Origin of the sequence: Nonomuraea sp. LPB2021202275-12-8 (assembly GCF_037044575.1) — a bacterium.
Taxonomy (GTDB): domain Bacteria; phylum Actinomycetota; class Actinomycetes; order Streptosporangiales; family Streptosporangiaceae; genus Nonomuraea.
In genome coordinates, this window is record NZ_JBAHWD010000045.1 from 1 (window position 1) to 57,120 (window position 57,120).

At 68.8% G+C, this 57,120-nt stretch carries 55 protein-coding genes and 1 pseudogene (1 of these 56 only partly in view); 35 read left to right on the forward strand and 21 right to left on the reverse strand.

Translation table 11 applies throughout. The features are described from left to right. Positions 1 to 125: 125 nt before the first annotated feature. Entirely contained in the window at positions 126 to 308 is a 183-nt protein-coding gene (locus V5E28_RS43695; protein WP_336216011.1) for a hypothetical protein, read from the reverse strand. 358 nt (positions 309 to 666) lie between these two features. Beyond that, positions 667 to 3,888, reverse strand: a complete 3,222-nt coding sequence (locus V5E28_RS43700; protein ID WP_336216013.1) for a family 78 glycoside hydrolase catalytic domain — start codon at positions 3,886 to 3,888, stop codon at positions 667 to 669. A gap of 649 nt (positions 3,889 to 4,537) precedes the next feature. On the opposite strand from V5E28_RS43700, the gene V5E28_RS43705 reads away from it, so the two are divergent. Further along, positions 4,538 to 6,361 carry a xanthine dehydrogenase family protein molybdopterin-binding subunit gene (locus V5E28_RS43705; RefSeq protein WP_336216015.1) on the forward strand — a complete coding sequence of 608 codons (1,824 nt, stop codon included), beginning with the start codon at positions 4,538 to 4,540 and terminating at the stop codon, positions 6,359 to 6,361. 119 nt (positions 6,362 to 6,480) lie between these two features. On the opposite strand, the gene V5E28_RS43710 is transcribed toward V5E28_RS43705, so the two are convergent. Next, a complete protein-coding gene (locus V5E28_RS43710; protein WP_336216017.1) occupies positions 6,481 to 7,209 on the reverse strand; it encodes a phytanoyl-CoA dioxygenase family protein in 729 nt (242 codons plus the stop codon). A 438-nt stretch (positions 7,210 to 7,647) separates the two neighbouring features. On the opposite strand from V5E28_RS43710, the gene V5E28_RS43715 reads away from it, so the two are divergent. Further along, positions 7,648 to 8,658, forward strand: a complete 1,011-nt coding sequence (locus tag V5E28_RS43715) for a LacI family DNA-binding transcriptional regulator (RefSeq protein WP_336216018.1) — start codon at positions 7,648 to 7,650, stop codon at positions 8,656 to 8,658. Positions 8,659 to 8,822: 164 nt separating this feature from the next. On the opposite strand, the gene V5E28_RS43720 is transcribed toward V5E28_RS43715, so the two are convergent. From V5E28_RS43720 to V5E28_RS43745, 6 genes are all read right to left on the reverse strand, one after another. After that, on the reverse strand, positions 8,823 to 9,311 hold the full coding sequence (locus tag V5E28_RS43720; protein WP_336216019.1) for a hypothetical protein: 489 nt from the start codon (positions 9,309 to 9,311) through the stop codon (positions 8,823 to 8,825). Positions 9,312 to 9,461: 150 nt separating this feature from the next. Next, positions 9,462 to 10,037, reverse strand: a complete 576-nt coding sequence (locus tag V5E28_RS43725; protein ID WP_336216020.1) for an NADPH-dependent FMN reductase — start codon at positions 10,035 to 10,037, stop codon at positions 9,462 to 9,464. A 330-nt stretch (positions 10,038 to 10,367) separates the two neighbouring features. Further along, a complete protein-coding gene (locus V5E28_RS43730) occupies positions 10,368 to 11,159 on the reverse strand; it encodes a DUF899 family protein (protein ID WP_336216022.1) in 792 nt (263 codons plus the stop codon). A 122-nt stretch (positions 11,160 to 11,281) separates the two neighbouring features. Beyond that, the gene (locus V5E28_RS43735) at positions 11,282 to 11,416 is read right to left on the reverse strand and encodes a hypothetical protein (RefSeq protein WP_336216024.1); all 135 of its coding nucleotides are present in this window, start codon (positions 11,414 to 11,416) and stop codon (positions 11,282 to 11,284) included. 164 nt (positions 11,417 to 11,580) lie between these two features. After that, positions 11,581 to 12,156, reverse strand: coding sequence for a hypothetical protein (locus tag V5E28_RS43740; RefSeq protein ID WP_336216025.1), 576 nt, complete (start codon positions 12,154 to 12,156; stop codon positions 11,581 to 11,583). 34 nt (positions 12,157 to 12,190) lie between these two features. Beyond that, the gene (locus V5E28_RS43745) at positions 12,191 to 13,615 is read right to left on the reverse strand and encodes an FAD-binding oxidoreductase (protein ID WP_336216027.1); all 1,425 of its coding nucleotides are present in this window, start codon (positions 13,613 to 13,615) and stop codon (positions 12,191 to 12,193) included. An 81-nt stretch (positions 13,616 to 13,696) separates the two neighbouring features. Here V5E28_RS43745 and V5E28_RS43750 point away from each other — a divergent pair, with 81 nt between their 5' ends. The 7 genes from V5E28_RS43750 (at position 13,697) to V5E28_RS43780 (ending at position 20,881) form a co-directional block, all read left to right on the forward strand. Beyond that, positions 13,697 to 14,242 (forward strand): Lrp/AsnC family transcriptional regulator, encoded by a 546-nt coding sequence (locus tag V5E28_RS43750; RefSeq protein ID WP_336216029.1) that lies wholly within the window; start codon positions 13,697 to 13,699, stop codon positions 14,240 to 14,242. Positions 14,243 to 15,277: 1,035 nt separating this feature from the next. Next, complete coding sequence (locus tag V5E28_RS43755; RefSeq protein WP_336216030.1) at positions 15,278 to 15,844, forward strand: hypothetical protein; 567 nt, start codon at positions 15,278 to 15,280, stop codon at positions 15,842 to 15,844. Beyond that, positions 15,841 to 16,773, forward strand: coding sequence for a carbohydrate ABC transporter permease (locus tag V5E28_RS43760; RefSeq protein WP_336216032.1), 933 nt, complete (start codon positions 15,841 to 15,843; stop codon positions 16,771 to 16,773). Before V5E28_RS43755 ends, V5E28_RS43760 begins: the two co-directional genes overlap by 4 nt. Next, entirely contained in the window at positions 16,770 to 17,597 is an 828-nt protein-coding gene (locus V5E28_RS43765; protein ID WP_336216034.1) for a carbohydrate ABC transporter permease, read from the forward strand. The genes V5E28_RS43760 and V5E28_RS43765 overlap by 4 nt, the downstream gene beginning before the upstream one ends. Before the next feature lies 1 nt (position 17,598). After that, complete coding sequence (locus tag V5E28_RS43770) at positions 17,599 to 20,181, forward strand: glycoside hydrolase family 78 protein (protein WP_336216035.1); 2,583 nt, start codon at positions 17,599 to 17,601, stop codon at positions 20,179 to 20,181. Beyond that, positions 20,178 to 20,615 (forward strand): alpha/beta hydrolase, encoded by a 438-nt coding sequence (locus tag V5E28_RS43775; protein WP_336216036.1) that lies wholly within the window; start codon positions 20,178 to 20,180, stop codon positions 20,613 to 20,615. The genes V5E28_RS43770 and V5E28_RS43775 overlap by 4 nt, the downstream gene beginning before the upstream one ends. Further along, positions 20,612 to 20,881: an alpha/beta hydrolase family protein gene (locus V5E28_RS43780; RefSeq protein ID WP_336216038.1), complete on the forward strand. Its 270-nt coding sequence runs from the start codon at positions 20,612 to 20,614 to the stop codon at positions 20,879 to 20,881. Before V5E28_RS43775 ends, V5E28_RS43780 begins: the two co-directional genes overlap by 4 nt. Positions 20,882 to 20,988: 107 nt before the next feature. On the opposite strand, the gene V5E28_RS43785 is transcribed toward V5E28_RS43780, so the two are convergent. The 3 genes from V5E28_RS43785 to V5E28_RS43795 form a co-directional block, all read right to left on the reverse strand. Continuing rightward, a complete protein-coding gene (locus V5E28_RS43785) occupies positions 20,989 to 21,744 on the reverse strand; it encodes a hypothetical protein (RefSeq protein ID WP_336216039.1) in 756 nt (251 codons plus the stop codon). A 627-nt stretch (positions 21,745 to 22,371) separates the two neighbouring features. Further along, positions 22,372 to 22,620 (reverse strand): hypothetical protein, encoded by a 249-nt coding sequence (locus V5E28_RS43790; RefSeq protein WP_336216041.1) that lies wholly within the window; start codon positions 22,618 to 22,620, stop codon positions 22,372 to 22,374. Next, complete coding sequence (locus V5E28_RS43795; protein WP_336216042.1) at positions 22,617 to 22,907, reverse strand: type II toxin-antitoxin system prevent-host-death family antitoxin; 291 nt, start codon at positions 22,905 to 22,907, stop codon at positions 22,617 to 22,619. Before V5E28_RS43795 ends, V5E28_RS43790 begins: the two co-directional genes overlap by 4 nt. A gap of 491 nt (positions 22,908 to 23,398) precedes the next feature. Here V5E28_RS43795 and V5E28_RS43800 point away from each other — a divergent pair, with 491 nt between their 5' ends. Beyond that, positions 23,399 to 23,935, forward strand: coding sequence for an RICIN domain-containing protein (locus tag V5E28_RS43800; RefSeq protein WP_336216044.1), 537 nt, complete (start codon positions 23,399 to 23,401; stop codon positions 23,933 to 23,935). A gap of 48 nt (positions 23,936 to 23,983) precedes the next feature. On the opposite strand, the pseudogene V5E28_RS49845 reads toward V5E28_RS43800, so the two are convergent. Both V5E28_RS49845 and V5E28_RS43805 read right to left on the reverse strand, forming a co-directional pair. Then, positions 23,984 to 24,109: pseudogene (locus V5E28_RS49845) on the reverse strand (IS982 family transposase); the annotation flags it as partial. 233 nt (positions 24,110 to 24,342) lie between these two features. Then, on the reverse strand, positions 24,343 to 24,747 hold the full coding sequence (locus tag V5E28_RS43805; RefSeq protein WP_336216045.1) for a nuclear transport factor 2 family protein: 405 nt from the start codon (positions 24,745 to 24,747) through the stop codon (positions 24,343 to 24,345). A gap of 61 nt (positions 24,748 to 24,808) precedes the next feature. Here V5E28_RS43805 and V5E28_RS43810 point away from each other — a divergent pair, with 61 nt between their 5' ends. Beyond that, positions 24,809 to 25,405 carry a TetR/AcrR family transcriptional regulator gene (locus tag V5E28_RS43810; RefSeq protein WP_336216046.1) on the forward strand — a complete coding sequence of 199 codons (597 nt, stop codon included), beginning with the start codon at positions 24,809 to 24,811 and terminating at the stop codon, positions 25,403 to 25,405. A gap of 166 nt (positions 25,406 to 25,571) precedes the next feature. On the opposite strand, the gene V5E28_RS43815 is transcribed toward V5E28_RS43810, so the two are convergent. Together V5E28_RS43815 and V5E28_RS43820 are read right to left on the reverse strand one after the other, a co-directional pair. Then, the gene (locus V5E28_RS43815) at positions 25,572 to 27,101 is read right to left on the reverse strand and encodes an MDR family MFS transporter (RefSeq protein ID WP_336216047.1); all 1,530 of its coding nucleotides are present in this window, start codon (positions 27,099 to 27,101) and stop codon (positions 25,572 to 25,574) included. 6 nt (positions 27,102 to 27,107) lie between these two features. Next, positions 27,108 to 27,689 carry an NADPH-dependent FMN reductase gene (locus tag V5E28_RS43820; RefSeq protein WP_336216048.1) on the reverse strand — a complete coding sequence of 194 codons (582 nt, stop codon included), beginning with the start codon at positions 27,687 to 27,689 and terminating at the stop codon, positions 27,108 to 27,110. 111 nt (positions 27,690 to 27,800) lie between these two features. Between V5E28_RS43820 and V5E28_RS43825 the strand changes: the two genes are divergently transcribed. The 4 genes from V5E28_RS43825 (at position 27,801) to V5E28_RS43840 (ending at position 30,661) form a co-directional block, all read left to right on the forward strand. Beyond that, positions 27,801 to 28,517, forward strand: a complete 717-nt coding sequence (locus V5E28_RS43825; RefSeq protein ID WP_336216049.1) for a TetR/AcrR family transcriptional regulator C-terminal domain-containing protein — start codon at positions 27,801 to 27,803, stop codon at positions 28,515 to 28,517. 396 nt (positions 28,518 to 28,913) lie between these two features. Beyond that, entirely contained in the window at positions 28,914 to 29,417 is a 504-nt protein-coding gene (locus V5E28_RS43830; RefSeq protein WP_336216050.1) for a nucleotidyltransferase domain-containing protein, read from the forward strand. Between the two features lie 232 nt (positions 29,418 to 29,649). Continuing rightward, positions 29,650 to 30,009 (forward strand): DoxX family protein, encoded by a 360-nt coding sequence (locus V5E28_RS43835; RefSeq protein WP_336216052.1) that lies wholly within the window; start codon positions 29,650 to 29,652, stop codon positions 30,007 to 30,009. A 58-nt stretch (positions 30,010 to 30,067) separates the two neighbouring features. Next, a complete protein-coding gene (locus V5E28_RS43840) occupies positions 30,068 to 30,661 on the forward strand; it encodes a TetR/AcrR family transcriptional regulator (RefSeq protein ID WP_336216053.1) in 594 nt (197 codons plus the stop codon). A gap of 245 nt (positions 30,662 to 30,906) precedes the next feature. Here V5E28_RS43840 and V5E28_RS43845 read toward each other — a convergent pair whose 3' ends face one another. From V5E28_RS43845 to V5E28_RS43855, 3 genes are read right to left on the reverse strand one after another with little or no spacing between them, the layout of a single operon-like run. Continuing rightward, the gene (locus V5E28_RS43845) at positions 30,907 to 31,290 is read right to left on the reverse strand and encodes a VOC family protein (protein ID WP_336216054.1); all 384 of its coding nucleotides are present in this window, start codon (positions 31,288 to 31,290) and stop codon (positions 30,907 to 30,909) included. Next, entirely contained in the window at positions 31,277 to 31,609 is a 333-nt protein-coding gene (locus tag V5E28_RS43850; protein WP_336216055.1) for an ArsR/SmtB family transcription factor, read from the reverse strand. Before V5E28_RS43850 ends, V5E28_RS43845 begins: the two co-directional genes overlap by 14 nt. A gap of 22 nt (positions 31,610 to 31,631) precedes the next feature. Further along, entirely contained in the window at positions 31,632 to 32,066 is a 435-nt protein-coding gene (locus tag V5E28_RS43855; protein WP_336216056.1) for an SRPBCC domain-containing protein, read from the reverse strand. Between the two features lie 1,060 nt (positions 32,067 to 33,126). Here V5E28_RS43855 and V5E28_RS43860 point away from each other — a divergent pair. Continuing rightward, positions 33,127 to 34,119, forward strand: coding sequence for a threonine ammonia-lyase (locus V5E28_RS43860; RefSeq protein ID WP_336216057.1), 993 nt, complete (start codon positions 33,127 to 33,129; stop codon positions 34,117 to 34,119). 285 nt (positions 34,120 to 34,404) lie between these two features. Here the strand turns inward: V5E28_RS43860 and V5E28_RS43865 are convergent, their stop codons facing one another. Further along, on the reverse strand, positions 34,405 to 35,526 hold the full coding sequence (locus V5E28_RS43865) for a family 16 glycosylhydrolase (protein WP_336216097.1): 1,122 nt from the start codon (positions 35,524 to 35,526) through the stop codon (positions 34,405 to 34,407). Positions 35,527 to 35,546: 20 nt separating this feature from the next. Between V5E28_RS43865 and V5E28_RS43870 the strand changes: the two genes are divergently transcribed. From V5E28_RS43870 to V5E28_RS43895, 6 genes are all read left to right on the forward strand, one after another. After that, a complete protein-coding gene (locus V5E28_RS43870) occupies positions 35,547 to 35,756 on the forward strand; it encodes an SMP-30/gluconolactonase/LRE family protein (RefSeq protein ID WP_336216058.1) in 210 nt (69 codons plus the stop codon). Then, positions 35,738 to 36,757 carry a mandelate racemase/muconate lactonizing enzyme family protein gene (locus V5E28_RS43875; protein WP_336216059.1) on the forward strand — a complete coding sequence of 340 codons (1,020 nt, stop codon included), beginning with the start codon at positions 35,738 to 35,740 and terminating at the stop codon, positions 36,755 to 36,757. Before V5E28_RS43870 ends, V5E28_RS43875 begins: the two co-directional genes overlap by 19 nt. 122 nt (positions 36,758 to 36,879) lie before the next feature. After that, positions 36,880 to 37,623 carry an NAD-dependent epimerase/dehydratase family protein gene (locus V5E28_RS43880; RefSeq protein WP_336216061.1) on the forward strand — a complete coding sequence of 248 codons (744 nt, stop codon included), beginning with the start codon at positions 36,880 to 36,882 and terminating at the stop codon, positions 37,621 to 37,623. Between the two features lie 2 nt (positions 37,624 to 37,625). After that, positions 37,626 to 38,537 (forward strand): sugar kinase, encoded by a 912-nt coding sequence (locus tag V5E28_RS43885; RefSeq protein WP_336216063.1) that lies wholly within the window; start codon positions 37,626 to 37,628, stop codon positions 38,535 to 38,537. After that, positions 38,534 to 39,157 (forward strand): bifunctional 4-hydroxy-2-oxoglutarate aldolase/2-dehydro-3-deoxy-phosphogluconate aldolase, encoded by a 624-nt coding sequence (locus tag V5E28_RS43890; protein ID WP_336216064.1) that lies wholly within the window; start codon positions 38,534 to 38,536, stop codon positions 39,155 to 39,157. The genes V5E28_RS43885 and V5E28_RS43890 overlap by 4 nt, the downstream gene beginning before the upstream one ends. Before the next feature lie 103 nt (positions 39,158 to 39,260). Beyond that, the gene (locus tag V5E28_RS43895; protein WP_336216066.1) at positions 39,261 to 39,539 is read left to right on the forward strand and encodes a hypothetical protein; all 279 of its coding nucleotides are present in this window, start codon (positions 39,261 to 39,263) and stop codon (positions 39,537 to 39,539) included. Positions 39,540 to 39,542: 3 nt separating this feature from the next. Here the strand turns inward: V5E28_RS43895 and V5E28_RS43900 are convergent, their stop codons facing one another. Beyond that, the gene (locus V5E28_RS43900) at positions 39,543 to 39,743 is read right to left on the reverse strand and encodes a hypothetical protein (RefSeq protein WP_336216067.1); all 201 of its coding nucleotides are present in this window, start codon (positions 39,741 to 39,743) and stop codon (positions 39,543 to 39,545) included. 261 nt (positions 39,744 to 40,004) lie between these two features. On the opposite strand from V5E28_RS43900, the gene V5E28_RS43905 reads away from it, so the two are divergent. The 13 genes from V5E28_RS43905 to V5E28_RS43965 all read left to right on the forward strand — a co-directional run. Further along, entirely contained in the window at positions 40,005 to 40,571 is a 567-nt protein-coding gene (locus V5E28_RS43905) for an SMI1/KNR4 family protein (protein WP_336216068.1), read from the forward strand. A gap of 927 nt (positions 40,572 to 41,498) precedes the next feature. Further along, positions 41,499 to 41,699 (forward strand): hypothetical protein, encoded by a 201-nt coding sequence (locus V5E28_RS43910; RefSeq protein ID WP_336216070.1) that lies wholly within the window; start codon positions 41,499 to 41,501, stop codon positions 41,697 to 41,699. Beyond that, positions 41,696 to 41,953, forward strand: coding sequence for a hypothetical protein (locus V5E28_RS43915; RefSeq protein WP_336216071.1), 258 nt, complete (start codon positions 41,696 to 41,698; stop codon positions 41,951 to 41,953). The genes V5E28_RS43910 and V5E28_RS43915 overlap by 4 nt, the downstream gene beginning before the upstream one ends. A 660-nt stretch (positions 41,954 to 42,613) precedes the next feature. Then, a complete protein-coding gene (locus tag V5E28_RS43920) occupies positions 42,614 to 43,501 on the forward strand; it encodes a lantibiotic dehydratase C-terminal domain-containing protein (protein ID WP_336216073.1) in 888 nt (295 codons plus the stop codon). Beyond that, entirely contained in the window at positions 43,498 to 44,598 is a 1,101-nt protein-coding gene (locus V5E28_RS43925; RefSeq protein ID WP_336216074.1) for a thiopeptide maturation pyridine synthase, read from the forward strand. The genes V5E28_RS43920 and V5E28_RS43925 overlap by 4 nt, the downstream gene beginning before the upstream one ends. After that, positions 44,595 to 45,971 (forward strand): SagB family peptide dehydrogenase, encoded by a 1,377-nt coding sequence (locus V5E28_RS43930; RefSeq protein WP_336216075.1) that lies wholly within the window; start codon positions 44,595 to 44,597, stop codon positions 45,969 to 45,971. The genes V5E28_RS43925 and V5E28_RS43930 overlap by 4 nt, the downstream gene beginning before the upstream one ends. Further along, positions 45,968 to 47,977 carry a hypothetical protein gene (locus V5E28_RS43935; protein WP_336216077.1) on the forward strand — a complete coding sequence of 670 codons (2,010 nt, stop codon included), beginning with the start codon at positions 45,968 to 45,970 and terminating at the stop codon, positions 47,975 to 47,977. The genes V5E28_RS43930 and V5E28_RS43935 overlap by 4 nt, the downstream gene beginning before the upstream one ends. After that, the gene (locus V5E28_RS43940) at positions 47,970 to 49,907 is read left to right on the forward strand and encodes a TOMM precursor leader peptide-binding protein (protein ID WP_336216079.1); all 1,938 of its coding nucleotides are present in this window, start codon (positions 47,970 to 47,972) and stop codon (positions 49,905 to 49,907) included. Before V5E28_RS43935 ends, V5E28_RS43940 begins: the two co-directional genes overlap by 8 nt. Positions 49,908 to 49,937: 30 nt before the next feature. Further along, on the forward strand, positions 49,938 to 51,749 hold the full coding sequence (locus V5E28_RS43945) for an ABC transporter ATP-binding protein (RefSeq protein WP_336216082.1): 1,812 nt from the start codon (positions 49,938 to 49,940) through the stop codon (positions 51,747 to 51,749). Positions 51,750 to 51,796: 47 nt separating this feature from the next. Continuing rightward, positions 51,797 to 51,994, forward strand: coding sequence for a thiomuracin/GE37468 family thiazolyl RiPP peptide (locus V5E28_RS43950; protein ID WP_336216083.1), 198 nt, complete (start codon positions 51,797 to 51,799; stop codon positions 51,992 to 51,994). Between the two features lie 101 nt (positions 51,995 to 52,095). Further along, the gene (locus tag V5E28_RS43955) at positions 52,096 to 54,825 is read left to right on the forward strand and encodes a lantibiotic dehydratase (protein ID WP_336216085.1); all 2,730 of its coding nucleotides are present in this window, start codon (positions 52,096 to 52,098) and stop codon (positions 54,823 to 54,825) included. 496 nt (positions 54,826 to 55,321) lie between these two features. Continuing rightward, the gene (locus V5E28_RS43960; protein WP_336216086.1) at positions 55,322 to 56,113 is read left to right on the forward strand and encodes a hypothetical protein; all 792 of its coding nucleotides are present in this window, start codon (positions 55,322 to 55,324) and stop codon (positions 56,111 to 56,113) included. After that, positions 56,107 to 57,120: the 5' portion of a sensor histidine kinase gene (locus V5E28_RS43965; protein WP_336216087.1), read on the forward strand. 150 nt of this gene lie beyond the right edge of the window; the window shows 1,014 of its 1,164 coding nt (coding positions 1-1,014); its start codon is at positions 56,107 to 56,109; its stop codon lies beyond the right edge, outside the window. The genes V5E28_RS43960 and V5E28_RS43965 overlap by 7 nt, the downstream gene beginning before the upstream one ends.

Below are 57,120 nucleotides of genomic sequence, written 5' to 3' on the forward strand. Positions count from 1 at the left end.
TTGATGGCGCAGCCGGTCCAGCTCGGCTGCTGCCGCAGCGGGCAGAGCCACCGTGGGCGGGCAAAGGCACGGCCGAGCGGTCGTCCCGCTGCCGGCTGAGAGAACAGACATAGGCACACGAAGTCTCAGCGCGCTGCCGCAGGGCCGGACCCGACCCTGCCCCCGCTGCCCGTTTCAGCGCCGGGAGTGATGCCGTACGGGAACCTGCGGTCCAGCCCGGTGAGGCGCAGCACCCTGGACACATGCGGGCGAGGCGCGGCGGGGATGAGCCACAGACCTGCCCCGAGGCGGGTGTGGAGGGTGGTCATGAGGTGCTCCGATCGGGGGCATCGCTGCATGCGGGCCTCACGGCGACAGGGCTTCGCGATGAGGTCGAACGTGGTCGGTGACCGCGCTGCGCGGGTGGCCGGCCGGCACCATACCGGGGGAGTACGGGAGACAAGAGGGCCGCGGGCTCGAGGCTGCATGAACACGTTGCGAGGGGGCCAGCGTGAGCGGTGTCGTGTGTGCGGTGACCTGATCATCCAGCAGGCTCGCCGGAGCTGAAAGCACCGATTTGAGCCAGGCTTATCACCACCGGCGATCACCGGCCAGGTGCCGGGTGTAACCGCGCTGTCGGCCCGCTCTTCGCACGGGTGGACATGCGAAGAGCGGGGTTCAGCCCTTTCAACCGGTCGTTGCCACCACGAAGGTAAACGAACCGGACGGGACGCCGTACACGGCGTAGTTTCCGTCCATGCGCAGGAACGTGGCCCGCTGCGAGCTGACAGTGGGGCGCCGATCCCCGGCCGGCACCCACACCTCAGCGGTGGTGTTCGCCGGGACCTCGACTGTCAGCTTGAACGTCCGTTGCCCGCGGCTCCATTCGGACCGCGCCACGCCCTGCGGCGTGGTGTAGCTGCCCTTGACGTAGGTGAGATCGCCCACCGGCTTGGGCTGGATGATGAGCTTGCGGTAGGCGTTCGAGTCGCCGGCTTCGCGGATGCCGGCCAGGCCGCTGTGGAACCACTCTTCGATCTGGGCGAGGATCATGTGGTTCTTGGAGTCACCCCGGTTCCAGCGTTCGCCGATGGTGGTCATGCCGCCGGGGTTGGCCGTGGTGGACTCCATGAAGTACCCGTAGCTCGGCTGATCGTTGCCCTGCAGCAGCTCCCACAGGACGTCGTCGCGGCCGCCGTCGGCCAGCGCCCGTACCGTCGGCGCCATGCCGATGGTGCCGCCGCTGAAGTGCGGCCCTTCACCGTTGGGATGGAAGGCGTAGACGAGTTCGACGAGCGCGTCGAGGACCGCCTGGCGTTCGCCGTCGGGTACGAGCCCGGCGTCCAGCGCGAGCGCCTGGGCCGTCTGCGTGGCGCCGGCGGTTCCGGCGTTGCCGTCGGTGGTGTAGCGGCGCAGCTGCTGGTTGTAGAAGTGGGCGTTGAAGGCGTTCCTGATGTCGGTGGCCAGCGCCTGGTAGCGGGCGGCGTCGTCGGCGTGGCCGGTCAGCTCGGCCATCGTGGCCAATTTGCCGATCATGATGTAGTAGCCCCAGGTGCCGGTGATCCGGCCCGAGGTCTGGTCGGCGGCCACCCAGTCGGCGAGGGCGGCGTCGACGATGTGCGCGTTGTCGCCCGTCCCCACCTTCTGGCGCTGGATGTAGGCGGCGAAGTCGACCATCTGGTCGTAGTAGCGCGTCATCGTCTCGGTGTCGCCGTACAGTTCGTACAACAGCGCGGGAACCAGGATGATGGCGTTGCCCCAGTTGATCTCGTCGCCGAAGCGCCCGCTGTAGCCCCAGTCGTAGACAGGAGTCTTCAGCGCCACGTTTCCGGCCATCGGGGTGTCGGCTATGGACTGCCCCTCGACGAGGTGCCGCATGGCGGTGCGCAGGTAGGCGGCGAGCTCGTAGTTGCGGTGGATGGCGCCCATCGGCATGGTGTAGTCGGCCGGGTAGGACAGCTTCTCCCGGCCGGGGCAGTCGGTGAACACCGACATCATGTTGGCGGCGAAGGAGTAGCGGGCCATCTTGTGGACGCGGTTGACGCGCGCGTTGGAGGTGGTCACCTCACCTGACGTGGGTGTGGCGGCCTGCAGGCGGATGCCCTTGATCAGGTCCTTTCTGGGGGTGTACCCCTCGGGCAGGCCGGTGACCTGGACCCACTGCATGCCGAAGTAGTTGAAGTCGGGATGCCAGCTCTCGCCGCCGCGCAGTCCGGCGGTGGTGTAGGTGTTGAACAGGTCGCGGCCCCGGTTGCCGCCGCCCATGAGAGAGGCCTGATCGACGGTCCCGTCTGGGGCCAGGGATTCGGCCGGTGCCATGCGGATGGTGACTCCGGCGGGCATGGTGCCCTTGAGGTTGAGCTGTGGCCATCCGGTGATGTTCTGGCCGAGGTCGAACACCCAGGTGCCGGGTACCGGGTTCGTCATCGACACCGGCGTGAAGGTCTCGACGGCCTTGACCGGCTCGGCGGTGCGGGCGACGAGTTTGGTGGCGAGGTTCGGCGGCGGCGCGATGCCCGCGTCCACCCAGGACATGTCCGATCCGTCGCGCCGCTTGGCGCCGGCGTCCAGGTCGGAACCCGGCGCATCCCAGCCGGGCTGCTCGTGGCGGGCGTCATAGTCCGAGCCGGAGTACCAGGCGTCGGTGACGAGGGGGCCGAGTGCGGTGCGCCAGCTGCGGTCGGAGACGACGGCCTGCGTCGATCCGTTGCGGTAAGCGATCTCCAGCCGTGCGATCAGGCGCGGGGTGACGGCTGCGCCGGCGCTGGCGTCGCTGGCGGCGATGTTGTTGCCGGAGCCGGTCACGGTCGCGCCCGCGGCGTGCGACTTGGACAGCTCCGGCGTGAAGGTGATCCCCGTTCCGTCGGCGCCCGCGGTGCCGATCGCGGTGATCGTCCGCGACTCCAGGTTGTCGCCGCCGTTGCCGGTGTCGATGTTGATGGTGCCGCCGACGTGGTAGTTGCCGACGTTGTCCAGCTTCACGGTCGCCGCGCCGGCCGCGGCGTCGGAGGCCAGTACGCCGCTGCCCTTGAGCTGGCTCTGCCACCAGGAATAGGGCGCTGTACGGCCGACGGCGAGGTTGGTGACGCTGCGCCGTACGTAGGCGGGTCCGTTGCCGAGCCGGACGCCTACGGTGTTGGCTCCGGCGCGCAGGTCGGCCGTGACGTCGTAGGTGCGGTACTCGCTGGACAGCTGATAGTTCGCGTTGCCGGGGGCAAGGACCTCGTCGCTGAGCCGGCGACCGTTCAGGGTGGGCAGGTGCAGGCCGACGCCCGACAGGTAGAGGCGGGCACTGCTCACGTGCTTCTTGCGGTCAACGGCGAACTGGCGGGCGAAGATCGGCATGGACTGTGCTTCGGTACGGCCCGGGTGTTCGATCCATTGCGCCGTACCCCAGTCGCTCTGCTGCAGCAGGCCCATCTCCCAGGAGGCGGGCTTGCTCCAGTCGGAGGCCTTCTTGCCGGCATCCCAGACACGTACCTGCCAGATGACCTGCTGGCGCGAGCCGAGGGGCCGCCCGGCGTAGCGGATGCCCGACTGGGCGGCGGAGTTCACCTGGCCCGAGTCCCAGATCACCCGGCCCCGCTCCAGGTCCGCCTCGCTTGTCGCGGCCCGGACCTGGTAGGCGGTCTGCTTGTCGGCGGGGCAGCCGGCCCGCGCGTTCGGCCGGTAGCACGGATGGGCACGGGCTTGCCTGGTCTCCGTCATGCGCCATCCCAGGGAGGGGACGGCACTGTCGATGACCAGAGGCCGGTCGTATCTACCGTCCACGCTGAGGTCGACGACCTGAACGGCAGGCTGATCGCCACCGGCGAGGGCCGGTGGAGCGCTGGGTGTCTGCGAGAGGACGAGAGCGAACGTCACTCCCAGGCCCGCCAGAACACGTATCCGGCGACGTAATAAGGACACAGGTCACTCCCTTCCCGGCCGCCGTTACCGGGACGGCCGGTACTTCCCCTGCTGGTGACGGAGCTGTCTCGGATGTCAGGGGGAGCGTGGCGACCGGATCGAGGCCCCTGCGGGCGATCCCGTTCGGCGCACATCGCAGCCCGTGGAGAAAGTCGAGCGCTGGCTGTGTCGGCGGCGTTCGTCGCTCAAGGAGCTTGTCCAGGCCGGCGGTGTGATCACGGAGGCCGGCGGCGGGGATGACGCTCGGGTCGCCGAGGGGTCAGCGCGAGGTGGACGGGGGCGCCGTCCCGAGCCAAGCTCAGGCATGCTCCTCTCATCGTAAAACGATTTAAGCACCTCGTGGATGCCGCTAACGTAAGCGTTCCCTCATATGCCGTCAAGAGGGAATTTGAGCAACGATTCTCGGATCCCCTGCATCTCAACTATCTAGGATGACGTTTTCTTGGGTAACGATACCCATCGAGATCAGGCCTCTGACCAGGCACGTCATGCCCTGCGTGCGGGCGGTTGTCGTGCGCCGGACGAGCTAGATCACTCCGGGTGAACAACGGCTGGACCTGAGGTTGAGCTGGGGGTCTGCGTCGCGAGTACGGCGAGATGTCGTCACGCGAGTGGCTGCTCCGATGCCGCCTGTCGACCGCACTTTCGGGTGGTCGACTACGACGCCGAGCAACCCGTGACCGACCTGACCGGCGCCCCGGCGAACGAGCCCGCCGCCTACGCGCGCGGTGACGCGGACGCAGCGCTGAACGCGGCACCCGTACGCCTGGAGATGACCTACCGGCTCTCCCGCACCCACCACAACGCGATGGAGCTCCATGCCACCGTCGCCCGATGGACCGGCAGCAGGATCACCGTGTGGGAGAAGACCCAGTGGGTGCAGAGCACTCGCGACGAAATCGCCGCCGTCTTCGGCATCCCGCAGACAGACGTGCGCGTCATCTCGCCGTTCGTCGGCGGAGCGTTCGGCAACGCCGCGCGGTGCTGGCCGCACACCGTGATCGCGGCCCTCGCCGCACGCGAGGCGGGCCGCCCGGTCAAGCTCGTGCTGACGCGCCGGCAGCTGTATTCCGGAGTCGGGTACCGGCCCGCCTACGAGTACAAGGTGCGCCTGGGCAGCGACCGTGACGGCCGGCTGGCCGCGATGATCCACGACCTACGTGCCGAGACGTCACGGTACGAGCGGTTTACCGAACGCGGCGTCCTGTCGCCCGGCCAGATGCTCTACACCACCCCCAACGTGAGCCAGGCGTACCGGACGGTGCCGCTGGACGTGAACACGCCGACCCCGATGCGCGGCCCGGGCTACTCCACCGCCGCCTTCCCCATCGAAAGCGCGATCGACGAACTCGCCCACGAGCTCGGCATCGACCCCATCGAGCTACGCCTGCGAAACGAACCCGACAACGACCAGGCCAGCGGACTGCCGTTCTCCACCCGGCGGCTGCGCGAGTGCCTGACCGTCGGCGCCCGCGAGTTCCGCTGGAACCGCCGCAACGCCAAACCCGGCTCGACCCGCGACGGAGACTGGCTGATCGGCACCGGCATGGCGACCGCGGTCTACGACACCCTCCGCGCCCCGGCCCAGGCCCGCGTACGGCTGAACGCCGACGGCACCGCCCTGGTCGAATCGGCCACCAGCGACATGGGCCCCGGCACCTACACCTCCATGACCCAGATAGCCGCCGACTCCCTCGGCCTGGCCGTACGCGCGGTGACCTTCCGGCTCGGCGACCCCATCATGCCACCCGCCCCTGTCCATGGCGGCTCGCTCACCATGGCCAGCGTCGGATCCACCGTCCAGGACGGCTGCGACAAACTGCGCCAGCAGGCGATCCAGCTCGCCGTGGGAGACGAGAAATCACCGCTGTACGGTTCCGCCGCCGCAGACGTCTTCGTCCGCGACGGTCGGCTACATCTCAAGGACAACCCCGAACGTGGCGAAACCTACCGGCAGCTCCTGGCCCGCAACAACCGTACCCACCTCGAAACGCTCGGCTCCTACACCCCGGCTCGCCCCCAAGCCTCCATGTACGCCTACGGCGCGGTGTTCGCCGAAGTGGCAGTCGATCGGCGGCTGGGCCTGGTGCGGGTACGGCGGATGCTCGCCGTCTACGACGCGGGCCGCATCATCAGCCCCAAGCTCGCCGACAGCCAGGCGATCGGCGGCATGGTGGGCGGCATCAGCGCGGCTCTGCTGGAGCACACGGTCACCGACCCCCGCGACGGCCGGAATCGTCAACACCAACCTGGCCGACTACCTCGTCCCCGTCAACGCCGACGTCCCTCAGCTCAAGGCGATCTACCTCGACGGCCGCGACGACACCGCCGACCCCATCGGCGTCAAGGGCCTCGGCGAGGTCGTCCTGGTCGGCGTGGCACCCGCCCTCACCAACGCCGTCTTCCACGCCACCGGCCGCCGCATCCGCCAGCTGCCCATCACCGCCGACGACCTGCTCTGAGAGCCTGCTGACGAAGGCTCAAGTGCTCGTCGGCATGGGACCGTAGAAGGCCGGTCCGATCTTGTCGGCTTCGTGGTGGTCGGGCTTGCGTTCATGGATCCGCACCAGGAGGCGGTAGCACCCGCGGTCATCAGCCCGCCAGTGCCAACCCCAGCAGATTGCCTGCCTCCGGCGAAACCGGCTGCCTCAGCAGCACCGGCCCCTGCGCCATGAACCGCGGCCGCGCCCCCCGGTGCTCGTCGGCGGCGTGCACGGTGAACGGGTGCACCAGGAACACATCGCCCGGCTCGCCCGTGGCGTGCACCACCGGGAAGTCTCGCGTGGCCTCGTCGACCACCGGCCCGGCCTTCATCGGATCCAGCACCTGCCCCGCGAGCGCCGCCCCCGCCGCCCGGTGAGAACCCACCCGGATCCGCGTCGGCGCGTCATCCGGGCCCACCCGCGACAGCAACGTCAGCACCAGCATCATCTCCGGCCGCCCGCTGACCGCGTACGTCCCGTCGGGCAGGGCCACATTCGCATCGATGTGCCACCCACGATCGTCGACCGCCGCCTTGCCGGGAAACCGTACCGGGATCGTGCCCAGCGCGCCACGCGGTGCCCAGCCGTCCGCCCCGCACACCTCATCCAGTGCCCGCGCCAGCCGAGCGCTGCGCGCCATCTCGCCCAGCGGCCCCTGACCGCTCAGGTCCGACGCCCACATCACCGGCTCGTCCCAGCCGGACGGATCGCCGGGGGAGCGGCCGCCCAGCTGCTCCCACACCTGCGCCAGCGCCGCCTCGGCCAGCTCCAGCGCCACCGTCGCGGCCACCTTCACGAACCCGTCGCGGACAAAAGCCTCACCATCGATTTCTGCCATGACAGCCACGCTAATCACAGGCGCAACCGATTAATGGATGGCGTCGGCACGCGCTCCTCCTGGGAGTGGAGGCCTCTCGGGTGTCGAGTCTCACACCCTTGACGCGCGCCGATACCAAGCTCCTTTGTCAGCAGGCTCTGAGACCGGCGAACCTTTCGAACGTGAAGAACAACGGGACGGGGATTGAGCTGTCGGGCTGCCTTGACACGGCTGTTGCTGTCCTCCGCCCGGTATCACCGTCGAGGCATCCCGCAGCCGAATCCTGGTCGGGCGGTTGGCGTCGTGCTGATCACGGGCACTCAGGCGCTGACCCGGGCCGGGACAGAGGGCCGTGGTCCGCATGGAGCCTCGCCGAGATCAAGCCATGCCTCCAGCTCATACAATCGGAACACGCCTCGGAAATGGAGTTTCATGGTCACGCCCGGTCGACGACGACGAGTGACGATCGCCGACGTGGCGAGCCACGCCCAGGTCTCCATCACGGCGGTGTCCAAGGTGATCCGCAACGCCTATGGCGTGAGCCCGGCCATGAAGGACCGGGTCAAGACGGCCATCGAGGAGCTCGGCTATCGGCCGCAGGCCGTGGCCCGGGGGATGCGCGGGCGCACCTTCACGATCGGCCTGGTTCTGCCGCACATCAGAAACCCGTTCTTCGCCGACATCCTCGACGGTCTCACTGAATACCTGGAGAAAACCGATTATCAGGCGTTCATGATCCAGGGCGGAGCCACCCGCAAGGTGGAGCAGCGGGCAGTCGACGCCCTGATGGACCGGCAGGTGGACGGCATCATCATGGTCGCTCCGCTGGCCTCGAAGGCGCGCCTGGAGGAGGTGGCGAAGGAGAAGCCGACCGTGGTGCTCGCACGCCACGAGCGATCGTCCTACTACGACTCGGTGTTGGATGACGACGAGGCGGGCGCCGAACTCGTGGTCAAGCATCTCGTCGAGCTGGGGCACCGCCGGATCGCGCACATCACGCACCAGGACGACAGCATTGCCCGGCCCGGCGATCTGCTGCACAACATCCGATCAGCGACCTACGAACGCGTCATGAGCGAGCACGGGCTCGCCGATGAGATCGCGGTCGCGACCAGCTTCTACAACGAGAAGGGCGGCTACGACGGCGCGCGCCAACTGCTGAGCCGTACGCCGCGCCCGACGGCGATCTTCGCGGGAGCCGATCAGGCGGCCCTGGGCGCGCTCGCCGCAGTCCATGAGTCCGGCCTGTCCGTCCCGGCGGACGTCTCGGTCGCCGGCTACGACAACACACATCTTGCCGCTCTGCCCAACATCGCGCTGACCAGCGTCGACCAGGACGGCGGCGAGATGGGCCGCGCCGCGGGCAAGCTCCTGCTGGAACGCGTCGAGGGCCGCATGACACCGGTGCGCTTCTCCGTCACTCCGAGCCTGGTCGTCCGCGGCTCCACGGCCGCGCCGCCTGCCCGGTAGGCCAGGTTCATCGGAACCAGGGCCACCCTGGTGCGGTGACCATTGACGTTCACCGGGGCCGGGCACAGGCAGGCGTCACCAGTCCCAAAGTCACTGTTGGGTGCGTGCCCGCAACGTCCAGGCCGATGGTCGGCTCGTCCAGCAGCACCACGGCTCTGACCCCATCAGAGCGACAACGCGGCCATGAAGGCCATGCTGGCCGCCATTCCGGCCGAGCACAGATCCTGGCCGATCACCCTTCGATGCCCGCCCCGCTCGGGCAGAACGCGGATGAGCCGAGCGCAGGTCCAGGCCAGCCCGATGAGCAGGGCCACCGTGGCCAGCGAACCGCCTCCATGCGCGTGCCCGGACGGAGCGCCGGCGAGATGGGGTCCGCTGAACGCCGTCAGCACCAACAGGATGGACATGACCACGAAGTCCTCGATGTGATGACCGGTCTCCGCGCGGCGGGAGGGGGAGCCGCAGAGCCAGCCGGCGGTCAGCAGCGCGAGCACCGCGACGGAGAGGAACAAGCCGCCCAGATGCCCGGCCGCCATGCCGAGCGCCATGACGACGTGCGGCCACCTCCTGGTGGGACGTACGGAGGGCAGCAGGGCCGGCGCGAGGGCCAGGACGCAGCCGACCGATACCCCCACCGTGTGGAGGAGGGGCATGAAGTGCTCCTTGCCGTTGTCGGTCGTTGGCACCCTCGGACAGGACAGCTCGGCAAGCCTGGGGCGCCACGACCGACGTCCCGAGCGACGCCGCCTGCGCGACATGCTCGAACGCACCTTGCGGCTCATCGAGTCGGCCGGTCCGCCCGACTAGCCTCGGCTGAGCGCGTGGCTGCGCAGTGTCCGCAGTGCCCCGCCCCAGGCGATGACCTGGTCCAGCATGGCGCCGACCGCGTTCTCCTGCTGGGCCGCCGGACTGAAGACGCTGTAGTTCTCGAAGTCGGTGAGCAGCGACAGGGTGACCTGGGCGCGCACGTCGGCGATCTGGAGTTCACCCATCATCAGCCGCAGGTGCTCCACCGCGCGGGCGCCTCCGTTGACGCCGTAGCCGACGAATCCGGCCGCCTTGTTGTTCCACTCGGAGTACAGGAAGTCGAGGGCATTCTTCAACGCGCCAGAGGTCGAGTGGTTGTACTCGGGCGTCACGAACACGTACGCGTCGAAGGAGTCGATCTTCGCAGCCCATGTGCGGGTGTGCGGCAGGTCGTAGCGGCCCATCGACGCCGGCATCACCTCATCCAGCAACGGCAGGTCGAAGTCCTTGAGGTCCACCAGCTCGAACTCGGCGTCGCCACGTTTGGCCGCGAGGTCGCCGACCCAGTGAGCCACAGCCTCGCCGTTGCGTCCCGGGCGCGTACTGCCGATGATGATCGCTACCTTGATCACAGGTTCTTCCTCTCTTTCCGTTACTCGGTCTTTCAGGAACGGGCGAGGCGTCATCGTGCACTCCTTGCGTGGGGAACGGTGCCCAACCGGGCGTCGTCGAGAATGAGCACCACGACGGCTCCGACGGTCAGGGTGGCTGGGGCGCAGTCGGTCGCTGTCGTGTAGCACCGACCGGTCGAAGGGGTCGGGTGGCTGAGCGGCTGCATGAGCGAGACTGCTGCGGAGGCGTACCCCCACAGCAGGGGCTGCGCAGCCGGCAGACGCCACGCTGACCGCACCACCGTCTGGGTGGTGACCGTTCAGGTCGGCTGTGGGACGATGATCACCATCTCAGTGACAGTGCGGTTGGTGATGATCACCGATGGGGGTGTCGAGGTCGTCGTCGCGGCCGGCCTGGATCCGCGGCCACTGGGCGGTCGGGCGGCCGTCCATCTGGAACTGGCCGCCTTTGGAACCCCAACGCTGCGGCCAGCCCTTGGGCGAGTCCTCCCAGGACTCCTGCCGGCCGTAGACGGTCCGATCCAGCAGTCCGTACGACGGTGCCATCGCTTCGTTGCCGCGGCCGGAGGTCCAGTAGGTCTCGTAGACCTGGTCACCGTCGCGGAGATAGCAAGCCAGGATGCCGAAGTACCGCTCTGCGATCAACCGGTCCACGGAGTCCTGCGGCACCGAGTACCAGGGAACGGTATAGCCCATGAAGTCGCGATAGCGCGAGCTCTCCTCGTACGCCCCCTCAGAGAAGACCGCGTAGCTCACGTCGCGTGAGTGCAGGTAGGCCAGCTCATTGACGTGGGAGGTGTTGAAGGTACAGCCCTCGCACTGCTGCGCGGCGGGCCTGCCGGGGTGCCACATGTGGAAGTAGGCGATCAACTGGGACCGACCGTCGAAGATGTCGATCAACGGCACCGACCCGGCGGCCCCGATCAGCGGAGTCCGCGGATCGACTTCGACCATCGGCAGGCGGCGTCGAGCGGCGGCGATCGCATCGCCCTCACGGGTGTGCGCCTTTTCCCGGATCCGAAGCCGTTCCAGTTCGGTCTGGAATGTGGCCCGGTCGGCGACCGGGGGCCTGGCCGCGTCGCCGATCGCCGAAACGTGGGGTTCGGTGGGCTGGTTGGTCATGGTGAAATCCCTTTCTCGTCGATGCCCGTGCAGAAACAGCCGTTTCCGCACGCTTCGGGACGTGGTGCTGGGTGATCCCTCGGTGGGCTGGACGACCGGCCGCGGCCGAGCGCTCCGCCGGGTCAGGCGCCGGGCCGCCTTCCGCTCCCGGGCGGCGCGGTGGGCAGCGCGGTGGGCAGCGCGTTCCTGCCCCCGATCCGGACCAGCTCCGCGTACATCTGGTTCGGCAGGTCGGGGTCCATCATCTGTCCGAACATGATCATCTCCTCGGGCGGCGGGACGGTGCCGCTGATTTCTGTCTTGCCCCACCTACGAACGGGATGGGCTGAGAACGACACATCGGTGCGACGGTTCGGTCCGGATCAGCGCCCGACCTGGCCAGGGAATGCCTGTGTGATCTGGAGGTCTGGTGCGCCGCGGGCTACCGGCTGCCGACGGCAGTGTGGACGTCCGCCTCCAGCAGGTCGGTGTTGATGGCGAAGGCGGCGGCAGACCCATGCCAGCGGCGACGGTGACCTGGGCGCGTGGGTCGATGAGGTGACCGGCAGCCCAGACGCCGGCAACGCTGGAACGGCCGGTGCGGTCGGTGACGATCCAGCCGTTGTCGTTCGGAAAGCGTCACCGAGCAGAAGCTCACCTCGACCCTGCGCGGCGGGGGGATGGCCGGTGAGCGTCCCACCGAGCCAGGACATGCTTGGTCGATCTGTTCCACCCGTCCTTTAATGAGCCGCACGCCGTACCGGGCGATCTCGGCGCGGCCGAGTTCGAGCAGTGTCGCGGGGGCCAATCCGTCGCGGGACAAGAAGCCGTACATATGCGCGGTGGGCGCCCTGCGCGGCTCACCGGCATCTATCACCACCACCTTGCGGCGGGCCCGTCCAAGCAGCAGGGCGGCGCTCAGGCCGGTCGCTTCGGCGCCGACCAGCACCACGTCGTGGACCCCATAGTCGGCAGTGCGTCGTGCGCCGACGTTCTGGTCGTTCGGCGCCTTGATCATGGCAAACACCTGGAGCTCCGTCTCGTGATGTCGATCAGATCGCGTCTCTTGACCCGAGGCCGGGCAGGATCCGGTCGGGGTCGTGGACGGCCTTCACTCGCTCCAACCTCGGGAGGTTGCCGCCCCAGTAGGAGCGTTCGGGACAGGTGAGGGTCGGGTCGGGGAAGTTCGGGTACACGCCCCCGCTCGCCCAGGAATGGACCGTCTGCCAAGAACGGTGCAGCCACTCGCTTTGCGGGAAGACGGCGTCGGACAGAGCCGGTCGGACCGTGGCGGCGTGTTTGAGCAGGAATCGCTCGCCCCGATGTGGGAACGCCGTGGCATGCCACGACACGCGGTTGTAGGCGCCACCCCACGGCGTGAAGTCGAGTTCGCGGGATTCGCCGGCCCGCCGGTCGGCAACCAGCTGATTGACCAGAGCATCGAGCGCGCCCGGCGGTATGTCCTGCCGGAAGAAGTCGGACTTGCTGAACAGGCGCCCGGCATCGTCGCCGGGCACCCGCGTGGCGAGAGCGGCCTGGGTGCCCATCCAGGACTGCTGTCGGCGCCACCGGCTTTGCGGGCGGGCCCCGACCATGGCGATGAGATCGTCAAGGAGATCATCGGTGTGTGCAGGCGACAGCCCGACGGCCGCGCCTAACAGGCTCACCCGCGCTCGACCGTGCGGCTCGGCTGGGACGGTGAGCAGCAGGCTTGCGGCGAGCTCGTCCGGCGCGTCCGGACCCCACCTCTGCCAGGCGTCAACGACCTGGGCCGCAAGCTGATAGTCCCACCTGAGCTCCACGGCGGTGCATTGTGGAGACGGAACCAGCGCGAAGGACAACTCCGTGACGACGCCAACACCGGCGGCGCCACCACCCCTGAGGGCCCAGAACAGGTCGGCATGCTCGTGCGCGTCGCAGTGCACGAGGCTGCCGTCTACGCGGACGACACGCGCTCCAACGAGCCGGTCACAGGTCAACCCCCAGGAGCGTCCGAGAAAACCCATGCCGCCGCCGAGGGTCAACCCGGCGATGCCGACAGAAGGGCCGCTCCCGGCGGGCAGCGTGTGGGCGTGCTGATCGAGGCACCGATACACGTCGGCGAGCCGCGTACCCGCGCCGACACGTGCGTACCCGTCCTTTAGGGAAACCCCGGTGAGTTCGCCGAGATCGACGAGCAGTCCAGTGGTTGTGGACCGCCCAGCCAAATCGTGTCCGCCGCTGCGCACCGCCACGGGAAGGCCGTTGTGCTTCGCGAAACCAAGTGCGGCTGCAACATCGGAGGCGGTTCGGCAACGCACCACCGCCTGCGGACGCACCTGACCAAAGCGCTGCCCGGCCGGTCTGAGCGCCGCATCGTAGCCGGCGGAATCGCTGGTCAGTACGACGCCAGTGACCCGCTGCGCCAAAGCGCGCCAAGACCGGGGCGGCAGCGCATCGACGACGCCACTGTCGGCCTGATGTCCGTTCCTGATCACGGAATTCACACTAGGCGGCTGTGACCCGACTGGACATGGCCATCGAGGCGCACCTAGGCATTCAATCGGTGCAATCGTAAAGTGGACATCGTGAATTATTCACGATCGGCAAATGACCTCGATGACCTCGACTGGAAGCTCCTCGACGAGCTGCAAGCCGACGCCCGGCTGTCTTACAACGAGTTGGCCCGACGGGTACATCTCTCCGCGCCCGCCGTCGCCGAGCGGATTCGTCGCCTGGAACGACGCGGCGTGATCGTCGGCTACCAGGCCCAGATCGACCCCACCGCGGCCGGGTTTCCCATCCAGGCGTACATCCAGCTGCGCTGCGCTCTTGGCTCTTGCCTGCTCAAGAGTTCTGCCGCCGAGGACTACCCCGAAGTGGTCGAGGTCGACAAACTGAGCGGCCAACACTGCTCGATGCTCAAGGTCAGAGCCTCGTCACTGGCGCATCTCGAAGGCGTGCTGGAACAGATCGGAAAGCACGGCGAAATGGATACCCACATCGTCTTGTCCACGCAATACCACGACCCGCGAGTGCGCCGAAACCACCCCGACCGGCCAGTAACCGCCTCCGCGGGTTGGACGCGTCAGCGTGCGGGAGCTTCGGATTCAGCGGACGACTAAGAAGTCCCAAGAGAATGATCTCTGTCGTGCTGCGGGGTTCTGGGCTTATGCGGGCTGACCGTGTCCTAGGGGCGCTGGTAAGAGTGACTGAGCCCCAAACAGGGTTGATTGCCTCCTCGGGCTGAGACTCGCGGTTCACCTGCCGAGGCGGCGAGTGCGCGACGGTCGGGGGTTGAGCAGGTAGGCCACCGCCATGTCATCCGGCTCATCCGGCTCATCCGCGAAGTCGGCCACACTCCCACCATCACCTGGCTGGACTACAGCAACTGCCCCGGAGGCATGGACGCCATCGACGTCACCATCGGTCACCGCCCGGCCGGCGGTCCGCCTGCTATCCCACGATCGGACACCGCCAGGCTCCTATCCGTCACAGCGGCGACCACAGCGGCGACCACCGAGGATGAGCGGCGCAGGAACGCCCGTGTGGCGGTGCTGCCCATCGGCGCCGTCGCCCAGTAAGGCGACCAAGAATCCGCCCCGAGGGTGACTTCGGCATCACGTCGACCAGTTCGATGCGCCGGATGCGTTTGTAGGGGGCTCTCTCACTGAGGCTGGTGAGGATGTCCCTGCGTGGTGCGAGGACGAGGTGGATCCCGTCGGCGCGCCGAGAGGGACGGCGCCGGCACCGCGCAACCGTGCCGGCCGTGGTCAGGTTGACGAAAGCCCCGCCATGCCCCTTCCGCACACGATCAAGCCTCAACGTGGCGCCGCACCCTTGAACTCGCGACCGGCTCATCCTTCCGCCGGGCGCTGGTCAACGAGAGAAACGTTACTCAATTAGTGCCATCATTAGCCATCTCATCTGCGAAAAGGCTGGAAACCGTTACCCAAATTGGCTCTTGACAGCCCTTCATGTAACGCCTACGTTAACCGCATCGGGGTGACGTTTAAAACGATTCAATAACCCTGGAGGGGTGTGTGAAGACCTCCCATCGCACGCTTGCCGCGGCCCTGGCCGTGCTCGCAACGTCGGCCCTTGCCTCGTGCGGATCCGGTTCGGAACCCGCTGCCGACGGCACCGTGACCCTGTCCTTCATGACAGGCAGCGACCAGTCGACCGTGGACACCTCCAAAGCGCTGGCCAACGCCTTCATGAAGGCCAATCCCACGATCAAAATCAACATGGAGCACCAGCTGGGCGGCAGCGAAGGCGACAACGTCGTCAAGACCCGGCTGTCCACCGGTGAGATGACGGACGTGTTCTGGTACAACTCCGGCTCGCTGCTGCAGGCGCTCAACCCGGCCCAGACCCTCGTCGACCTCACCGAGAACCTGGACGCTGCCAAGAAGTTCCTGGCCTTCGTCGCCTCGTCGGCCGGCACGGAAGCCGTGACCGCGGCCGTGCGGCCGGCCGGCCCGTACCGCATCAAGGGCTCCAAGCTGCCCGACGACGCCATCCAGGTGGCCAAGGACCTGCAGGCTTACCTTGACAAGGGCGCCACCTCGCCCGCGCTGGAGTTCCTGTCGCCCATCAAGGGCCCCTCGCTGGAACAGATCACCGTCGCCGTCGGCTCCGGGCTGACCCGCCCCGCCGAAGGGGCCGCCCAGTACGACAAGGACGTGGAGAAGCAGGCCAAGCAACTGGGGCTGGCAGGGTGGTGACCAAGCACTACGCCGGGCCCCGCACCGGGCCCGGCGTGCCGCTTCGGCAGCGACACGCCCGAGGGGCGGCCAGGCGCCGATCGGCCTACCCGTACGCGCTGTACGTTCCGGCCGCCGTCGTCTACCTGGTGATTTTCCTGGTGCCGACGGTCATGGCGTTCTACTTCGCGTTGACCCGCTGGACCCTGTTCGACAGCACCTTCGTCGGCCTGCAGAACTTCCGCGACTTCCTCGCTGAGCAGAACCTCCGCATCGGCTTCCAGAACACCGTCATCTACGCCGTCGTCACCAGCGGCCTCAAGGTCGTGCTCGGGCTGCTGCTCGGCGTGCTGCTCACCTCCGGGCTGCGGCTGCGCGGTTTCCTCCGCTCGGTGGTGTTCTTCCCGGTGCTGGTGTCCACCGTGGCGGTCGGCATCACGTTCAGCGCACTGCTGCGGCCCGATACAGGCCTGGTCAACAAGACCCTCGCGCTGGTCGGCGTCGACGGCCCCGACTGGCTCGGCGACGCGAACACGGCGTTGCTGTCAGTGGCGCTGGTGGACGTGTGGAAGGGGGTCGGCCTGGCCACCGTCATCTACATCGCCGGCATCATGTCGATTCCCCCGGACTACTACCAGGCCGTGGCGGTGGACGGCGGGGGCGCCTGGCACCGCTTCCGGCATGTGACGCTACCCCTGAGCTGGCCCGCCACCTACTCGGTGATCATCCTGTCGTTCATCGGCGGGCTACGCTCGTTCGACCTCATCTGGACGATGACCCGCGGCGGCCCCGGCTTCACCAGCGACACCATCGCCTCGATCATCTACAAGCAGTACCAGGCCGGCTTCTTCGGCCTGTCCACCGCGGGCAACGTGCTGCTGTTCCTCGTCGTCACCGCCATCGTCGTCCCGCTCAACTACGTCCTCGGCAAGAGGCAGGTCGCCGTATGAGAACGCTCAAGAAGCTCAGTGCCGAGACGATCACACTGGTCGTGGCCACCGTGATCTTCCTGGTGCCGTTCTCCTTCATGCTGCTGACCGCGGTCAAGGACCAGGCGCAGGCCACCGACCTCGACTTCGCCTGGCCCACGAACTGGCCGATCGTGCGGAACTTCATGGACGTCATCGAGGCGCGCGACTACGTGCTGCTGCGCGCCTTCGTCAACAGCACGATCCTCACCGTCGCCTCCGTCGCACTGATCGTCATCTTCGCCGCCATGGCCGCGTTCGTCCTGCAACGCCGGGCCGGGAAGGTCGGGTCGCTGGCCAACTTCCTCGTGCTGTCCGGGCTGATCATCCCGCCCGCGATCGTGCCCACCATCTGGCTGCTGCAGGCGATCGGCCTGTTCAAGACCCTGCCCGGGCTGATCCTCGTCGAGGTCGCCTATGGGCTGTCGTTCGCGGTGCTGCTGTTCCGGGCGTTCATCGCGGCCATCCCCCGCGAGCTGGACGAGGCGGCCCAAATCGACGGCTGTAGCGGTCTGCGGCTGTTCTTCCGAGTGATCTTCCCACTGCTCCGACCGGTCACCCTCACCGTCATCTTGACCACGTCGGTGGCCGTCTTCAACGACTTCGTCAATCCGCTCTACTTCACCCCGGGCAACGAGAACGCCACCGTGCAGGTCACCCTCTACAACTTCCAGAGCCAGTACAGCACCCAGTGGAACCTGCTGTTCATGGACATCGTCCTGATCACGGTACCGCCGCTGCTGCTGTTCATCTTCTTCAACCGCAAGATCGTCGCCGGCATGACCGCCGGCGCCATCAAGGGATGACATGACCTTCCTGAACGTCGAACCGGTCACCTTCGAACACCACCGGGAGCCCCTCGGCATCGGGGAACGCGCCCCACGCCTGTCATGGATCACCCAGACCGACATCCCCGGCTGGCTGCAGCGAGCGTACGAGATCGAACTCGGCGACGGCGCCTCCACCGGCCTCGTCGAGTCGGGGGAGTCGGTGCTCGTCTCCTGGCCGGGGCCGGCCCTCGGCTCGCGCGAACGGCGCGGCGTCAGAGTGCGCGTCCACGGTCACGACGGCTCAACCAGCGACTGGAGCCCCTGGTCTTGGGCCGAGACCGGACTGCTCGCCACGGCCGACTGGCGGGCGAGGGCGGCGTCGCCGCCGTGGGACCTGCTCGCCGACACCGATGGCCCCGCCCTGCTGCTGCGCCGTGACTTCACCCTGCGCGGACCCGTCGAGCGCGCTCGCCTGTACATCACCTCCCATGGCACGTATGAAGCCGAGCTCAACGGCCACGTCGTCGGCGACGACGTGCTCGCCCCCGGCTGGACCAGCTACCATCACCGGCTGCGCTACCGCACCCACGACGTCACCGGCCTGCTGCGCGAGGGCCTCAACACCGTCGGCGCCACCCTCGCCGACGGCTGGTGGCGCGGCCGCATCGGCTTCGCCGGCGGCAAGTCCGCCGTCTACGGCGACCGCACCGCGCTGATCGCCCAACTGGAAATCACCTACACCGACGGCACAACGGACACGGTCGCCACCGACGGGGCCTGGCGCTGCGCAGCCGGCCCGCTCACGGCCGCGAGCCTGTACGACGGTGAGACCCACGACGCCCGTCTGCTCCCCGACGGCTGGTCACAGTCCGGCTTCGACGCCTCCACCTGGCTGCCTGCCGAGGTCCTCCATCACGACCCTGCCCTTCTGGTCGCCCCGACGGGGCCGCCTGTCCGCCGCACCGAGATCCTGCAGCCGGTCGAGGTCCTGATCGGGCCGTCCGGCGAGACCATCCTCGACTTCGGCCAGAACATCTCCGGACGGTTGCGCATCCGCGTCCAGGGCCCCGCCGGGCACATGGTCTCGCTCCGCCACGCCGAAGTCCTGGAAGACGACGGCGCCCTGGCGTTCCGGCCGCTGCGCCATGCGGCCGCGCACGACCGCTACATCCTGCGCGGCGACGCCGAACCCGAGACCTTCGAGCCGCGCTTCACCATCCACGGCTTCCGCTACGCACAGATCGACGGCTGGCCGGGAGAGCTGCGGCCCGGCGACGTCGTGGCGGTGGTCTGCCATACGGACATGCGCCCCACCGGGGACTTCGACTGCTCCGAGCCGCTGCTGAACCGGCTGCACGCCAACGTCCGATGGAGCATGCGCGGCAACTACGTCGACCTTCCCACCGACTGCCCGCAGCGCGACGAACGCCTCGGCTGGACCGGCGACATCCAGGTCTTCGCCCCCGCCGCGTCCTTCCTCTACGACTGCGCAGGCCCGCTGACGTCCTGGCTTGCCGACCTCGGCGCCGAGCACCGCCGTCACGGCACCGTCCCCGTCTTCGTCCCCTGGATCTCACTCGAACCCGTCCCTGACGTACTGCCGACGGCGGCCTGGGGTGACGCGGCGGCCGTGGTGCCATGGACGCTTTACCAGCGCGCCGGTGACCTCGGCCTGCTGCGAGAGCAGTACCCGAGCATGAGCGCCTGGGTGGACCAGATCGCGGGTCTGGCGGGCGAGAGCTTCCTGTGGGACGACGGGCCCCAGCTCGGCGACTGGCTCGACCCGACCGCCCCGCCCGAGCGTCCCTTCGAGGCGCAGACTGATCCGGCCCTGGTCGCCACCGCCTACCTGGCGTACTCCGCCAGGCTGGTCGCCGAGACCGCCACACTGCTCGGCCACACTGCCGACGCCGCCCGCTACCGAGAGCTGGCCGAGCGGGTCCGGGCCGCCTTCGACGCCGCTTACGTGACGTCCGAGGGCAAGGTGACCAGCGACTCTCAGACCGCCTACGCCCTCGCCCTGCGGTTCGGGCTCCTCGACGGTGATGAGCGCCGCGCCCGTGCCGGAGAGCGCCTGGCCGAGCTGGTACGGGCGAACGGCCACCGCATCGGCACCGGCTTCGTCGGCACCCCGCTCATCTGCGACGCGCTCACCGACGCCGGCGCCGTCGACGACGCCTACCGGCTGCTGCTGCAGACCGAGTGCCCGTCCTGGCTATATGCGGTCACCATGGGCGCGACCACGATCTGGGAACGCTGGGACAGCATGCTGCCCGACGGGACGGTCAACCCCGGCGAGATGACCTCCTTCAACCACTACGCGCTCGGCGCGGTCGCCGACTGGATGCACCGCACGATCGCCGGCCTCGCCCCGGCCGAACCCGGCTACCGCCGGCTGCTCGTCCGCCCACGCCCCGGCGGCGGCCTCACCCACGCCCGCGCGAGCCTCGCCACGCCGTACGGCCGGGCCGAGGCCGGCTGGGAACAGACCGATGACCGGATGACGCTCGTCGTGGTGGTGCCCGCGAACACCACTGCCGCCGTCCACCTGCCGACTGACCCGGACACCGCCATCGAGGTGCGGGCAGGACGGCACGTCTTCCACTGGGAGGCCAGGTGATCAAGACGCACGACTTCCGGCACAACGGGTTGATTCTGCGCTCCACGCTGCACATTCCCCAGGGACGTACGGGAACCTCCTGGCCAACGGTGGTGTTCGTCCACGGGTTCTCCAACAACCGCATGGAGAACCGCTCGTTCGTCCTGATGGCGCGGCTGCTGGAGAGCGACGACATCGCGTCCGTCCGGTTCGACCTGTCCGGGCACGGAGAGAGCGACGGCGACTTCTTCGACGTCACCATCACCGGCGAGATAGCCGAGACCCGGTCCGTCGTGCAGGCCGTGCGCGCCTTCGACTTCGCCGACCAGGAGCGGATCGGCCTGGTCGGCATGAGCATGGTGGGCGTCGTCGCCGGGATCGTGGCTGCCGAAGAACCCGGCATCGGCGCCGAGATCAGGGAGAAGGCTACTTCGACGCCGACAGCCACCGGATGAGCCCTGCCCTGGTCGACGACATCGCCGGCCTCGACGTCTACGGCCGGTCGCGTCCGTATGCCGGGCCGGTGCGTATCATCCACGGCGATCAGGACGACATCGCGCCCGTCGCCTACGCCCGCCGCTACCTCGACCACTACGCGGGCAACGCCGAGCTGGAAGTCGTCGAAGGCGCCGACCACGGCTGGTCCAGCGTGCCCCACCGCACCCGGCTGCACCAGTCCACGTTGCAGTTCTTCCGCGAGCACCTGGAGCCATCCGCATGATGGGTCTCGGATCCCGCCGGGGACCCGCTCACGGTGGGAACTGCCGCTGGCGAAGGCGGTCCGGCGCCAGTTGTGGATCAGGCGGCCTTGTGGTGGCAGCGGTGTCGCTATTCAGTCGAAGGGAAGCTCTGGTCGACGAGGGCACTGGGGCGAGGCAGTGTTCCGGTCAGGGATGACGCAGCGGCGACCAGAGCGGGGCGCGGCGCTACGACGCGGCCGGCATGGGCGGCGTTGTGCGAATACTGGCTGAGGACAGCGGCTTGTCGGCCACCGGAGAGTGGCCAGTTGGTGTGGAGCATGAGGGCCTGGCCGAGGTCGTCGAGGCGGAACTTCCAGCTGATCTTCGTGTGGCCGGCGGCTGTGAGGGGTCGGCCGCCGATCACCGCGCGGAAGGTGGGGGAGACGGCGTGGAGTTCCTTGAACGTGATCGTTCCCTGGTAGTAGGTGGCCTTCTTCCGGGGGCCGTACTTGGAGGGGCGCTTGGTGGTCGACTTGGCCAGCAGCGTCTTCAGCGTGGCGGGCTCGAACAGATTGATCAGCTGATCCCCGTAGGCGGCCGTAGCGGCGCTTCGCGCGCCTGCCTCTGCCCACGTCTTGCCTTCCGGGATGACCGGCTCGTACAGCTTGCCGGACCGGTAGAACCGCCCGTTGACTGTGATCGAACGGTTGGGCTGCGCCTCTGCGGCGACCTTCTCCGCGTTCCAGCGGCCTTTCGCCATCTGGTCCCGCATGCGACGGTGAGGGCGCAGGGTGCGGGTCACGTCGGCGGCGCCCACGCCGGCGCCACCGAGGCGAACGGTGCCTCGCTGTTCGACGGCGAAGATCTCCAGACCGCCGGCCAGCAGGCCGCCCAGTTCCACCACCCGTACGGCGTGCTTCTTGGCGATCTGCCCCTGAGAGCCACAAGAGGGTCGACGGCGGCCTGGGCGTGCGTGGGCGAGGTGAGCGGTAAGGCGAAGATCGTGCCTGAGGTGGCAAGGGTGACCCAGAGTCTCATGCGCGCTTTCATCATGATCGGGAAGTATCGCAGGTCTCGTGATTTACACACTGATCGCCTTGGACGGGTATCGGGAAAGCGCATGGCGCCGCGTGGGCGTCGGCTGGCTCGTTCTGTGACAGCGTTCGCGCTTTCAGGTTGCCAGCCGCCTGTTACTCCGCTTACGAGCAGATCCAGGGTGAGCGGATAATTCATCGAGATGCTGTGAACGCGGACAACCGCCCCACTCCCAACCTCTCAGTCCCTGACACCCACGTCTACATCCCGCCACCCGATCCCGGCCTGAGCCCAGCGGCCTCACCGCAAAACACTGCCCCGGCGAGCGCCGCCCCCTAGCTTCCATCCACGCTTTCGAAACTGCTCAGCCAGGACCGCCTGCGCCACGGTGGACGCGGAATGTAGGCAACAGGTGGTCCGGCTGAGAATGCCCCAGGCTGCGGGGCGGAACTCGCCCGATCGGAGGGCTCTCCCGAGCTGTCGTCCCTTCCACTGCTCAGGTGTTGATGTGGAGGACCCAGATCGACAGGTGATCCACGTCGTCTGGGCCGTACGTGTAGAGCGCGCGGAAGGTCGGCATGATCAGTTCGTACGCGCCGGGGATCTCGGCGTACGGTACGGCGTCGGGGGGTGTGGGATCGTCGCCCAAGTCCAGCAGCATGTCAACGATCGACGCGCGCAGGGTCATCGGCGCCAGGCTCAAGGCGACCTTGACGTCGGGGGCGAAGTGGACGGGGATCTTCACTTGGCGGCGTCACCTAGTCCGAGGTCGGCGTACGCGTCTTCACGCGATGTGTAGACCGTCATCTCGAGGTCGCCCCGGGTGGCGGCGTCCATCTTGGCGCGGATGTCGGCGGCTTCGCGTTCCCGCTTGAGTCGTACATACTCCTCGAACTCCTCCTCGGAGATGAGTACGGCGCGTTCGGTGGTGGATCGGCTGATGGTGGTGTGCCGGCGGCCGTGGACGGCTCGCGCTACGAGCGTGCCGAGTTGGCTGCGAGCTTCGGAGATGCCCAGCGCTTCGGTGGCCATGTTGCTGTGCTCCTGCCGTTCTTGGTGGTCTCTCCACTATACGGGAATCCTGCACATCCAGCACAGGGTGCTCAGGATGTACATGTTGGTCAACACCTCGATCTTCAGCCCAACGAATGGCCAGTCTCATCGGATATGGCCAGATTTTCCTGTGAGCACAGAATCGCAGAGAGTGACGGATCTCGGGCGACCTAAATTGCCGCCGACGGCCTCGACGCGCCTGAGATGGACGGCGCGCGATGTCCCGGAATGGTGGCAGCAAGGACGGCGGCGACAGCTGCGGGCACCCTGCGCCACGGCGTCTCGCTGCTGGCCCTCGACATTTGATCACCTCGCTCAGGCTCTCCGTGCCGTGCCCTCAGCCTCGATAGCGCCTCCATAGCGAATTCATAGCGTCGTGATCTACCTTGGCTCTCATCTTGGGGGCGGACAACTGGTGCATGCGGGCCCAGTTGTCGATTGCCTCGCCATTGAGAGACAACGGAGAACTGATGTCTGTGAACGCGAGTCGCACGCCGCTCAAGCGAAACCGGATCGGGAGGCGGGCACGCGGGGTGGCGTTCGCCTCTGTCGCCGCAGTGAGTCTGGCGTTGCTCTCGTCCGCGCCTGCGAGCGCCGCTGGCGTGTACGGCCCCTACGTCTACAAGAACCAGGGGCACGGTGGTTGCCTGGCGGGCTCCAGCACGGCCCTTGCGCTGGAATCCAACTGCAATGCGAGTATCACGGCGCAGAAGTGGAAGGTCACCACCTTCCCTAGCGGCTTCGTGTCGCTCAAGAACGTGTCAAGTGGTAAGTGCATCGATGTCAATCTGGACCGGCAGATCTACATGAATGCCTGCAACAACAGCAACTACCAGGCCTTCTATGAAGTGAAGGTCACCTCCGCTGTGCGCAGTTACAAGCCAGCTCACCACGCGGCGTACTGCATTGGCGTCAGCGCAGGCTCAGGCAGTGGCAATCCCGGAAAGATCGGCATTGGGAGTTGCGGCGGTAAGGATGCGTCGTGGTTGCAGGAGAAGGTCAGGTAGCCACGCCACAGGGGACAGCTCCTGGAGGTCGCCCAGCGGGTATGGCCCGGCATCACTGAGCATGGGCGCGATGCCGACCTTCGGCCGCCACGGAGCCAGCTGCGGCTGGGCCTTCAACGCGTCGTCGATCCGCACGTACAGTGCAGTTGCGAGGGTGTCTAACTCTTTCTTCACACATCGAGCATGGGCACCCTCGCCCTATCTGCGCAGCTACGCCTTCGCATCAATCATCTAGTGGCGGTCAATGCCGACACGACGACCCTGCCGGTCACCGGAACACCGGTCACCGCCTGGGCCAAGCGCCGACCGGCCATCGGAGTCGGCGAGCTGGCCGCATCCGGACCTGCTCTCCGGCCTCACCGGCGGACTCTGCGGCCTGGCCGGCTCCGCGATGTGGTCGGCGCCGGTCAGGCGCCGAGCGTGGACAGGATGCGGCCCAGGTCCCAGTAAGCGCGCAGCGAGGAGATCCGCCCGTCCTCGATCCGGTAAACGAAGACGCCGTCGTAGCAGGCGGAGGCGCCGGTGGGGAAGCGGACGGAGACCGAGGCGACGACCGCGGCCTCGTCGCCGGCGGGGTGCACCGCGGCGACCTCGAAACGCACTTCGTTGGGGGCTACGGTGAGCTCCCAGAACCGTTCAAGGGCGGCCCTCCCCCGCAGACCGGCGCCGTGGGGATCCAGTGGGGAGCCGCCGACCGGGTCGTGGAGCACGGCGTCCGGCGCATAGCAGGCGAGCCAGGCGTCCCGGTCGCCGGCACTGACCGCGCCCATCGCGGTGAGCGCGGCGACGGCCGCCGGGTGGGTGGTGTCCATCGGGTGCCTCCTCGGAAGCCCGCTAGCTTGACACGTGTCAAGCTAGAGCTACGCTTGACACGTGTCAAGCACGCGATCGCGCATCCTGGAAACCGCCCGGCGGCTCATCACCGAGCAGGGCCCACGGGCCTCGATGGCCGACGTGGCCCGCGCGGCAGGGATCTCCCGGCAGGCGCTCTACCTCCATTTCGGCTCCCGGGCCAGCCTGCTCGTGGCCGTCGTGCGGGACATGGACGAGCAGGACGGGATCCGCACGCGCTGCGAGAAGGCGCTGACCAGGGAGGAACCCGTCGAGGCGTTCGGCGCCTTCCTACGCGTCTGGCTGCGCTACGCGGCGACGATCCATCCGGTGGCCTCGGTGCTGCTGGCCTCGCGCCGCGACGACCCTGACGCCGCCGCGGCCTGGAACGACCGGATGGGCGAGCTCCACGAGGGGTTCCTCACCGCCGTCCGCCGCCTGGCAGCCGCCGGACGGCTGCGGCCCGGTCTGGCCGTGGACGTCGCCGCCGACCTGGCGTGGGCGATGACCTCGGTCTCCGTCTGGGAGCAGCTGACGGCCGACCGGGGCAGGCGCGCCGGCGACGTCGAGGAGCACCTGATCGGCGCCGTGACCGCCGCCCTCACCGGCGACCCGTCGCCGCAGGCCGTCCGCACCTGAGCGCCAGCCCAGCACCAGCCCCGTCGACCTGGACCCCCGAGTGCCGTCACGTTCTGTCGCCACAGGCTTTGATCCAGAGCCTGTCTACCTGTCCGCGTGTGTTGGTACGGGCTCCCAGCTTCGCGGCGGGGCCCGAACGCATTCCAGGGAAACTTGTAACGAATCATCACGCGCATGTTCTTCTCCCGTGTGAGCGCCCTTCCACTTCGTCGGACGGGTCGCGCTCGGAAGGCATCGGGGGGTTGGTCTGTGGCGTGGTGTCGGTGCGAAGGGGGATCTCGCGGATGAGCCAGGAGACGGCGAAGGCGATCACGGAGAGTACGGTGGCGCCGATGAGGATGACGTGCAGGCCGCCGGTGACGGCCAGCCGGACGGCGTCGGCCGCCTGGGCAGGCAGGCTCGGCAGGAGGACGGGCGTGAGCTCGCCTCCTCCGGTCAGCCGGCCGGCCGTGGCCGACCCCAGGTGGGCGGCCAGGTCAGTGTGCATGCGAGTGGCGTACAGGGTGCCCAGCAGGGCGATGCCCACCGATCCGCCGATGGTGCGCAGCAGGGTGAGCGTGCCGCTGGCGGCTCCCATGTCGCGCGGATCGGCGCTGTTCATGGTGATCAGGGTGGTGCTCTGCATCAACAGGCCCATCCCCGCCCCTATGAGGAGGGTGAGTGCCGAGGCGAGGGCGGCGGGGGTGTCGGCGTCGAGCCGGAACAGGGCCAGCGCACCCGCGATCATGAGGGCTCCACCCAGGATGGGATAGACCCGGTAGCGGCCGTTCGCGCTGATGAGGCGGCCGGTGACCAGTTGGGCGCCGAGCATGCCGAACATCAGCGGGAGCAGCAGCATGCCGCTGGCCGCCGGGGAGGATCCTTGGACGAGCTGCATGTACTGCGGCAGGTAGTTGGTCACGGTGAGCATCACCGCGCCCACCAGAAAGCTGAGGACCTGGGCGAGGGTGAAGTTGCGGTCGGCGAACAGTCGGGGCGGGATGATCGGCTCCGCCGTACGGCGTTCCACGGCCACGAAGGCGGCCAGGGCGAGCAGCCCGATCGCGCCGAGGGTCCATGAGATCCCACCCGCCAGCAGGGTCAGGGCCACGATGGCGATGGTCAGCAGGGCCGCTCCGGCGTAGTCGATACGGGGGCGGTGACGCTCGGCGGGTGGCAGGTGGATGCGGGTGACGATGAGCAGCAGGGCGAGGGCGCCGAGGGGCAGGTTGACGTAGAACGTCCAGCGCCAGCTGAGGTAGTCGGTGAGCAGGCCGCCCAGCAGCGGCCCGCCGACGTAGGCGACCGGCATGATGACGCCGATCATCGACTGCAGCCGGCCGCTCTCGCGTGGCGGGACCAGGACGCCGATGATGGCCAGCGCGCCGACCATGAGCCCGCCCGCGCCGAGTCCCTGCACGGCGCGGAAGGCGATGAGCTGGGCCATGTCCTGGGTCAGGCCGCAGAGCGCGGACCCGGCCAGGAAGAACGTGATGGAGGTGATGAAGGTGGCCTTGCGGCCGAACAGGTCGCCGAGCTTGCCCCAGATGGGGGTGGTGGCCGCGCCGGCGAGCATGTACGCGGTCACCACCCAGGGCAGCAGGTCCAGGCCGCCGAGCTCGCCGGCGATCGTGGGCAGCGCGGTGCCCACGATCAGGCCGTCGAGCATGGCCAGGAACATGCCGATGAGCAGTCCGAGAACACCAAGACGAGTCATGGCAGTTCAGGCGGCATAGGGGCGGACGGTCCTGGCCTCGCGCAGCGAGTGCGCCCACCAGGCGAGCCGATCCAGCATGACCTTGGCGGCGTCGTCGGCTGCGGGTTCCACGGCCTTGCCGTCGCCGTCGAACTGCGCCCAGGGGTGTTGCAGGCCGACGCTGTCGCGGATGGTGACGGCATGCAGTTCGGCCAGGACGAGCCGCAGTTGCTCGACGGCGCGCAGTCCGGCGGAGAAGGCGCCGTAGGAGACGAACGCCACGGGCTTGGCGTGCCACTCGGTGGAGTGCCAGTCGATGGCGTTCTTCAGCGCCGCCGGGAAGCTGTGGTTGTACTCAGGGGTCACGATGACGAAGGCGTCGGCTGCCGCCATGCGCGGTGACACGGCCGCCAGCAGATCCTGGGCCTCCTGAGTGGCGGGCGGCTGCCCGAGCACCGGGAAGACGGTCGGCAGCGGGGTCTCGATCAGGTCGATCAGGTCGGCGCTCATGTCTCCGCGCTGGTCCAGGTGGTCCATGACCCAGTTCGCCACGGCGGGACCGAAACGTCCGTCACGGGTGCTGCCGAGAATGACCGCGATGTTGAGCATGATGCCCCTTCGATGTGTACGACGTATCTGTCGCGATACAACGTACACACCACAGTGTACGGCGTCTACTCTTGATACGTTGTACTGGAGCGCGAGGAAGGGACCTGCGATATGGCCACCGACAAGGGCGAATCTCTATGGGAGCGGTTGGAACGTCCTTCGCCGGCCCCCCGCCAGACGTTGTCGCCGCAGCGCATCGCCACCACGGCTGTCGCGATCGCCGACGCCGAGGGCCTGGAGGCCGTCACCATGCGCCGCCTGGCCACCGAGCTGGGCGTCGCTCCCATGGCGCCCTACCGCTACGTGTCCGGCAAGGACGACCTGCTGGAGCTCATGGTCGATCACGTCTACGCCGATCTGCGCCTGCCCCCGGGCCTCGACTGGCGACAGAGCCTGCGCACGCTCGCCGTACGGACTCGCGAGCTGATGCTCCAGCACCGATGGCTGGCCCAGCTGTCCCCGCAGGCCAAGCTCTCCCTCACACCCAACCGGATGACCGTGGCCGAGCAGGCCCTGGCCGCGCTCGACCGCCTGGACCTGGACGCCGACACCATGATGAGCGTCTTCCGCGCGGTGGACGCTTACGTGCACGGCGCCATGAGTTATGAGAGCGCCGTCAGCGCTCTCATAAGCGAGCAGAGCCTGTCCGACGCTCACGAACTGCGCACCGAGCTCGCCCCGCTGATGATGTGGCACATGCAGACCGGCCGCTATCCCATCTTCCAGCACTACCTGCGCACCGCTACCCGCAAGGACGACACTTCATGGCAGTTCGATACCGGCCTGGACTGCCTCCTCGACGGCTTCGCCACCCGCCTGGGCATCTGAGGAGCTCCTCGCCGACGAATCCGACATCACCACCGGCCCCACCATCTTCTCCGAACCCCGCGCCGTCGGTGCAGGCGATCGTCAGGTGATCGCGATTTCATGGCTCGTACGCGCAGGAGAACGGCCGCGTCGTCATGATCCGTTCATCCCCGAACTGATCGTCGCGAGCGGCCGCGAGGTCATCGTGCGGCATGCCCCGGGCAGCCGAGTGTTCCGCATCTCGGCCAGGTGCATATCGACGCCATCCAGCAGGATCAATGGTGAAATCCGCGGGCGTGCCCGAGTAGCCCATGGTGGGCTGTCCCATAAGAGTCAAATCATGTGGCCCGTGTGCCAGGCGGGCGGAAAGGGTCACGCGGAGATGAAGACGTTCGGGGCGGTCGGGATCGTGCGGGGATGATGATGTTCGAGGCGGCAAGGGTCGTGCGGGTGGTGCGGGCGCTGCGCGAGGCGGGGTGCGAGGTCTGGATCGGCGGCGGCTGGGGCATCGACGCGCTCGTCGGCCGCGTCACCAGGGAGCACCACGACCTCGACCTGATGCACCGCGCCGAGCAGGAGCCGGTGGTGATCGCCACCCTGGAGGCGGCCGGCTACGCCGAGGTCGAAGGCGTCGTGCCGGGCCGCCCCGCCCGCTTCGTCATGGCCGGCCCGGGCGAGATCGACCTGCATCCGCTGCGGTTCGCCCCGGACGGCTCGGCGACCCAGCCCGCCGACGACCGGGGCGGCGTCTTCACCTACCCGGCCGCCGCCTTCGTCACCGGCATGATCGAGGGCGTCTCGGTGCACTGCCTGTCAGCCGCCCAGCAGGTGAGCTTCCACCAGGGCTACCGCCCCAGGGAGCGCGACCTGCACGACATGGCACGGTTGCGCGAGACGTTCGGGATCGAGACTCACTTCTGAGGCCTGGCATGCGTTCGCCTTGCTTACTCAATGCGAACCCGTAGCAACCATGCGGGGCTGACCCAGTCGCACATGTAGTCGATGACGATTCCAGCACCCGTCATGTCGCGCCCGCGCTGCCCACACGCTGAGGACAAGACCGCCCACGCCGGCTCCGGCAAGGCCAGGACCATACTATACGGTATAGTACGGAACGAGTTCATCGTGATCGATCCACTGCCTGGGGAGAGACGTGTCAGCATTGCCCGATCCGGTTTGGCCGGTTGTCGTCCTAGCGATCATCCAGGCCGGTGACGCCGTCATGTGCATCAAGCCCGTTTCGTTCATCGCCCAGTGCTTCGAAGACGTGAACTGGCCGCGACGTTACTGGTGGATCATGCCACCGCTGAAGTTCGCCGCCGCGGCCGGTCTGATCCTGGGCATCTGGCTGCCGTATCTCGGTGCCGTGACCTGTGCTGCACTCGTCCTCTACTTCATGGTCGCCATCGCGATGCACATCGCGGCTCGAGACTTCGGCCGCAACCTCTTCCTCAACGCCACCGCCATGCTGCTGATCTGCATCGCAGTCGGCGTCTACAGCTTCATGGCATGAAGCTCGCTCGTGCCTCGGCGAGTGCGGACCCCTCCATACCTAGTGGTACGTTTGCTGGATGAGCACGGCACGAGACCGGTGGCTGAACGAAGCCTTGAAGGTACTCGCAGAAGAAGGCGCAGCAGGGATTCGAATCGACCGGATCGCTGCTCGACTCAACCTGTCGAAAGGGTCGTTCCACCATCACTTCGATGGCGCCGAGGGATACAAGAAAGCACTTCTCGCCCATTTCGAGCGCCTATCGATCGAAAAGCTCGAAAATGCAATTGCCGACGTCGGCGAATCGGCTGGTGCCCGGGTGATCCTCGCACGGCTGACGAAACTCGTCCGCCCTGGCGACACAGGACTCTATCGTCCAGAACTCGATATCGCAGTGCGGGCGTGGGCGACATGGGATGCGGATGTGCGTGCCGTGCAGACCCGCCTTGACGAGGCCAGACTGTCCGCACTCCAGCGGGTGTGGCGATCAGCCGTCGCCACCGACGAGGAGGCTCGGACGGCGGCCCTGTTGCCCTACCTGCTCGCGGTTGGAGCAACTGTCGTCTTTCCCCCCGTCGACGCTGACCAGCTTCGCGACCTCTATGAAATCCTCCTACCACTCGTGCCGGATAGCGCCGGCCAGACACGGGATGGCGCGACGTCACCACGGTGACCTGGCCATGAAGGAGCATGGGCGCTGGTCAGGCTGAAGCGTTCTCGGCTGGTGGGAGGCGCCACGGGCTTGACGATGTTCCGCCCTGGTCCCGCCGGAGCCGTAAACCCGGTCATCCCCGTCACTCCCGAGCGGGTGCCAGTGTGACCACGGCACCGTCGTCATCGGTCCTGCCCTCTCCGGCGCCGATCACTTCACGTCTCGTGCGGTGGTCGCCGCCCGGACGCCTCGCTGGGAAACAAGGATCAGCCGGACTCTGCGAGCAAATGTACGACACCGGCCGGGTTCTTGATCCAATGGGTTCTGGAATCGAGGTTCTCCAGCGGTTCTATCTCGTCACACGGGCGGATGCCGATGTCGGCCAGCTTGCCCGTCGCCGCGTCCAGGTCATCGGTGTGGAGCTGCAGCCACAGGTCGGGCTGACTGTAGTTGTCGACACAGTCGAGCCACAGCGTATTGGGACCGAACCGCACCGAATGAGTTCTCGAGACGGTCGGCGCGTAGAAGACGTCATCCTCGTTGACCTCGAAGCCCAGGGTGTCGCGGTAGAAGGCCACGGTGGCCTCGTACTGTGCCTTGGGGATCTTCATGGCGATGTTCAGGCCGGCGGTGAATTCAGGCTTGTTCATTGTTGTGCGACTCCTTCGTGTCGGTGGCGTCCAGTGCGAGTTCCAGAGCGGTCAGCCGCTCATCCCACCTGTTGGCGAGCATGGCCAGCCACACCTGCGCCGCGCGAATGGGGGCTGGTTCCAACCGGTAGGGATGGCGACGGCCGGCCGGTTCGGCGGAGCTGATCAGGCCCGTTTCGGCGAGCTGGCCGAGGTGCTTGGCCACCGCCTGACGGCTGACCGGCAACCGTCGCGCCAGATCAGTGACGGTTGCCGGCCCGGCGCGGCCGAGCTCCTCCAGCAGCGCCCGCCGCGTCGGATCCGTGAGCGCCGTGAACACCGCGACGGCCTGCCCCTCTGAATCACGCGGCCGCATCGAGGTAGGCCCCCAGGTCGACGAGCTCTGCGTCCCATCCCTGGCTATTGGCCTTGTGGGCGGACCGGGCCACGTCGTCCGCGGCTTGGGCGAACCCGCTCTCCACGAGGCGCAGCCGGGTGCCGTCCGGTACTTGCTCCAGAGTGAACTCCACAACCGTCTGGGGTGCGTCGTTCCCCGGCAGGCCCTCGATTCCCCACCTGAACGCGAAACGGTGTGGTGGGTCGACCACCGTGATCGTGGCGACGGATTCCTGGCCGAGGTCCTCCCAGCGGAAGTACGCTCGCCCGCCGGGCCGCAGATCTATCTCAGCTACCGAGCCGAACCACCGCGAGAGCTCTTCGGCGGTGATCAGGGCGGCCCACACCCGCTCAATGGGGTGCCGCAGCACCACCTCACGTTCGATCGTGCCTGAAACCATGCCCACCCTCCTTCGCAACCTTTGTGTTGCCATTAATATAGCAACATAAAGGTAGCGATAGTCGCCCGCAAGCTCTCGGGCTGCGGCATGATCGGGGCACTGGTTCTCTCACTCACCAGATCCGCAGGGCTGGTGCAGGCCGCCGCTTGTCCAGGTCATACCGTGCGTTGTTCTCTCCTCGACGCGATGACGATGGCCGTTCCTCGTCCCGGGGCAAGATCGTTGTCCTCGGTTTCGCCTGCGGGCGCTCCATCTGACCCCAGGGGGCGGAGCGTTCTCGGTGGTAGGACCTACGCGAGCTCGACGACCGTACCCCGCTCATCGGCCGTGGACGGCAAGACCTTGCGCGGCAGCCGTACCCCGAAGGCACCACGACCCACCTGCTGGCCGCCACCCGCGACACCCAGACCGTCTTGGCCCAGCGGCAGGTCGAAACGGCGGTTGAACAGCAACCGAACGGCCAGTGGCGTTAGCGGGCCGCCGAAGGCAGCCTTAGCGCCACGGGCGGTGCCGCTGCAGGGGACCGCCACGCGATCGAGAATCCGATCAGCACCAACAGGAGCGCACTGACGGCCAGGTACCGCGCCGATCCGTGGCCCGCCCGCCACACCAGGAGCGCGGCGGTCAGGAACACCTGCTCGCCTTCATCGGGCCGAAGAACCGGTGACGCACGGCTCGCTCCGCATGAGCAGAAGAGGGCAGCTTGGTCGGCGTTGGCATGGGGATCACTCCTTGGTGGTCGGATGCCGGGTGGGTGAGGTGTCGGCTCTCGGCGGCTGTCCGCTCACCAGGTCACCCGCAGCGTGTGCAAGCCGTACACGAGCTGAAGACGCGGAGGTTCACCTGCTCGTACGGATCGGCCAGGGCAAGACTGGGAAGCGACGCAGCATTCCCGCGATGTGTATGTGGCGCGGTGACAGGCACAGTAAGCGTGCATGTTCAGCGATTGAGCACGCACGGTGGTCACGGTGGACGGTGAGCTGGACATTGCCGGCAAGCCCGCGCTGGCGGCTGGGGTCGATTGCTCAGCCCGGAACCAACCGGGCTACGCTGCTCCGTCGTGCAGGAAACGCGCCTCGACATAGCTCGGATCCAGGCGGGTCGCCGGATCATCGACCCGATCTTTCTCGACACCCCGCTGTATCGCTGCGAGGCGCTGGAGCCCGGCCTCGGGTGCATGGTGAGCATCAAGCTCGAAACGGCGAACCCGGTCCGCAGCTTCAAGGCCCGTGGCACCGAGCTCGTCGCGAGCCTCCTCGCCGACAGCGGCTCGCGAGCCGTGGTGTGCGCCAGCGCGGGCAACCTCGGCCAGGCCCTGGCCTGGTCCGGTCGCGGCCGGGGGCTCGACGTCACCGTCGTGGCATCCCGACACGCGCCGACGGCCAAGCTCGATCGCATCCGCGCGCTGGACGCCAGGCTGGAGTTGGTGGACGGCGACTTCGAGATGGCTCGCGAACGGGCGGCGGCCATCGCGCGGCACGACGGCGTCCGGCTGGTCGAAGACAGCCTGGACATCGAGACCTGCGAGGGCGCGGCGACCATCGGCCTGGAACTGGCGGACAGCCAGGGTGACACCGTGCCGTCGTTCGACGCCGTCCTCATCGCTCTCGGCGGCGGGGCGATGGCCACCGGTGTCGGTCATGTGATCAAGGCCCTGGCGCCCGGCGTCGAGGTGATCTGCGTCCAGCCGCTGGGCGCACCGGCGATGACCCACTCGTGGCGGCGGCGACGCGTCGTCACCACCGATTCGACCGACACCATCGCTGATGGCGTCGCCGGCCGGTTCCCGATCCCGGCCGTCCTGGACGACCTCCTGCTGGTCGCCGACGACGCCGTCCTGGTCCAGGAGGCGTCGATCATGGCCGGGATGCGGCTGCTCCTCGACCACGCCGGCCTCGTCGTCGAACCGTCGGCCGCGCTCGGCATCGCGGCCGTCATCGAAGACCGCGACCGTTTCGCCGGCCGCCACGTGGTCACCATCGTGTGCGGCAGCAACGTCGACATGAACGCCTATCACCGCTGGATCGGTGCGGCGCCCATCCACAAACCTTGACCGTTGCCCACGTGGCCCAGGGCGCTCGATCGGCCGGCCGCGGCGGGTATGGGGCGGCGCGTAGCCGTCGAACCACACGCCTGACGGGATGTCGGGGGTGGCGGAAGTTGGCGACCGTGCAGTCCTGTCGACGTGAGCTTCTGCTCCACTGCGCGCCACCCCCATCTCGATCACCGATCCAGAGTGTCGCTGAACACTCCCTCTCACCCGTGTCCAACCTGGGGTTCCTCAGTTCCCCGGATCATCGGCCGAGTAGTTGATCATGGCGGGATGTGGATCCGCCCGTCAGCCGGTCCCGGTGCGCACGAGTTTGACGGCGTCGGCGCGGATGCAGCCCGCGCCGTCGCGCGCGAGGTCGAAGGTGAACTCCTGCCCCGCTGAGGCGTCGGTCTGGCCGAGCAGGACCCAGTCGGCGCCAGGGGCGCTGAAGTCGATTCGGCGTTCGGCCACTTGCGCTCCATCGCGGGCGAGCCTCGCCCGCGACTGGACGTTTCCGCCCTCCGCGCCCGTCCGGTAGATGAAGGCCTCGTAGCGGCCTGCGGCCTGCACCTTCACCTTCCAGCTCGCGGAGGCTCCAAGGTCGCAGGAGTGCCGCGAGGTCAGCGCGCCGAAGCCGGGCAGAGATGACTTCGCCCAGCCTGGGCCGCTCTCGGTGTACCCGGTGGGGTTGTCGTTGTCGCCGTAGGAATCCTTCTCGTAGAAGCGGAAGTAGTCGAAGGCGACCGTCGCGGGGAGTTGGTCGACGTCGGGGTAGTCGTTGTAGGCGACCGCCGTGAGCCACACCTTCATCGAGTCGTGGACGAAGGGACCGGCCGGGTAGGCCAGGTAGGAGCGCTGCTTGCCGTCGACGAAGAACCTGACGCCCGCCTCGTCGTACTCGTAGCCGAAGACGTGCCAGCCTTGGGACAGGTCGCTGCCCACGTCGTACCAGCCGCTGGTCACCTGCCGTCGCGGGGCGCGGTGGTCGAAGACGTTATGGATCACCCGGCCGGGGTTGAGCGAGTCGATCTCGAAGCCGTCGATCTCGGCGAGCTGACATCGGTGGACACCGTCGGCGCCGCCGCACATGGACCAGAAGGCAGGGTGCCAGCCTGGTCCCTCGTTGATCCGGACGCGGGTCTCGTAGTAGCCGTAGCGCATGAGGCTCTTGGAGACCAGGCCGCCGCCGGTGAAGAGCTTGCCACGGTCGGTCTCTGACTTCAGGTCGATGACGGCAGCGCCCAGGTTGGGGTCGAAGCGGACATTGGCCGCCCGCTGGGAGCTGTTGCCCCTGACGTCGGTGCGCGGGTCCCACGGGCCGTTCGCCCAATCGATGGGCTTGGTGAACTCATCGGCGAAGGCTAGCCGGTAGCCGCCGAGGTCGGGGCCGTTGCGTGGCGGCGGGTTGACCGGCTCGCCCTGGCGCAGCCGGACGGCGTAGGTGCGCCGTGCACCGTTACGCGCCCGACGGGCGGCTGCTCGCCACCGTCGAGTTGCCGGTCCCGCGCCCGACCGCGGTCTGCTTCGCGGGCAGCACGCTGCTGATCACCACTGCGTGGCTGGGCCTGGATCCCGCGCCAGAGGGCAGCGGCAGGGTGTACGCGGTCGACGTTGGAGTCAGCGGCCCAGCCGCCGCCACGTGGGCGGGCACGCCTTGAGGATCAATGAGATCGAACCACTGCCCTTCGGATCCTTCTTCCTCGTTGTCGTGCACACCGACGAAGGGCTGCACGGACTCGGCGAGGTCGGCATGCGATCTCGGCCAGAGACGGTTCGCGGGGCGCTGCGCGACCTGGCTGCCCTGGTCGTCGGGCAGGACGCCACCCGCATCGAGCACCTGTGGCAGCTCATGCACCGCGGCGGTTTCTTCCCTGCGGGCTCCGACGTCGGGGCGGCCGTCGCGGCCGTGGACATCGCACTGTGGGACCTGCGCGGCAAGGCGCTCGGGGTGCCGCTGTACGACCTGCTGGGCGGCAGGTCGCGCGATCACGTGCCCGCCTACGTCCATCTTCCCGGCGAGGAGCTGCGCGAGCTGGTCGACAACGCGCGCGGGCTGATCGAGCGCGGCTGGACTCACCTGCGCATCGGCCTGGACGACCGGCCTGGCGAGGTGTTCGAGCCCAGGCGCGCGGTCCGGCGCACCCTCACGGTGCTGCACGGGCTTCGCGAGGCGCTCGGCGACGATGTCGAGCTCCTGGTCGACGTGCACACCAGGCTTGATCCCGCCGACGCGCTCTGGTTCTGCCGCGAGGTCGAGGCGGCGCGGCCGTACTTCGTGGAGGAATCGCTGCGAGCCGAGGCCCTCGAGTCCTACCGGATGTTGCGGGGGCGCACCGGCGTGCCGCTGGCGGCCGGGGAGCAGCTCACCAGTAAGTGGGAGTTCAGGCCGCTGATCGAGGGCGACCTTGTTGACCACGCGCGCATCGACCTGGCCAACACCGGTCTCACCGAGGGCCGCAAGATCGCGGCCATGTGCGAGGCCCACCACATCCAGGTGGCCACCCACAACCCGCTCGGCCCTGTCTGCACGGCCGCCTCCGCCCACCTCAACCTGAGCCTGCCCAACCTCAGTCTCCAGGAGCAGGCCAAGCCGTACGGCTGGGAGGATCTTGTCCTGGTGGGCCCGCGCGTCGGTGACGGCGCGGTGGCCCCCCTCTGACCTGCCCGGTCTTGGCGTGGAGGTTGATCTGCCCGCCGCTCGGCGTGCCGCGCCGGTGGGGATGGGGCCGCCGCCGCGCTTCAGGCGAGACGACGGATCGTTCACGAACTGGTGAGGTGTCTGTGACCACTGTGCTGATCACCGGCGCCGCCGGTAACGTGGCCGGCCAGCTCCGCCCCGGGCTAGAGGGACTGGACCTGCGGGTGACCGACAAGCGTGCCGCACCAGGCTGGGGTCCTGCCGAGGTCGTCACGGGCGACCTGTCCGATCCGGTGTTCGCGGCGCGCGCGGTCGACGGCATGGATGCGGTGATCCACCTGGCCGCCAACCCCGTGCCCTCCGCCCCGTGGGCCGACCTGCGAGGTCCGAACGTCGACGCGGCGGCCACCGTGCTCGACGCCGCCACGACCGCGGGCGTCGCCAAGGTGGTCCTGGCCACGTCGGTCGACGTCGCGGGCGGCCATGTCAGGCCGGGCGAGGTGATCGTCGAACCGTCGTGGCCGGCCAGGCCGTGCTGCGGTTACGGCGCGACCAAGGCCTTCGCCGAGGCGTACGGCTACGCGGCCGCCGCGACGAGCGGCACCGCTGTCCTCTGCCTGCGGCTGGGCCTGTGCATGCCCGCTCCCACCACAACAGGCAACCTGGCCGAGTGGCTCGCACCTGCCGACCTGCGGCGGCTGGTCCGCGGCGCGCTGGCGGCCGATGTGCGCTACGGCGTCTACTTCGGGGTCTCCGCAAATACGCGCCGCCTGTTCGACCTCGGCAACGCCCGTGAGGAGCTCGGCTACGAGCCCGTGCTCGACTCCGAGCGGTTCGCCCACATCGTGCGGACCGGCCCGCCCGGCCTGTGCGCCGTGAAGGAGTGATCGTGACAGAAGTGGTGACCTGCGGAGAGGCCATGCTGCTGGTGGTGAGTGCTCGGGCCAGGAGCTTTCGCCGCTCGATCGCCGGGGCGGAGGGCAAGGCCAGGCTGGGTCACTCCGTGCGCCGGCTGGGCAAGGTAGGCGCGGACCCGGCCGGAGAGAGCGTCCTGGCGGAGCTGCGGGCGGAGGGCATCGATCTCAGCCACGCGGAGGTGGACTCTGGCCGTCCCACCGGCCTGCTGGTGCGCGACAGCCATCCCGCTCGCGCCATCGACGTGATGTATCACAGGGCAGGATCCGCGGCCGCCAACCTCGCATCGGACTGGCCGGCATCGGCGGTGCTCTCCAGCGCGCGGTCGCTGCACCTGACGGGCATCACGCCGATGCTCTCCGAGCAGGCCGCGTCGGCGACGGGACGGCTGCTGCGCCTGGCCAGGCAGCAGGGCCTCACCGTGTCGTCCGACCCCGACATCCGCTACAAGCTCGGCGACGCGGTGCGCTCGCGCCGCGTCGTGGGTCCGCTCCTGAGCCACGCCGACCTGCTCCTGAGCGGCGCCGACGAGCTGGAGGTCCTGACCGGCCTGCCGCGGGCCGAGTCCGTGGCCTTTCTGCTGGAGTCCGGCGTCGGCACGGTGGTGGTGAAGAGTCCTGACAAGTCGGCCAGCGCTGTGACGGCGAGCGGCACCTGGACGCGAGCCGCGTTCGACGTCCCCGTCACCGATCCTGTCGGGGCGGGCAACGCCTTCGCCGTGGGATTCCTGTCGGCGACGCTGTGCGGGCTGGCTCCCTCACAGGCGCTGACCCACGGTGCGGCAGTGGCGGCCATGGTGGTCCAATCGGTCACGGACGTCGAAGGGCTGCCCACCTCCGGGCAGTTGTCTCGATTCATTACCGGCGGGGAGGCAGTACACAGATGAGGTATCGCTGGGAGATCATGAGCCAGATCGCCGAACAGCGGGTGATCGGCATCGTCAGGACCGCGACACCGGCGCAGGCGGTCGAACCCGTGCGCGACATGCTGGCCGCCGGGCTGCGCACGGTCGAGGTGGCGCTGACCACCCCTGACGCGCTCACGGCGATACGCGAGATCGTGGCCGCCGCCCCCGCCGACGCGCTGATCGGCGCCGGTACGGTCCTCGACGCGGCTGCCGCGGGAGCCGCGATCGAGGCGGGCGCCCGTTTCCTGGTCTCGCCCAGCCTGCACGCCGACGTCATCCGGACCGGTCATCGCCACGGGGTGGCGGTGATCCCAGGCGTGGCCACACCCACCGAGATCGTGCGGGGTCTGGAGCTGGGCGCGGACGCGCTCAAGCTCTTCCCCGCCTCGGGCTGGTCACCCTCGTGGCTGAAGGACGTCCGCGCCGCCCTTCCCCAGGCGCCGATCGTTCCCACCGGCGGCATCAGCGTGGACAGTGCGCCCCATTGGATCGCGGCGGGTGCGGTTGCCTGCGGCATGGGCTCGGCGCTGACCTCGGGCGGCCCCTTGGAGGCGAGCGGAAGAGTGGCCCGCCTGCTCGCCGCAATCCAGGCATGTTAGGAGTCCTTCCCTAAATCACTGACCCGGTGAGTGGACGTGTCTTTCCGTGCTGGGCTGGAGACTCACACGCCACGGTCACCCGCTGAGTTGCTACGACAACGCTATGGCCGATTCGTTCTTCGCCGCGATCAAGAACGAATGGCTCCATCGCTTCGTCTTCACCACCCGAGCCAAGGCGAAAAGCGAGGTCATCCGCTACCATGCGTTCTTGACCATCGGCATTTATGTGTGGTTTTTCCTATATTGGCGCTGCTGCTTAGGGCTGGGCCTGCGGGATGAGCTCGCGCTTCACGGCAGATCGAACGCGTACGAGCAACCACCGAGCAACCACCCACGAGTAGTTGCACCCGCTGCTCGCCGCTCAGCAACCCGCAACCTGTGAGGCTCAAAGACGCCAGCTGCCTAGCCGCTGCGTGCCGAAGACCTGGGGATGTCCCGAGGCCTGCAGGTACCGGTCGAACGCGGCAGCGGTCGCGAGCATGTGGGCCATCAGCGCGTCGCGGGGCTCGGCGCCGTGATGGAGGACCATAGCGGCGTGGAAGCGATCGGAGGGGGAGCGCAGGGCCTTGCGCTCCAGCCAGTACATGGCGCGCTCGCGCCGCCGCCCGTCGCGCTCGGCCAGCGCGGCGAGCTGCTCCTGCGAGAACCGCTCCGCCCCCGCCCTGTCGCACTGGTCCGACTCAAAGAGCCGCGTCAGTTCCTTACCGCCCGTCGGGTGCGGGGGGCCACCCCGTCATCGTGCCGCTCCTCCCGCTGTCGCCGGGCCAACCGGCGGGTCACCAGAGGCCGCCGGTTGCTGTGTGCTGCAAGCGCAGAAAGCCCACTCGTGACGGGTATCTTCTTCACCATGAGTATCCAATACGCATGGTCTGAACGCTTCCCTGGAAGGCATCCGGCGGCCGAAGGCCCTGATCGCTCAGCGTTAAATATTGACAGCGATCTGCATCCCCCAGCTGCCGAGGCAGAGGTCCGCCACCTTGAAGAGCGATTGGGCCTGGAGCTGCCGGCGAGTTACCGGCAGTTTCTCCTGTTAGCCAACGGGTGGGGCAACGCCGATGACTGCTGCCTGCTGCCTGTCGAGGAAATCGGCTGGCTTCGTGATATCAACCCCTCGGTCGCCGAGAGTTGGTCAGAACCCAAGCCCGAGAACTCTTGGAGTGTGCCCGACGAGCTCTACTTCGTCTATGGGCACGAGCAAGTCTCCGGCAACATGAGAGGGGAGTATGTATCCGACACTCTTTTGGCCGGGTATTGGGACGATGGAGTCGTTCTCCTAAACCCCCACGTCAAAACCCCTGAAGGTGAGTGGGAAGCCTGGTATCTTGCGCCTTGGCTAGCTGGCGCCAGTCGTTACACGTGTTTCTGGGACCTGATAGCGCACCAGCTCAGAATCGGCACCGATGGGGTGCGCTAGATTCTTGGTCGCGAAATTCTTAACACTTGAGCCCGAATGAGGTCGACGCATGGCGTTGCGGCCGTGCCAAGTCGGGGTCGGGAGATGTAGTTGTCAACGTGCTGGTAGATGGCGCGTCAAGATATCAAGGTAAAGGGGATGGGCAGGGAGTCGATCGGCGGCCGTCGTGGGCCGTAGGAGCCTAGAGTGCAGCTTTGCGCCTGCCGAAAATGCTATCCGGCTAGGTCAATGGCCTGCTGGGACAACATGGTGCATGTGATCCTCAGCCGGGCAGAGTGCGGCATGATGATCGGTTGTGCTTCTTCGCCTGGCCTATCTCACCGTCACGAACGCTTTCGCTGCGCTACGGCTGCTACCGATGAGCGATCGGGACAAGGATGGTCGAGATTTTCGCTCTGCGTCACCAGGTCATGGTCTTGGAACGGCAGCTCGCGCCGATACCAGGGTGAGATTCACCCCTGAGGAGCGCGTCTTCCTGGCCGCCCTGCTGGCCTCGTCGCCTCGAGCGGTCCTGCATCGCTTGCGGCTTGTCGTCCGCCCGGACACCATCCTGCGCTGGCACCGCGAGATCGTGAAGCGGCGGCATGCCCGTGCCTGTCGGCCGACGTGGGCGTCCGTCGACGGTCCGCTCCGTCCGCACGCTCATCTTGCGTCTGGTTCGGGAGAGCCCGTCCTGGGGATATCGGCGGGTGCATGGCGAGTTGACCACGCTCGGCCTCAAGATCGCCGCTTCCACGGTCTGGGAGATCCTTCAGCAGGCAGGAAGGCATCGATCCGGCACCCGAGCGGGCGTCCACCACCTGGGCCGACTTCCTGCGCTCGCAAGCCGACGCACTCCTGGCCTGCGACTTCATCGAGACCGTCACCATCAACGAACAGCGCCAGTACATCCTGGCCGTCATCGAGCACCCCACCAGGCGCGTACGCGTGCTCGGCACCAATGCCCACCCGACCGCGGCCTGGGTCACCCAAGCGATAAGAAACCTCGTCATGCACCTGGAGGATGCGGGCGGCCGAGCGCGCTTTCTGATCCGTGACCGGGACGGCAAGTTCCCCGCCCTGATGGAGGAGATCCTCGCCGAAGCCGGCATCCAGACTGTGCTCACCGGTATCCGGATGCCTCCATGAACTCCACCATGGAGTGGTGGGTGAAGTCTTGCCGCCGCGAACTCCTGGACGGCTGCCTGATCTGGAACGAACGCCATCTACGCCACGCACTGGGCGAGTACGAACACTTCTACAACCAGCACCGAGCCCACCAAGCCCTCAGCCAAGCAGCTCCACTACGCGCTGTCCCCATCCCGATCACCGATCCAGCGCGCACCATCGACCTGAACATCCGCCGCGGCGCCGGCCACGGCGAAGGCCCTGATCTCCGGTGATCAGGGCCTTCGCCGGCAGCGGGGGCAGGATTTGAACCCGCGAACTCCGGGGCATGAGGGCTCATCGAAGGTGACCGGGATTCGAGGTCGCCGTCGGATGCGGGAACACCGGCCGGAGCCTGCCGAACTCGGAGTCGGCGATCATGAGCGTTTCGGGCTCCAGCTCCACGTCGCCCCGTTCGAGGCGGGGATCATGATCCGTCCCGATGGCTCCGCCTCGACGCCGCCCTGACGTGCAGGGGCGACTTGGGCACGTCACGCGGCGGAGGCAACGGCCCGGGGGTCCCCACAGCGCGAACGACTGCACGGAAAGTGCGAAGGATCCGGTTGTCTCGGGCGTGATCCAAACATGCCCCAGACCAAGAACCGGAACCACGAAGGGGTTAGGGCACCCGGGGCTCGAACCGGGAAACCGACGGATGAGTCTCTCCGCCGTTCCGCCAAGACTCTGGCGCCGGGACAGCCGGGCCGGCGTCGTCCAGACGCTGGCTCAGGTGATGCGCGTGCCCATGAACGGCGGCTCACCAGGCGCATATACGGAGCATGTGCTGGAGATATTCCGGCGCTCGCTACGCTCCCCGGCAATTCGGCCATTCGTGGTGACCGGTTGGTCCGCCGGTCGCGGTGGCAGGGACGAGTCAGGGAGCGGGTGGTGTGCGGGTGACCGGCACGCGGTCGTGGATCAGCGTCCACGTCTTCTATGACGGCGACCTCGATCTCGTCATCACGGATCTGCTGGCCACGGTGCAGGACCGCCTCGATCACGTTGCCGACGGCGCGGGCCTGTTCTTCCTGCGGTACTGGGAAGGTGGACCGCACCTGCGGATTCGTGCCCTGGCCGCTCCGGGTCGCACGGACGATGTACGGCGGATCGTGTCCGGGGCCGTCGCGGACTTCCTGAGCCGCCTCCCCGCACCCACCCGGGGAACCCAGGCGGACTACGACCTCTACGCGCCCTCGATGGCGGCATTGGAGCAGATGCCGTCGTACGAACGCCACCGCCGGCCCAACAACTCCTTCGCGTTCATCCCGTACCGGCCGGAGACCCGCAAGTACGGAACGGGCGCTTCCTTGCACGCCGCCGAGGACCACTTCGTCCGCTGCAGTGCAGCGGTGCGGCGGCTGCTGGCGACGGAGCCCTCCGGCAACCGGCGCAGTACGGCCGCGTTCACCGCGCTCGCCCTGAACCGGTGGATCGCCTCGCGCGGCGCCAGGTGGCCGGAGCCCGAAACGCCCCCATGGCCACCTGGCGGGGAGGCCGAGGCCCAGTACGAACGCCGGCGCCACACCCTGCTCGCCATCGCGGAACGGACGCGGGCGCTGGCCGCGAACCCGCCGGGGGAACCGTCCGGATTCGCCGGCGCCCTCGCGGCGTCCGCCACGGCGCTGGCTGGCCGGATCGGGGAGCCCCACGCCGTGCGGGATGTCCTCGACGTGTGTGCCCACCTGACCTGTAATCGCCTCGGCGTGAGCCTGACCGAGGAGTCCTGCCTTCGCGATCTGGCCGGCCGGACCTTCGCCGAGCTCGCCCGGGAGACGGTCGCATGACGATGCCCGGCTGGCACAGCGTGCACATTCACCACTACGGCGACGCGACCGACCGCCTGCTGGTGGACGCCGTACGCCCGGTCATGACCGAGCTGGCGGCTCACGGTCACCGCTGCTGGTTCGCCCGGCATTGGCGCCAGGGCCCGCACGTGCGACTGCACGTCGAAGCCGCCGAAGAGGCCTTCCGCACGGAAGTGCTCCCGGTGGTCGAGGCGCGGATCAGCCCGTACCTGGCGGAGCTGCCGGCGGCCGAGACCGATACGGAGGCGATGCTGCCGCTCCACCGCCGACTGGCCGAAGCCGAGTCGGAGTCCGGTCCTCTGACCCCCTGGTACGACGACAACTCCTGGCACGTCGAGGCCTACGACGACCGGCTAACGGTCCATGGCACGCCCGAGGCCGCCGCGCTGTACACGGATTTCATGTGCGCCGCGAACGATCACGCCTTCGCCGTCCTCGACAGGGCGATCCAGGGGCATGTCGTGCTCGCGGCGGCGTTCGACGCCATGGTCGTGGTGGCCGACGAGTTCCACTCGGACGGCATCGCGGCCGGCTATCTCAGCTTCCGATCGCACGCCGACGCCTACCTCGCCCAGAAGGCCGGCGGTGCCGCGCAGCGGCGTGCGTGGGAGGCGCACTTCCAGGACAGGGCAGGGGTGCTCGGCGCCCGCCTGGACGCCCTGCTCGATCCGGCCTCAGGGGCCGTGGACGACGCGACCGAGAGCTTGATCGCCGCCTTGCTGGCGAGCCGTGTACGCGGGCTCGACCTGCGCGGACGCGGGCTGCTTCCGCTGGGAGAAGGCACCGCCGGGGACGACCCGGCCCTGATGCGCGACGTCTATCGGGAGTTGAGCCCGTTCCACCGGGCCCTCGCCGAGAACGAGCGGTGGCTCAGCGAGGTACTCCCGTCCACCTGGTTCGCGCTCTTCCGGCTCGTACTGAATCTGATGTATCTGCAGTTCACCCGAATGGGGCTGACCCCATTTCAACGCTATTTCCTCTGCTACCTGGTCGCCGCGGCGGTGGAACGGCGCACCGGCAGGCAGGCCGTCGAGGTCCTGAGCGATTTCGCCGCGGCGGCCGGAGGGGCCGGGTGAGCGCGCCGGACGCGCTGCCGCGCGGGGGAGAGACCCTGAGGCTTCGTGCCGGGGTTTCGATCGGCCGTGAGCGCAGCGGTATCCACCTGGTGGGTTACCCCGACACGACACCGATCGACGGCGGCGACCTCGCCGTCGTCCGGGCGCTCGCCGCCGGGGAACACCGGGCCGAGGAGTTCCCCGCGCAAGCCCGTACGCTCCTGTCCCGGCTACGTCAGGACGGCTGGCTCGTGGTCACCGTCCACGACGGGGACACACCGCTCTACACTCTGGAGCCCCGGACCCGTCCGGCGGCCGGCGCCCCCACGGACGTGCCGGCCACCGCGCGGCTGTCACGGTTCACCACCATCGCGGCGGCACCGGACGGCGGCCTGTGCGCCACGTCGCCCCGCGCCTGGGCTTCCATCACGGTCCATGCTCCTGGTGCGCTGGCCACGCTCGCCGATCCCGGCGCCGCCGGGCCGCCCTCGGGGATCAGCCCGCACGCGGCGTCCCTGCTCCGGCGTGACCTGCTCTGGTCCGGTCTGGCCGGGACCGAGGATGAGGACGAAGAGTTCCGCGTCCGGCAGTGGTCCGCACTCGACCTGGCGTTTCACCGGAGCAGCCGGGGCATCGACGGCGAGGCCGGGGTGGCCGGCGGGTTCGGCGCCACGTACTGGGGCCGGGAGCACGCGACCGTGCCGGGCTCCCGGCCACCGGCCGCCGGGCCCGTCACGGACCTGCCTCGCCCCGATCTCGAACGCATCCGGGCCACGGACCCGAGTCTGACCGAGGCGCTGGAAGCGCGCCGGTCCGTGCGTGACCATGATGCGGGCACGCCGATCACGATCGAGCAGCTCGCCGAGTTCCTCTACCGCTGCGCCAAAACCTCCGGCCGCCCGACACCGTACGGCGAGCGGCCGCGCCGTGCCTATCCCGGCGGTGGTGGCGTACACGAGCTCGAGCTCTATGTGGTGGCCCATCAGGTGGCCGGGCTGGAGTCAGGGACATACCACTACGACGGTTACGGCCATCGGCTGGAGCTGGTGCGACGGCAGGCCGGCGCCGAACGGATCCTGCTGGACGCGGCGCGGTCCATGTCCGGCGCCAAGGCGCGACCGCAGGTGCTGTTGCTGGTGACCGCGCGCTTCGAGCAGCTCATGTGGGTGTACGAGGGATTGGCGTACGCGCTGATCCTGAAGAACCTCGGCGTCCTGATGCAGACCATGTACCTGGTCGCCACCGCCATGGGGCTCGGCGGCTGTGCCCTGGGGAGCAGCGCGCCGCGCGTCTTCCAGCGCATCGCCGGCGCCGATCCCCTCAGCGAGGACGTGGTCGGGGAGTTCATGCTCGGCACCGTCGCCGCGGAGCACCGGATGAAAGGGGACGCATGAAGCTGCGTCTGATCGACCACGCGTACATGGCCCCGATCAAGAACGGGCTGCACATCATCACCCCGGCCGGGCCGGTCACGCTCACCGGCAAGTCCATCGCCCGATGGGTCGAGACTCTCGCGCCACACCTGGACGGACGGTTCGGCCCCAGCGAGATCACGGCGAATCTGCCGGCCGCGCACGCGGAAATGGCCAGGTCGATTCTGACCCGGCTGCGCGAGGCCGGCGTCGTCCGCGAAATCCCCGCCGAGCCCGCGCCGGGTGGCCGCGACGAGAAACCGAGCGGCGACTTCGCGGCGGAGGTCGCCTTCATCGAAGCCCACCTCGATGGGTCGCGGACCGCGTTCGCGCGATTCCGTGATCTCAGTGTCGCCGTCGCGAATGATGGCTCGGTGGCCGACCCGCTGCCGGAGGCGATCGCCGCCTCGCTCCGCGCGTCCGGGGCCGCGCAGGTCAGGGTGTGCGACGCTGACGGGCTCGGCGAGGAGGACCTCTGGAGTCTGGACGTCCTCCTGCTGACCTGCGCGCTCGGCCCGGCGGCCGGGAGGGCGCGGGTGGTGGACGGGGCCGCGCGGGACGGGCTCGCCGTGGGCCACATCCTGCGAGACGGGACGGACGTCTGGTACCTGCCCGTGCGGGCGGCCAAGGACGACGCCCTCGTCACGGTGGGGCCGGAGTCGCTGCGCTCACGCCTGAGGAGCGTGCCACGCGCTCCCGAGGCGATCACCGGCCTGCACGTGGAGGCGGCCGCCGCGCAGGTGGGACGGGCGGTGTTCCGATGGGCGACGGGGACGGCGGATCCGCGTCAGGCGAGCAAGGTGACGCGGCTCGGGCCGGACCTGATCCTTTCCAGGCACCACTGTCCGCCGCACCCGTACGAGCTGCCGGCGGCGGCGTCCACCCCTGACGAGGTGCTGGCCCGGGTGGAGCACCTGCGGTCCCGGCCCGCCGAGGACGACCAGGAGTTCTCGGATGCGGCGGTCAGAGCCGCCGACGAGATCTTCGGCCCGTTCCGGTATCTTCCCGACCACTCCGCGGTGCAGAGCCCGCTGCACGTGTCCGAGGCCGAGGTCAGCGACGTGCTCGCACCCGGGCCGGGCAGGGGCGGGGACGGCCGGGCGGCCGTCACGACCGTGCGTGCGGTGGGCTTCGACTACGCGGGCGTCCGGATCGAAGCGGCCCGCCGGGCGCTGGCCTGTTACGCCGCGTCGACGGTGGATCCACGGCGCTTGGTGGACTTCGGCGGTGCTCCGCTGGCCGCCGAGGACGCCGAGCCCACGGCCCTGTACGCGGCCTTGACGGCCGGCGCCCCGGGCGGGTTCGCCATCGCGTACGACCTGGCGGCCGCGGCACCTGTACGCCTGGCGGCGGAACGCGCCTTCCCGCGGCTGGCCGGGGAGCGGGCCGCCCTCGTGCCCGGCGAAGGCTTCGGCGCGACCTGGGGTGAGGCCGTGGCGCGAGGGCTCTGCACTCACTGGACGTGTGACGCGGATCTGATCGATGACCCCGCGGGGCGCCTCGTCACGGTCGACCCGGCCGAGCTGGACGCGGTGGGACGGCGATGCTTCACCCTGCTGACCGAGATCGGCGAGCTGCCCGAGGTCTGCGACCACGGTGGCCGATTCGGTGTCACCGCCCTGTCGTTCCACCGCGGTGGGGTGGAGGTGGCCAGGACCGCGGGAACCGCGTCCTCGGCCTGGACCCGGGGACTCCTCGAAGCGCTCTTCGGCGTCCAGCAGCGCATCCACGCGGAGCGGCCCCGCCCACGGCCGGCCGCGGAGTCTCCGCGCACCACGATGAGGCTCGACCCCGGTCACGTCATCGACCCGGACGAGGTGGCGGCGGCCCTGGCGGCCACCGGCCGCCGCGTCGTCATCCTCCCTCTCGACCACGACCCCGCCGTGGCGGCGATCGCCCCGCTCAGCCTGAAGGTGGCGATCACCGATCCCCTGGGGTCCATGACCCTGCGACCGGCCCGAACCAAGGAAGAAGGCAGGAATGTCTGAGCACGCGGTGACCGTGCTGGCGGGGGGCCGCATCGCCGGTGCCGTGGCGGATCGGCTCGGGGTACGACCCGTTCCGCTCCCGGACGGAGATCTTCCCGCGGTGCCGACCGTCGCCACCACGGACGGCTGGGCCGAGGTGGTCACGGGCGAGCTACGGGCCCGGCTCACCGGTCCCGTACTCCCGGCCCGCACCGAGCTGAACACGATCGTCATCGGTCCCTGGGAAGCGCCCGGGGAACGAGGGTGTGCCCTCTGCGCCGCTCGCCGGCAGTCCTGGGCCGACCCGATGCACGAACGGGGAGAGGCGGTCCGTGAACGCCATGCCGCGGAGCTCGCCGCGCCCTCGCCGTTGCTGACCGCGGACGCGGTCCGCTTGGCGGCGGCCCTGATAGCGGACGACATTCGGTCCTTCGTCGGTGGAGAGCGGCCACGGACCCGCGGAACGGTGCTCACCGTGGATCTCCACGACCTCTCGATCACCCCGCACCGGGTCCTGCCGGACCCCCTCTGCGAGGTCTGCGCTCCGCGCGTGACCGATGAGCCCACGGCGGCATTGGGGACGCCCCGGCCGGTGCCGAGCCATGACGAGGGGGCCGTACGCGGGCGCGACCTCGTCGCGGAGCTGGATGCTCTGACCGAGACCTATGTCGACGAGCGCACCGGCGTGGTGTGGCTGCTGCACGACCGCACCTCCGGCGGGGCGATCCTCAGCTCGGCGGAGGTGTCGCACCGGTGGGGCAGAGGGTCCGGCGGCTACGGTCGCGCCCCCCAGCGCCGGGTCAGCCGGACGATCGCGCTCCTGGAGGCGCTGGAGCGTTTCTCCGCGTCTCCGGGGCAACTGCGCAGCCCGAAAGCAGGGTCCTACCACGACCTCGCCGGCCGGGCCCTGGATCCGCGTACCCTCGGCCTGCATCCCCCGCAGGCGTACGACGAGCCCGGCTTCGGGTTCGATCCCTTCGATCCGGATCGCGACTACCACTGGGTGTGGGGCTGGTCGTTCCTGCGCGGTGAGCCGATCCTGGTGCCCGAGTCGCTCGCCTACTACGGGACCCACTCCCACGAACCGGACAACCGCCCCTTCGTCTATGAGATCTCCAACGGGTGCGCGCTCGGCTCCAGCCTGGAGGAGGCGGTCCTCTACGGAATGCTGGAGATCGCCGAACGCGACGGATTCCTGCTGACGTGGTACGCACGGCTGCCCGTACCGGAGATCGATCCGGCGACCCTCGACGAGCGCAACGCCCTCCACCTCGCGGCCCTGCGCGCGCAGACCGGATACGACATCCGCCTGTTCGACATCACGGCCGAACACGGCATACCCGCGGTGTGGGCCCTGGCCACGGCCGCCCCAGGTGCGGATCTGCCCGCGGCGTTCTGCACCGCGGGCGCCCATCTGTCCGGGCGCAGGGCGGTCATGGGCGCGGTGGCCGAGCTGGGCGACATGCTGACCAACGGCATCCAGTACTACAAGAGTCCCGAGGTACGGGCCCGGGCGGCGGCCATGGCCGAGGACTCCTTCGCCGTCGTGGACATGGAGGACCATCCGCTCCTCTACAACGATCCGCGCGCCGCGGACCGCCTGGGTTTCCTCACCGCGGGCGCGCCCAGCCGCCCCGCCTCCGAGGTCGGCGCCGGCACGGAGGAGTTCGCGGCCGGCGATCTGGGGGAGCTGATGCGCTCGGTCGTGCGCCGGTACACCGAGTCCGGGCTGGACGTCGTGGTCGTCGACCAGACACCGGACGAGCTCCGCGCCATGGATCTCCATGCGGTCAAGGTGCTGATCCCTGGGACGCTGCCGATGACCTTCGGGCATCGCCACCGGCGGATCAGCGGCTTGCCCCGGCTGCTGGAGGTTCCCCACCGACTGGGGTACACCCGGCGCCCCCTCACCGACGACGAGCTCAACACGGAGCCGCACCCCTTCCCCTGAGGCCGTTCCCCACTACTGAGAGAAGGACCTATGACTGATCAGGCGGCAGCCGTCCGGCCGGTGGCCGTGTGGCGGATCTTCCTGAGCTGGGCGCGGCCGTACCGTGTACGGTTGGCCGGGGGAGTCGTGCTGTCGTTGCTCTCCGCGGTGAGCGTCCTGGCGCTGCCCCTGATCACACAGCGGCTCATCGGTGAGGTCTCCGCGGGGGCCTGGCCGAGCGGGTCGATGCTGCTCATCGGCGCGCTCATCGTGGCCAATGTGCTGCTCAACGCGGGTAGCTGGGTCCTGCTCGACCGTACGGGCGTCATCTTGACCAGGGACGTTCGTCAGCGGCTCGCCTCGCGCCTGGTACGGCTGAGCGTTCCGGTCTTCGACCGGCTCCGACCGGGCGACCTCCTTGCCCGTACGACCGCTGACGCGGCGAGCGTGGACATACTCACCACCGACGTGCTCGTCGGACTGGGGATCTACGTCCCCGTGATCATCACGGTGATCGCCTTCATGGCGTATCTGGACTTCGCCCTGCTGGGGCTGACGCTGGCGGTCGTCACCGTCGCGTTTCTGGCCTTCCGCCTGCTCGCGCCCAAGATGCGGAGCGCGAGCATGGCCACGGCCGAGGCCGTGGGCACACTCACCGCGGATCTGGAACGCGCTCTGGGTGCCCTGCGCACCATCCGGGCGTTCGGCGCGGAGCGGGCGGAGGAGGCGCGCCTCCACGCGGGGGCGGACGCCGTACGCCTGGCCAGGACCAGGTCGTCGTTGTGGGGGGTGGTGTCCGCGAACGTCACCGGCATGACCTATCAGCTCGCGCTCCTGACGGTGCTGACGGTCGGTGGGGCCCGGGTCGCGACCGGAACCATCGAGGTCGGTGTGCTGGTGGCGTTCCTGCTCTACGTGTTCTACCTGATCGGGCCGATGCAGAGCGTGATCGCGGCGCTCGCCTCGTACCAGTCGGCCACCGCCGGGGTCGCCCGGATCGCGGAGGCGCTGGAATACCCCGCGGAGGGCCGGTACGAGCTCCCGCCGCCGCAGGCGGAGCGCTCACCCTTGAGCGTGCGTTTCGACTCCGTGCACTTCCGGTACGGCGACGCCGGACCGGTGCTCAGGGGGCTCACCTTCTTCGCCGCGCCGGGATCCGTGACCGCGCTGGCCGGAGCCTCGGGAGCGGGGAAGTCCACGGTATTCGGCCTGATCGAGAGGTTCTACGAGCACGAGGACGGCCGCATCCTGGTCGGCGACCGTGACGTCCGCGACTGGCCGGTCGCGCGGCTGCGCCAGGGAATCGGCTATGTCGAACAGGACTCCCCCGTCCTCGCCGGCACCATTCGCGACAATCTGACCTTCGCCGTCCCCGGCGCCGGCGACGCGGAGCTGGCCCACGTGCTCCGGCTGGCCCGGCTCGATGAGTTCGTGGCAGACCTGCCCGACGGGCTCGACACGCTCGTCGGGCACCGCGGCACCACGCTCTCCGGCGGGGAGCGACAGCGACTCGCCATCGCCCGTGCCCTGCTCCGACGGCCGCGCCTGCTCCTTCTGGACGAGGCCACCTCGCACCTCGACGCCGTCAACGAGGCGGCTTTTCGTGACACCGTCCGCACCATCGCGCAGACGGTCACCGTCATCGTCGTGGCGCACCGCCTCTCGACGGTGATGGACGCGGACCGCATCGTCGTCCTCGACCGGGGGGTCGCCCGCGCCGTCGGTACGCACGACGAGCTCAAGAGCACCGACGACCTGTACGCCGAGCTCATGTCCAGCCAGTCGCGGAGTGCCGCGCGCGTCACCCCCGGGTATGCGGATGAGCTGAACGAAGCCTGGAACCGGCTGGGGGCCGGCTCCTGAAAGTGTCCGGCTCCCGCTGGGGGAGCCGGGTGAGAGAAAGGAACGCGATGAGCTCTGCGAATTCGGGGTTCTCGGTCGCTGACCTCCCGGTCGACGTCTTCGAGCTGGAGACCGGCGACCTCGAGCTGGAGTCGCTGACCGGCGGTCACGGGATGCTGGAGTACGGCGCGTCCAGGAACTGCAGCTGCTCCTGCCAGTTGGTCGGCTGCAGTTGCTGCAGCGGGTCGCCCAAGGAACCGCGGTGACGCGGCCGAACGGCTGATTGACGCGGACCCTGCGAAGGGTCGGCCCGGCTCGGCGCATGCGCCGAGCCGGGCTCCCTTATCCGGATCGTGGAGGGAGACCGGTGAGCCCAGCGGAGGAGTCCGCCCAGATCGGCCCTGCCCCGGACGGGATGGGAAACGCGGTGGTCCGCGTCGCGGGACTGTCTTCGGCGGCCCTCGACGGGCTGCGTTTCCCGCGGCTCTCCGCCGCTGTTGACGACGTGCTGACCCGCCGCGACGGGCTCCGCGCGGAGGGACGCGCGATCGCCGACGCGCTTCATGCCGTGATCGGTGACCTGCCCCGCGACGACGTACGCCCCCGCGTCATCGGGCTCCGCCGGGCCCTGCACGCCGGGCGGCGGCCGGGCGCCGGGGAATGGAGGCGGGAGATCGCCGGGCGACTGCCGGAGGAGGTGTCGCGCAGGATCTCGGGCTGGCTGGCCGGGGCCGCCGCCCTCGCCGCCCTTGAGGACTCCCTCTCGGAGGTTCTCGCGGCCGCGCGGGAGTCTGGCCTGAGCGCGCTGTTGAAGGCCGCGATGGACCCCGGGTTCCGGCTCGCGCTCAGCGGTACGAGCCCCGTACTCGCGGGTGAGCTCGAGAAATGGATCACCGACCCGGCCAGGGAGCCCCGGGCCAGGACCATGACGACGGCGGCGCGCTACCTGGCCCGCGCCGCGACGAAGACCAGCCCGCTCAGCACGTTCACCACCAGCGGTCCCGTGGAATGGCGAGCCGACGGTCCCGCCGTCGAGGTGCGCCCGGTGGATCGGTTCGGCGTCTTCGAGCTCTCCTACTACCACATACGTGAGAGCATCGCCGGCTTCGTGGTGGAGCACGCGGCCACGCGCGGCCAGGCGCCGCTCACGCTCAACGCGTCGGCGCAGCGCCTGGGGGACCAGGTCGTCTACCTGAGAGGGCTGGGGGTTCTCGGGCTGCTCGGTGGCGAACGGTACTGTGCCGTCCCCGCGCGACCCTCCGTCCTCGCATTGATCGATCGACTGGGCGCGGAGCCGGGGGGACTGCCCCGCCACGTACTGCGCGAACGCCTTACCAGGGGCGATTCCTCCTTGACCGGTGAGGTCGACGCCTTCCTCGATCATCTGCTCGATGCCGGTCTCATCGTGAGCGGGCTGCCGATTCCGCACATCGACGACGTGCTCGCCGGATCCGCGGCGTGGGTATGCAGGCAAGAGGGACAGGAGACCGGCGAGTTGCCGGCCGCTCTGGAGCGGGCGGCCGTCGCGTTGGCGGCGCGTCCCGCGATCGACGACGCCGTTTCCTACCGGGCCCGTCGTGAGACGGTGGCGAGCAGGCTGCGCGAGCTGGCCGGGTTCGCCGGACCGGGCGGCCCGCACCATGCGATGTTCGCCTCGCTCACGACCGTCAACGTCCGCGATACGGCGGTCACCTCGGAGTCGCCCGCCGTCTGCTCGGCACGCGCATGGCGGCCGGTCGCGGAGGACCTGGACCTGATTCGCCGGTGGATCGCGCCCTTCGCGCCTCATCTACCGGCCAGGCTGGCTCTGACGGAACTCTTCGGTGAGCGGCTGCGGAAGCGAGGCCCGCTCTCCGCGATCGCGTTCTACCGTGAGTATCAGCAGGCTGTGACGGCCGCGGACGAGGTCGGCGCCGAGTTGCGCGGCAGCGTTCTCGGGCCGGCGGCGCAGCATCCCGAGGACAGCGTGCTGGCCTCGGTGAGCCGGCTGAGTGACGTGAGGACCTCGGCACTCGCGGCGCTGTCGCCCTACCCGCTCGGCGCCGCCGCTAAGGGATCCGCCGCTGGGGGTGTCGCCGTGCACGCGGGTGCCTTGCACACGGCCATCGCGAACTATCCGCATTGGGTGCCCGAAGTGCGATCTATCAGCGCTTTCGTCCAGCCCGTAGCCGCCGCCGGCGGCTTCGGCGCGGTGGTCAACGCGCTGGGCACCGGATTCGGTTCGGTACGCGCCCGCCTCGACCATCTGGTCGGTGGGCGGCGCGGCGCCGAGGTGGCGGACCCCGGAACCGGGCCGATCTACGCGGCGTTCGGCAGCCGATTCGGCATCTCCCTGAACGATCACCGGCGATGTCTCCCCTTTCACATCGGCGGCACGCCGGGCCTGGTCGATCGCGCCGACGGCGCCCGGCTACGGATCGAGGATCTCGTCGTCCGCCTCGACGAGAGGACCGGCCTCCTCACGCTGGCGACGACGCACGGGCGCGAGGTGCGCGTGGTGCACACGGGCGCGGCCGCGCGAGAGTTCCTGCCCCCGTTCTCTCTCTTGCTGACGGTGTTGTCCGGTGAGGCGCCTCCCCTCTCGGTCATACCTCCACCGCACCCCTCCCGTACCGCCAGGCGTGATCGGCGCTGCGACTGGCCTCGCCTGACCATCGGCTCGCTCATAGCGGGACGGGCGCAGACAAGATTTCCCGTTCGGTGCGTGCCGCTGCCCCGGCCAGGGGAGGAGGATGGCCGGTTCCTGCTGCGGCTCGCGGAATGGCGGCACGCCGAGGGGATCCCTCGCCGGTGCTTCTTCCGCACCCGTCTCGACCCCGAGAGCGTGAACGAGCGCCTCGCCAAGTCCGCGACGCCGTGGACGCAGACCCGCGAGAAGTGGCACAAGCCGATGTATCTCGACTTCGACAGCTGGCTGCTGGTGCAGGGGTTCGTCGCCGCCCTGCGCCGGCCCGGCGCCGCGCTGGTGACCTTCGAGGAGGCACTGCCCGACCCGCTCGCTTCGCCGGGTGGCGATCACCATGTCGCCGAACTGGTCCTCGACGTCACCGCCGGCTCGAAGCCCTGGGTCTCGGCCCTGCCAGGCGATGGAGTGTGACACACCCCGGGAACCCGTACGTTCACGCCGACGTGTCTGCGCCTGCCGATGATCACATCCACCCAGGTCACGACTCAACGAGGGCACAGCGTACGTACGCGAGTTCCGGTCACCCGGGAGACGGAAGCGCGTACGGCAGGATGATGCGCTGTGCTCCTTCGCCTGGCCTATCTGACCACAACCAGCACCGGGCCCATCAAGCCCTGGACCAAGCAGCGCCGCTGCGTCCGCCCCGGACCCGATCACTGACCCCGAGCGAATCACCGACCTGAACATACGCCGACGAGACCGGCTCGGCGGCGTCTTCCACGAATACTCACATGCCGCTTGACCTGCATGGACGGAATCATCGGCAGGCGCAGAGTTGCGGAGTCGCAACCCGGGCCTGTCAATACCTCGCAGGTCATCTCCTTCGTGGACTTCGTGCAGACGCGGCAGACTGTGCCCGAGCGGGATTGTCGGAGGCATGCGACTATCCAGACTCCACATTGCGGCGTTGACCGCGTCCGTGCTCACGTTCATCACGGCATTGGCCACCGAGGCGCTGCCCAAGCTGTCCTACACCACAGGGTTTGCGCCGTATTGGGTGACGGCTGCCGCCGCTCTGGCCGGTGCGGGCTTCGCCGTCTTCGGGCGGCCGGTCGCTGTGGGTTGGCTCTCGTCGGTGCTCTTGCTCTGGTCGGCGGGTGGGCTGGTACTCGACTGCTTCCGCGCGTTCTTCGTGGTAACCGGAATAGAGGCGGGGGAGTTCGCCCGGGTGGACGGGCCCGGAATGGCGGGACGGGCGCTCAGTCTCGCCACCACCGGATTCGTCGGGGCGCTGGCGCTGCGGCGCACCCGGCTGCCGAGCGGGCCGTGGCTCGGTTACACGGCCTTCGCGCTCGGGTTCGTCTATCCGACGGCCAAGCTGTACTGGTCGCTGGGCGGATCGCTCCTGCGCCCCGCCGGCTACTCCGAGGGATTTCCGTACGGCGAACTGATCATGTTGGCCATCGGGGCGGTTGGATCGTTGGCTCTCGTCCAGGCGTGGGGGAGGCATCTGCCGCGCGGCCTGGTGCTGCTCGGCGGTTGGACGGGAGCCGCTATGTTGAGCACCATGGGCAGCATGTCCGTTTTCGGTACCCTCTCGCAGCTTTTGGGCCTGACCGACGGACCGGTGCCGCTCGGTGACGCCTCAGCGGTCGTCATGGTCTCCTTCGTATATGGGAGCTGGTTGCTGTTCGGGCTCGCGGTGGCTGGTGCCACCCTGGCCTACCAACGGCAGACCGCCAGGGTGCTCAGGTGGTGACGCGGTGGACGGCGGGGCCGCGAACGTTCGACACGGTAGCCGCGTTCGTGGTCGGGGTACCGCTGTTCCTCCTCTCGGTCGTGGTCGCGGTGCTGTCGGTGCCCGGGGAGCGAGCGGCGATTCTGGTGGCGGCCTGCCTGTTGGCGCACGTGGCGTTCGCTTTCCGCCGGGACCTGCGCGCATTCCTCGTGATCGCCGCGGCGCTGGCCGTACAAGCCATCGTGACCGGGCTCTTCCTCGTCTTGCCGACCGTCGTGCTCTTCCCGCTCGCGCTCTACTCCTGCACCGCGTACAGCAGGCCGTATCCACCCGTGGTCGTGGGGCTGACGGGTGCGGGATTGGCCGCGGCCAGGTTTGCCACGGACTCCAGCGTCGCCGCCGCCCACCTGGGCCCCGACCCGTGGATGCTGCTGGGCCTGCTCGTGGCCATCGTGGTGGCGGCCTGGGGACTTGGGCTGTACCGCAAGACCGAGCTGGCCTATGTCGACCTGCTTAAGGAACAGGCCAGCGTGTCTGCCGCCCAGGCCACCCTGACCGAACGAGCCAGGATCGCCCGCGAGATGCACGACGTGGTGGCCCACGCGTTGGCCGTCATCGTCGCCCAGGCCAGAGGAGGGCGGCTGGTCCCCGACCGCGCCACCGAGGTGCTGGCCACGGTGGAGGAGACCGGACGCCAGGCACTCACCGAGATGCGCGGCCTGGTCGGCGTGCTCCGCTCGGAGGCCGCCGTCGGCGCCGAGAATGTCGAGCTGCGGCCACAGCCGGGGTTGGCCGAACTCCCGGAGCTGCTGGACCGGACTCGCGCGGCCGGGCTTGCGGTGACCATGACCACCTCCGGTACGGCGCGGCTGATCGGGCCGGGGGAGGAGCTGGCGCTCTACCGGGTGATCCAAGAGGCGTTGACCAACACGCTCAAGCATGCGGGCGGCGGGGCGAGCGCATCGATCGGATTCTCCTGGACGCCGGTGAGTCTGGAGGTGACCGTGGCGGACGACGGCCAGGCTCCC

Coding starts and splice junctions, on each gene's coding strand:
- V5E28_RS43795 (WP_336216042.1), bottom strand. CDS start 22,907: ATGGCCACCGAAGCGCTGGGCATCTCCGAAGCTCGCAGCCAACTCGGC.
- V5E28_RS43855 (WP_336216056.1), bottom strand. CDS start 32,066: ATGGTTTCAGGCACGATCGAACGTGAGGTGGTGCTGCGGCACCCCATT.
- V5E28_RS43710 (WP_336216017.1), bottom strand. CDS start 7,209: ATGGCAGAAATCGATGGTGAGGCTTTTGTCCGCGACGGGTTCGTGAAG.
- V5E28_RS43925 (WP_336216074.1), top strand. CDS start 43,498: ATGACGATGCCCGGCTGGCACAGCGTGCACATTCACCACTACGGCGAC.
- V5E28_RS43735 (WP_336216024.1), bottom strand. CDS start 11,416: ATGTTCGGACAGATGATGGACCCCGACCTGCCGAACCAGATGTACGCG.
- V5E28_RS43945 (WP_336216082.1), top strand. CDS start 49,938: ATGACTGATCAGGCGGCAGCCGTCCGGCCGGTGGCCGTGTGGCGGATC.
- V5E28_RS43740 (WP_336216025.1), bottom strand. CDS start 12,156: ATGATCAAGGCGCCGAACGACCAGAACGTCGGCGCACGACGCACTGCC.
- V5E28_RS43695 (WP_336216011.1), bottom strand. CDS start 308: ATGACCACCCTCCACACCCGCCTCGGGGCAGGTCTGTGGCTCATCCCC.
- V5E28_RS43755 (WP_336216030.1), top strand. CDS start 15,278: ATGACAGGCAGCGACCAGTCGACCGTGGACACCTCCAAAGCGCTGGCC.
- V5E28_RS43900 (WP_336216067.1), bottom strand. CDS start 39,743: ATGTACTGGCTGGAGCGCAAGGCCCTGCGCTCCCCCTCCGATCGCTTC.
- V5E28_RS43915 (WP_336216071.1), top strand. CDS start 41,696: ATGAACTCCACCATGGAGTGGTGGGTGAAGTCTTGCCGCCGCGAACTC.
- V5E28_RS43845 (WP_336216054.1), bottom strand. CDS start 31,290: ATGAACAAGCCTGAATTCACCGCCGGCCTGAACATCGCCATGAAGATC.
- V5E28_RS43765 (WP_336216034.1), top strand. CDS start 16,770: ATGAGAACGCTCAAGAAGCTCAGTGCCGAGACGATCACACTGGTCGTG.
- V5E28_RS43720 (WP_336216019.1), bottom strand. CDS start 9,311: ATGCCCCTCCTCCACACGGTGGGGGTATCGGTCGGCTGCGTCCTGGCC.
- V5E28_RS43905 (WP_336216068.1), top strand. CDS start 40,005: ATGAGTATCCAATACGCATGGTCTGAACGCTTCCCTGGAAGGCATCCG.
- V5E28_RS43800 (WP_336216044.1), top strand. CDS start 23,399: ATGTCTGTGAACGCGAGTCGCACGCCGCTCAAGCGAAACCGGATCGGG.
- V5E28_RS43805 (WP_336216045.1), bottom strand. CDS start 24,747: ATGGACACCACCCACCCGGCGGCCGTCGCCGCGCTCACCGCGATGGGC.
- V5E28_RS43890 (WP_336216064.1), top strand. CDS start 38,534: ATGAGGTATCGCTGGGAGATCATGAGCCAGATCGCCGAACAGCGGGTG.
- V5E28_RS43935 (WP_336216077.1), top strand. CDS start 45,968: ATGAAGCTGCGTCTGATCGACCACGCGTACATGGCCCCGATCAAGAAC.
- V5E28_RS43840 (WP_336216053.1), top strand. CDS start 30,068: ATGAGCACGGCACGAGACCGGTGGCTGAACGAAGCCTTGAAGGTACTC.
- V5E28_RS43815 (WP_336216047.1), bottom strand. CDS start 27,101: ATGACTCGTCTTGGTGTTCTCGGACTGCTCATCGGCATGTTCCTGGCC.
- V5E28_RS43825 (WP_336216049.1), top strand. CDS start 27,801: ATGGCCACCGACAAGGGCGAATCTCTATGGGAGCGGTTGGAACGTCCT.
- V5E28_RS43820 (WP_336216048.1), bottom strand. CDS start 27,689: ATGCTCAACATCGCGGTCATTCTCGGCAGCACCCGTGACGGACGTTTC.
- V5E28_RS43830 (WP_336216050.1), top strand. CDS start 28,914: ATGATGATGTTCGAGGCGGCAAGGGTCGTGCGGGTGGTGCGGGCGCTG.
- V5E28_RS43950 (WP_336216083.1), top strand. CDS start 51,797: ATGAGCTCTGCGAATTCGGGGTTCTCGGTCGCTGACCTCCCGGTCGAC.
- V5E28_RS43940 (WP_336216079.1), top strand. CDS start 47,970: ATGTCTGAGCACGCGGTGACCGTGCTGGCGGGGGGCCGCATCGCCGGT.
- V5E28_RS43780 (WP_336216038.1), top strand. CDS start 20,612: ATGAGCCCTGCCCTGGTCGACGACATCGCCGGCCTCGACGTCTACGGC.
- V5E28_RS43730 (WP_336216022.1), bottom strand. CDS start 11,159: ATGACCAACCAGCCCACCGAACCCCACGTTTCGGCGATCGGCGACGCG.
- V5E28_RS43770 (WP_336216035.1), top strand. CDS start 17,599: ATGACCTTCCTGAACGTCGAACCGGTCACCTTCGAACACCACCGGGAG.
- V5E28_RS43895 (WP_336216066.1), top strand. CDS start 39,261: ATGGCCGATTCGTTCTTCGCCGCGATCAAGAACGAATGGCTCCATCGC.